Source organism: Streptoverticillium reticulum, assembly GCF_047456005.1.
Taxonomy (GTDB): Bacteria; Actinomycetota; Actinomycetes; order Streptomycetales; family Streptomycetaceae; genus Streptomyces; species Streptomyces reticulum.
This window is the reverse complement of the sequence record NZ_CP179755.1, coordinates 1,254,523-1,308,775: the sequence shown is the minus strand read 5'-3', so window position 1 is coordinate 1,308,775 and position 54,253 is coordinate 1,254,523. Positions and strand designations below refer to the sequence as shown.

Genomic DNA, 54,253 nt, shown 5'->3' with positions numbered 1-54,253 from the left:
TCCGCCGACGGTTGGGCGCGGTTCCTGGACACCTACGACGAGTGGTCGCTGCGCCGGTGGCTGATCGAGGGACAGATGTGGGGCGAGAACACCACCGAACTCGTCGGTGCCCTCCAGGGCATCAGCGCCCGCATGCCCATGTCCGTGATGCACTCCTACCTCACCGCGCAGGCGCTGGCAGCGGGGGCCAGCCTTTACCAGATCGAAGGCGGCATGGACCAACTCCCGCTCGCCCTCGCCCGCCAGGCCCCGCCCGTCCGGCACGGACTGCGCCTGACCGCGGTGGACACCCGCCCCCACAAGGTCAGGCTGACCTTCGACAGCGCCTCCGACGGCGAGGTCACGATGGACGCGGACCACGCCGTCATCACCGCCCCCTTCTCCTGCCTGCGCTACGTCGACTTCAACCCGGCACTGTCCTACGGCAAGCAACAGGCGGTCGAGCTCCTGCACTACGGCGCCGGCAGCAAGCAGATGCTCGAATTCAACCAGCGCTGGTGGGAAGACCACGACGCCGGAGTGGGCGGCCAGGACGTCACCGACACCCCGCTGCGCACCGTCGTCTACCCCTCCCACCCGCTCGGTGTCGACGGCGGCGTGGTCATCGCCTCGTACACGTGGGCCGACGACGCGGAACTGTGGGACTCCCTGAGCGAGCACGAGCGCGCCGCGCGCGCACTGGACCTGCTCACCGACCTCCACGGCCCCGTCGTGGGGCGCACCTACACCGGCCGGTACGCCTCCGCGTCCTGGATGGACAACCCCTTCTCCTGCGGCGAGGCGGCGATCTACGCACCCGGCCAGGCTGTGGCGCTGGGCCCCGACACCCGCACGATCGAGGCCGACGGGCGCCTGGTGTTCGCCGGCTGCAGTACGTCGGCGCCGTACCGGGCGTGGATCGAGGGCGCCTTGGAGTCGGCGTGCCGGGCCGTGATGCAGCTGGGACTGCACCCCGCATGACCCCCGCCCCCACTCCTGCCGCGGCGCCCGGCGGACCGTGCGCGACGACCGCCGTCCCGCCGACGCCTGTCGTGCCGCAAGAGGTGGCGGGGCAGGCGCCGGTGCTGGTGATGCTGCTGCTCCTCACCGTCATCGTCCCCGCCTCTGCCGCGACCGCTGCACTCCTGTGGAGGAGACCATGAGCTGGATGCACTACTGGCCCGCCCTCGCCGCCCTCTGCGGGGCCCTGCTCGCGGTGATCGCGCTGGGGGTGCGGCACGCCGGGGACGAGGCGGGGACGCATCCGTCGTTGTCACCGGTGGGCACCGGGCTGCTGAGCAGCTTCGTGCTGCTGACCGGGTTCCTGGTGGCGGCCGGCTGGGCGATCGAGTCGCATGCCGCGAACTACCGGCCCGCACCGTCGGGTCTGTACTACGCGGACACCGCGGCAGCGGCGCTGGTGGTGATCTACCCGGCACTCGCGTCGCTGCCGCTCAACTGGCGGCATGTGATGGCGGTCGCCGGGTTCGGGGCGCTGGTCGGCTACCTCCTCGCCGTGGCGTGGCAGCTCAAGACGGGGTGAGGTCGCTGCGCACCCGGGCGATCTTGACCATCAGCTGCTCGGCGTCCTCACCGGGGTCGTCGACGCGGGCCTGCCCGTGGTCGGCCGCGGCGTTGCCGGAGGCGAACAGCGGCACGGGCGAGACGTAGCCGACGATGGCCTGGAAGGCCACTCCGTCGATGTGACCGTCGAGCAGTGCGAGGCGCGGGGCGAGGAGTTCGGCTCCGTGGCAGCCCGCCCACCCGCCGCAGACCCGCCGGCCCGGGTGGCCGCGCTCGCACTGGTGGCACTGGAACATCCACCTCGGCTGCTCGTAGGTGGGCCGGTCGTAACGGCGCAGCTTCTCGTACTCCTCCCACGCCCACACGCCCGACGGTACGTCGCGGCGGTAGGGACAACTGGCACACGGGCGTGGCGCGGGCGGGCGAAGCGAATCGGGCACCCGGACAGTATGGGCCGGGGCGCGCAGGGGGGTGATGGTGCGTGCCAGGATCTTGGCGCCGGGCGAGCGAGGCGGCCAGGGTGGTGGTCATGACCCGTCCTGGCCGTGAGCGTCCGGTTACGTACTACGCGGTGGTGTTCGTCGCGCTGGTGCTGGGGCTGGCGCCGGTGACGATCGCGGTCACCGTCAACGAGGTCCGCCGTCATCACGACGCGGACGAGCCGCACTACGAGCCGAGCATCCACAGCCTCTACCGCCACGAGGACGAGCCCGTGCCCCCTGCTCCTTCCGTGATGTCCGACGACATCGAACCACCCCGTCGCGAGCGACCGCTGTCGGCGATCCCCCAGCAGCGGCCGGCCGCGCGTACGGGAGAGCGGTTGCCGCTGCGCATCCCTGCGACGCGCAGCCCTTCTTCGTGACGCGATGGCCCAGGCGTCCTTGCGCTGGTGCCGGTTCCCCTTTGTGCCTTGTGCAAGCCGGGTCGGCGTGAGGGCGGGGTGGGGGTGCGGTTGCTGATCGGGCACGCCGCGCCCCGACCCTCAACTGCAAAACTCCGCACGATCATTGGTGCACGACGTCCGCCAACTCAAGAACTCTCTGCGATCGTTGGAATGCGACGCGCCCAAATCGCCCGTGAATGCGCCTTTTTGTGCTCTTTGTTACGTGAGTGGCGTATAGGTGTAAGCGAACCCCTCTGTGAACGTGCGTCGCCCCGCACGCACACCGGAAGGCACCGCCATGCCCGAACCCCTCGACGCTTCCCCCGTGCCGTTCGTCCTCAGCGCCACCGCTGCCGCGCGCGCCATGGGCGTCGTCCCCGGCCGCGTCCGCAAAGCCGTCCGCAACGGCGAACTCGACGGCTTCGAACTCGGCGGCCACCTCGCGGTCGCCACCATCCCCCTCGCCGAACGCCTCGGCGTACCCCCCGCCCAGCTCGTCGCCGCCGCCCGCCCCGAGCAACCGCCGGGCATCGCCGCGTTCTCCGACGACGACCCGTACCTGAACGCGGACGGGTTCCTGGTCCACCCCGACAGCTGCCCCTGCGGCGACCATCACCAGGTTGCCGCCGCTTCATAGCCCCCGAGCGCAGCGAAGCCCCGGACATCAGCGCACCCGGGGCCGTCGCCATCTTCTCAGCAGGGAATCACCATGAACCTTAGCGAAGACGGGGGACAGATTCCGGGCCCACAGGCATTCGACGGCCTGCCCAATCTGAAGCCCGCCCCGGACAGTTACATCCCCCCGATCGGCAGAGGCCGAGCCCCCCGCAAGGCCAAAGGCGGACTCAGCCTGTACTCGGGCATCGGGGCGGCCGGCAAGCAACGCCCTTTCCGCCCCGGGCCCGTTCCGGAGGACCCCGTCTTCACCGGCCCCCTCGGCCGCATGGCCCTGGATATGTCGCGCGACAGCGAGGCCGACCCCGTCGGCACCCTCGCCCACCTCATCGCCGCCCTCGGGTGCGCGCTCGGCCGGGGCCCGCACGTACTGATCGGCAACCAGGAGCACCGCGGGATCATCCACGTCCTGATCGCCGGCGCCACAGCCGACGGCCGCAAAGGCACCTGCGCCTCCGACGCCCTGACCCTCGTGCGCCGCGCCCTGCCGACGTTCGCCCAGAACAACATCACCTCCGGCCTGTCCTCCGGCGAGGGCCTGATCGAGTCCATCGCCGATGTGACCACCGAGCAGGTCGAAGAGGTCCGCGAGAAGTGGATGAAGGCGAAATCGAAGTCGGAGGAGGCCAGCAAGGACACCGTCCGCGACCAGTGGGACTTCGCCGCCCAGGACCTCGAGAACCAGCTGAAGACCCTGGAAGCCGCAGTGCAGGCGGCATCCCAGGGGCGGTGGGAGGACAACGCGTGGGCCTCGGCCGGAGGCAAGGTCGACCCCTCCGACAAGCGTCGGCTGCTGCGCGAGTCGGAGTGGGGCGTGACCATGCGCCGCGCCCACCGGCAAGGGTCTTCACTGTCGGGGGTGCTGCGGCAGTGCTGGGACGGGTCCGATCTCGCGCTGCTCAACCGCTCGGCCAGGAAGGCGAGCTTCCCCCACGTCGCGGTGATCGGCGATATCACGCCCAAGGAGTTCCGCGACCTGGTCTCCAACAGCGACGTCTCCGGCGGCACCTACAACCGCTTCCTGACGATCTACGTGCACCGCAACGACGAGATCGCCCTCCCGCGCCCCGTCGACCCCGCGCTGCTGGACGAGCACGGCCGTCGGCTGCGCGACATCTACGACCACGGCCGGTTCCTCGACGAACTCGGCATGACACCGGAGGCCCGCAGCGAGTGGAAGGACCTGATCTATCCCGCGTGCAACGGCTCCGGCAGCAACACCTCCCTCGACGACTTCGTCACCCGCACCGCCCCGTACTGCATGCGCCTGGCCATGCTCTACGCCATCGCCGACCACGCCGACGCCATCCACGTCGTCCACCTCAAGGCCGCGCACGCGCTCGTCCGCTACGCCCGGGCCTCGGCCGCAGTCCTGATCGGCGCCGCCTCGTCCGGGGACGCCCGCCTGGACAAGGTGATGGGCGCGCTGATGAACGCCGGGACGGCGGGCATGTCCCGCAAGGAGATCACCGTGAAGGTCTTCAAGGGCCACTGCTCGGGCGGCGTCCTCGATGACGTCCTGGAGCGGCTGTTGCAGCAGCCGGGATTCGGGATGGTCAAGCAGCCCGGCCGTGGCCGGCCAACGCAGCACTACTTCTACGATGCGGACGCCGCCCAGGCATTCGAAGCAGCTGAAGACGACGGTGGCGGCTTGTGACGCCTTCGAACACCCCCGGCCCCCAGGCAGCTTGCCGACTGCGACCGGCCTGCGGGGCGCGAACTAAGCGACCAAAGCGAACTAACCCTCCGGCACTGCATGCGACCTGCGCAAACGTCAGGGAGATAGTTCGCATACTTCGCTCCCAGGGTCCTGCCGGGCGGACTTAGTTCGCGACCTGGCCCCTGGCGGGCGCGAACTATGACCAGCCCCATTCACACAGGTCACAGCCACAGTGGGGTACTTGGTTCGCTTTGGTCGCTTAGTTCGCACCGCCCGGAGCGAACGCGACAAGAGCACGAGGAGGGGGCCTGCCGGAATCGAATGGAGACTGCTGATGGCCGGGGTCGACGACCCGTACGCGAAGGCCGCCATGGGCTACGCCTACGCGGGGTGGTGGGTGTATCCGCTGCGACGCCGCACCAAGCTGCCCGTCGCCTTGTGCCCGCCCTGCCACGAATGCCGCAAACAGGGCGCTGGCGCCGAGGACTGCACCGCATGCCGCTGCGGCTCCCACGACGATGCATGGCCGTGCCACGGCTACCGGTCGGCCACCAGCGACCCGCGCCGGGTGTGGCAGTGGTGGACCGGCCCCTTCCGAGGGCACAACATCGCCTTCCAGCCCGCACGCTCGGGGGTCGCGGTCATCGACTACGACCCGCGCAACGATCCCGCGTTCAAGGCCAACCAGGCCGGGAAGAACATCCCGATCGCCTTGGACGTCCTGGAGGAACGGCTGGAGTCGGTCTTCGACGACACGCTGCGCTCCTGGACCGGAGGAGGGGGCCTGCACTGCTTCTTCTCCACCGACGCCATGCCCGACCACACCAAGATCGCCAAACACCTGGAGGGGCTGGCCGGTATCGACTTCCTCCACGACAAATGCGGCGTCGTCCTCCCTCCCTCATTGCATCCGGACGGCAAGCGCTACCGATGGGACGGCACACACCAGATGCAGCACCTTCCCCGTAACCTGGCCATCGACCCCGAGCCCGACCCGCCACCGCGGCCGGCGCGCGCGATGGGTACGGCAGTGCGGGCGTTCAAGGACGCAGGGGACGCCTGGGACCGGGCCGCACGCTACTGCGAAGCCGCACTCACCGCGGCCATCGACCGGGTCGCTACCGCGCCGCAGGGGGACCGCAACAACACTCTCGCTCACACCGCCTACGGCCTCGGCCAGATCATCGGCGGCGGCATGCCGTTGGACGAGAACGAGGTCGTCGACAAGCTGACGGACGCCTACACGCAGTGCGGCCTGACCCACCGTGAAGGCGCCCCCGCACTGACGCGGAACCTGACGCAGGGCAAACGCTCCCCGAAGACCCCCGACTGGTTCCGCCAGTAGGTGTGTCCCCGCCCCGTAGGACGGGCCCCTCGCCCTGCCTTGGCCAGCCGCTCCTAACCTGGCCACGTCCGGCCGGGGAACAACAATTCTGCGCTCCTGGGATGTCCCTGTCCCGTGGGACGGGAGCCCTCGCCACGCATCGCCTCGCGTTGGCTCGCCTTGCCGAGCCGAGCCGTGCGGGTCCTGTACGGCCCCTCCGCCCGCACAAGATGATGTTGCCCTCGTCTCGTGGGACGAAGGGCCCTAGCTCCACCACGTGCTGCCTGGGACTGCCTGGGCGAGCGCTGCCCTGGCATGGGTGGCCGCAGCCCCGCCTGGACCAGCCGAACCCCAGCCCCGTGTGGGCCTCATGCGGTCCCTCCGCCCGCACGAGATGGTGTGCTCCCCGCTCCGTGGAGCGAGGGCCCATGCCGGGGCAAGACTAGGAGAGGAGGGCCTGGCCGTGGCGAGGCATACCAAGGCCGGCCAAGGGCGGGGCTAGCCATGGCGTGGTCTGGCCCGGCCCGCAAGGACCTGCCCAGCACCGGCGAGTCACGGACCTGTACGGCCCCTCCGTCCGTACGGGCTGTCCCCCGTCCCGTAGGACGGGGGACCACGCCGGGACCAGCTTGGCCCCACCAAACCCCGCACCGCACAAGATGGTGTGTTCCCGTCCCGTGGGGCGGGAACCCTCGCCACGCCCTACCGCGCAGAGGCTGGCCGTGCCGAGCCCGCGCCTAGCCCGGTCGCGCCTCGTCGTGCAGGTCGGTCAGGTCCAGTCGGGGCGCCCGCGTTCCTCGCGCCGGCGCTGGTTGAACTCGCGGAGCTCTTCCATCACCTTCGCTTCCGCTTGGGCGTGGGCGTCGTCGGCGTCCATCATGTCCAGGCGCGCGGCCATCACATCGCGGCTGCGCCGTAGTTGGGAGCGGTGCTGGTGGCTGAGCGTGCTGGAGTCGACGTCGGAGAGGATTTCCGTTGACCGTTTGACCTGGGTGCGTGCTTTGCGGGAATGGACGATCGCCTGGCCCATGTGCCGGATTCCGTTGACGATTTGGTATCCGACACCGCAGATGGTCATGGCGCTGCGGGCGTGCTTGGCGCCGAGCTTTTTGCGGGCCCGGTCGGCGGTCTGCCGGATCGCCGCCAGACCTATCGGTTCGTCGGGATCGCGGTCGATGAGTTCCCCGATCGCCTTGTAGGTGATGGTGTCGCCGACCTCCGCCTCTGCCATCATCTCGTACACCAGCTGCGTCATCGACGGCTGCTGTGCGGGCTTGTCAGACGACGACATCGCTGTACTCGTCGTTCTTGGTGCTGGTCAGCTCGGCGAGGGGCGTGACGCGGGCCTTGTAACGGCCGAAGCGGGGCCGGTAGTCACCGATACCGATCATCGTGCCAGCGTTGGTGGCGATCTCCTGAAGCTCGTCCAGGGAAAGCACTGTGGTGTTGAGGATGCCCTCGGCCTCACAGGACCAGTTCTTGAAGATCGGTCTGGTACGCACGACCTTGGCGCGCTGAACGGTGACGACCTTGCGGTAGTGGAAACGATGGTCCTCGGCGAGCTTTTCCAAGTTCCGCTCTTCGTGCCGGTATTCGAGCTTGTTGAAGTCTGTTTCGATGAACACACCGCGCTGGATCTTCGTGCCGGAGCGGGTGATGACGCCGCCGTCACGCAGAGAGCGTTCGATGTTCTCGCCTGGCATGTAGGGACCGACCACCTCCTCCCAGTACATGCCGTACTTCATCTCCAGCTTCCCGAGCTCGGCCCGGTCGTCCTCGGTCTTCTTCCGCTTCCCGGCGATCTTCGCGATCTCTTTGGCGGCCTGGCTGTCGGGGTCGGCGAGGATCACCGAATGGTGCAGCAGATCCCTGGTGCCCACCAGGCGAATCCGGAACGGCTGAATGGCCACATAACCTCCCAAGGCAGGTGCTGGTTGGGTCCATGAGCATCGCAGCCGGCCAGGTGATTTCTGCCGTATGACACGCCCCGCAAAAAGGCGTCACCGCAGGCCACGTGTACTCTGTGCGCTTTCGCCTGTACGTATACATAGACGGCGTAGAGTCCTTCGGTGCCTGGCCTGGTAGGCGTAGCTAGCCATGACAGGGCCGCGCCGAGGGGTACCGGTCCACGGGCCGGTACCCGCGATCGTCATACGACCAGGTCTCTTTCAGCTCTCGCACGGCGTGCCGATTTGCCCGTGTGCTTTCTTTTCCTCGCCCGCGCATTCCACGATCGATCACAGGATGAACCCATAGGTGCGCCCATGGGCTCATGAGGTCGTGAGAAGAGAGCACGCGGTGAACAACAGCAACGACCAGGCCACCCCCGCGCGGCCGCCGACGCCCGAGGAGCAGATCGGATTCCTTGCCGGGCGCGGAGAGGAGAAGTACGCCAAGCTCGAAGTCGGGCAGAAGGCGTGCGGTGAGATCACCGAGATCCTGTGGCAGCAGGACTCCCACTTCGGCACCCGCGAACCGAAATGGATCGAGCCCGGCATCCCGCAGATGATGCTGACCCTGCGCCTGCGCGACGGCGAGGGGGCGGAGGCCAACCGGTGGATCGTGGACGTACGGGCGGGACAGAAGCGCGACGTCATCAACACCGCCGTCGCCGACGCCGGAGCCCGCTTCCTCAAGACCGGCGGCTACCTGTCGTTGACGTGCGTGTCGAAGACGGGCAACAAGAGGATCTTCGCCGCCACCTACACCCCGCCCAAGACCGGCGGACGGCGGCCGGCCTCCGCAGCGGCGGCGCAGCGCAGCGTGGAGGGCGCGTTCGACCTCCCCGGGGACGCACCGGTCGCCGACGGCAACACCGGCTTCCCCGTGCCCGATACCGACGAAGCGGAGGGGAGCACACGATGACGCTGACCGCTGTGGCCGCGCCCGAGCCCGAAGGGGGTGCCGGTCCGGAGCCGGGAACGGACGCGGACCGGATCGCATCCCTGCTGAGCGACGCCGTGACGGGTGCGTTCAAGGCCCTGACCGAGTCCTCCACCCACGATGCCCGCTTGGTGACCGCGACCGGCGTGGGTGGCTGTACCCGCAAGGCCGCCTACGCACTCTCGTACGCACGCCCCGATGTGTGGCCGGTGATCGGCTGGCGCACGCCCGCGCCGACGGTCGTTCCGCTCGCGCAGCGCCGCCCGGGCGCCTGGCCCCAGGCGGCGCCCCCACCCGTGCCGGCCGCGGGCCCCCAGGAGGTGGAGGAGAAGCGGCTCGCCCACATCGGCACCGCCATTCACGAAAAGCTCGTCCCCGCGCTGCGGCAGCAGTTCGAAGACCTCCAGTACCAGGTCCTGGAAGAGCACCACGTCACCCTGGCCTCCGGGCCCGTACGCATCCCCGGCCGCCTGGATCTGGCGATCACCCACCCCGGCAGCAGGAACACGATGGTCATCGACCTGAAGACGTGCGCACCGCAGGTCATCACCAAGCTCAAGGCCGGGAAGATTCCCCGCACTTACCTGCTCCAGCTGTGGACGTACGCGGAAGCGCTCGCGCAGGAAGGCCGCAACGTCACCACCTGCGCGCTGATCGCCCTGGACCGGGCGTACGGCAAGGACCACGTCATCGTCCTGCCCTACGGAGCGGCCGAACGGGAGGCGTTGCACCGCAGGATCGCCCAGCTCTCCGCGCACGCCACGAACCCCGACTTCGCCCCCCGCGACCCGGCCAACGGCCTGGAGACCTGCAAGGACTGCCCATACCGGGAGCGCTGCTGGTCCCCAGCCGGTGGCCTCCCGGTCGCTGTGGAAGGCGAGCGGGTCGACCGTGAAACCCTGGCCGGCATCGAGGCGTCGGCGCGCAGGCTGGTGACGGCGCGCACCGAAGAAGCCGACGCCCGCTCCCGCCGCCTGATGGCTGTCAAGGAACTCGAACACGTGGCACCGGGCGCGTACGGGGTGGTACGCATCGACCGACGGCGCGGCGTCGACCTGTCCGGATAACCCGTCCATCCCGCAAGGTTCGATTTATTGTCACGTATCGAACAATGCGCATGATGGGAGGGAAATCATGCAGATTGACCGGAACATCCCGGCGTGGCTGCGGCAGCCCGGCGAAACCGTCCGCGAGTTCGAGCGGTTCAAGCAGTACCTGGCGCTCGGCGCGGCCCGCACCCTCTACCAGTTCGCCCACGACAGCGGCCTGTCCTACGGGCACGTGCGCAACATGGCCGCGGCCGGGCACTGGACAGAGCGCGCCCACGCCTACGAGCAGCACATGGTCGAGATGGAACGCATCGGCTCCCGCGTCGCCAACCGCCGTGCGCTGCTCGCCACCGACGAGGGCCTGCGCCGCGCCGCCGACGCCCTCCAGCCGGCCATCGACCAGGTGGAGGAGATGCCGGTCAAAGACCAGATGGGCGCCTACGTCGCCGTCTCCCGCGAGATCCGCGAACGCGCCCGCCTGCTGTACCCGCCGCCGCAGGAGTCCGCCGAGCCCGCGTCGTTGGCGGATGCGATCGGCTCGGAGTTCTGGGCGCAGCTGTGCGAGGTGCTGGACCAGGTCCTCGACGACGAGGCCCGCATGAAGCTGGCCCGCCTCCTCGAAGAACGCGCCCGGCCCATGCTCCCAGGTGGTGACGAGCCGTGAACCAGCGGCTACTCCAGGCGTTGCTGAGGATCGCCGCCACCCCGGCGGTGCTGATGCACGAAGCCGGATACACGCCGGACGATTGGCAGGAGGACTTCCTCCACCAGGCCACCACCCGGCCCGGGTTCCGCGGCCTGCTGTGCACCTGCCGCCAGGCCGGCAAGTCGACGTCGTTCGGGGCGTTGGGGGTGTGGCTCGCCCTGGTGCGGCCCAAGACGGACACCATCGTCGTCGCGCCGTCGCAGCGGCAGGCCAACGAACTGATCCGCAAGGCGCACACGATCTGCGAACGCCTCGGCCTGCCCCTGATCCGGGACGCCGCCACCTACCTCGTGCTCCCGACCGGCGGACGCATCATCGCCCTCCCCGGCACCGGCGCGGTCCGCGGTTACACCGGCAACATCCTCGCCGACGAAGGCGCTTGGCTCGCCGATCCGGTGATGCACGGGGTGATCATGCCGATGCTGTCCACGCTCCCCGGCGGCGGCATCCTCGCCGCGGCCTCCACCCCCGCCGGACAGCGCGGCTGGTACTACAGCTGGTGGGCCACCGGAGGCGACCTCTACCAGCGATGGAAAGTGCCCTGGACCGAATGCCCGCGCATCACCCCCGCGTACGAGCGCACCTACCGGGCCTCGGTCCCGGCACACGTCGCCGCCGCCGAACTCGACTGCTCCTTCGAAGCCAGCGCTGGCGGGGTCTTCCGTCCCACGTTGATCGACGCAGCCTTCACCCGCGAGCAGACCGGGCTGCTCCTGCCCGACTTCACCGCCGACGCCTTCGACTGGGGAGCCGAGGCAGCGGCATGATCTTGCAACCGACGCCTCGACCGCCCCAGGGATACCGTCCGCCGGAGTGTCAGGGAGCAGAGTTCTTGATCTGCTCCCGTGTCAGACGCACCGGGTCACCGGTTTCCTTGTCGAAACGTCGCGATACGTAGATCCGGAACCCCAGCTCGCGCAGAGCCTTCTCGGCCTCGTTGGTGTTCACTGGGTCCTGGCCGCCAAGCGCCTGGCGGACGACGTCAAGCGCGGAGACGAACTTGCCGCCGATGTCAGCCAAGACGTCGTAGAGCTCGTACTTGTGCAGCGATATGCACACAGCCGCCTTGGCAACCGCTTCGAAAGTGAGCGGAGCATGACCGCCATCCTTCAAGCGGACTTTGACACCCGTCGTTTCCAAAACATGTGGAACGAGTTCCATGATGTTCTCCTCATTCGGACTTAGCTGGATCATTCTCCAGCCGTTGAACACGGAGCACGCTACCTGAAGGGCGAATATGGGTGCGAATTGGGGGGTGTGCTTCCTCGGCGCGGACGTCGGCCAGGCCGCCGACGCCGCAGCCCTCGTCGGCCTCGCCCCGGCAGGACCGCGGCCAGCCGGAGTGGTGCCTACGTGGTCGGCGATGGTGTGCGAGACCGCCCCCCTGGGTGCCCCCTACGCGCAGCTCGCCGCTTGGCTCGCCCACCGCGCCCGGCAGCTCACCACGGTCGGCTGGTCCGTGATGCTGGCCTTCGACCGCACCGGCGTCGGCCGCGCCGTCGGCGAACTCCTCCGCGACGGCCTGCGCGACGACGCGTGCGAGATCGTCGGGGTCACCGCCCACGCCGGGAAACGCATGACCGGCACGTGGCCCGACCCGAACGTGCCCAAGACCGCCCTCGCCCACGCGCTGATCACCGACCTTGAGCAGCATGCCCTCGCCATCCCGCAGGCGCTGCCGGCCGCCCACCGCCTCCAGGACGAGCTGACCACGTACACGGCGAAGACCACCGAGGCTGGGCACGTCCGGTACGAGCACGGCGCCGCGTCCGCTCACGACGATGTGGTGGCCGCGCTTCAGCTCGCCTGCTGGGCAGGCCGCCACTGGTACACCGTCGCTCACCAGATCTACCGCGGCGGCCAGGTCCTCGCCTGACGATCAGCCAGCCCGTACCGCCTCGCGCTCCACGGCGGCATACACGTACAGGCCGGTGGTGCGGTCCACGCCCGGGGTGCGCAGCGTGCGGACGTTGATCCGCCACGGCAGCTCCGCCAGGTGCGGCACCGGCAGCGGACGGTGGGCCAGCAGCGTCCGGCACAGCGTCACCGTCAGCAGCTTCGGAATCATGGTGCGGCCCACCAGGCGGTAGGTGCACACGTGCTCGGCGAACATGCCCCGAAGCGTGTGCGGGTCGACCTTCTTCAGCCGGGGGTAGCCGTGCACGGCGACGATCCGGTGCGCGGCGCCCTCCCATTCGTACAGGCCCGGCACGTGGGCGGTCATCGCCTCCAGCAGCTGTGGGTAGGCTTTCGCGTCGTTGGTGACGTCGACCATCGGCAGCCGGGCCAGGTGCTGCGGAAGCTGCTTCGCAATGCGCATCCGGGCATCGTGCAGCACGGCCATCCGGCTCGCACGTATGCGCGCCACACGCCGCACCACGTCTATCATCCGACCGCCGCACCCGCCTTGACCTGCGGTGTCTCACGACTAGACCACCCCTCGTCCAGATCTGCCCCGGCGCCGGCCGTGGCGTGCCGGTGGGCGCCGACCGGGCGGCGCCCACCGCCGAGCAGCGCCGTCCCACCGGGGGCGTCACCGCACGCGCCTAGCCGTAGTAGTTGTCGAGCTGGATGTTCAGCTCCGCCAAGTCGGGGTGCCGGGCGATCTGGGCGGCCTCGGCGACGGACAGCGCCTCGGTGAAGCACCTCATGGCGCCCCCCATGCGGACTGCTGCTCCGCTGAAGCCGTGGGCGGCTGCTGCGGTGCGGTGCACAGCTGCCGCCATCCGGTGCACTGCCTCGGCGTACTGGTAGGGGTCAGGCTTGTCGTTCACTGACGATCCTCTCTGCGGGCATACGTCAACGAAAGGGTAGAAGCGTTGGCCTTTACCGATCCGACGGTTGGGAACATCGGCTTGAACGGGCCCTCGTATCGGCCGTGCCCGTCCATCTCCACCAGCGTGTCTCACATCTAGGCCACTCCCCAGTGGCCGCAGGCTGGGGGGGCCAGGAGTGGCCCAACCGTGAGACAAGACGATGAATCACCGCATCCCCGACTTCCCGCACACGCCGCACGTAAGCGCTGCCGAGCTGCTGGCCCCACCGCCCCGGCCGGCCGATGCGCGGCGGCCGGTGTCGTACGCCGTCGACGTCGGCCTCGGCGACACCCGCCGCCGCACGTCCATCGTGATCTGCGCCCGGCGCGCCGACGGGGTCCTGGTGGTCGCGCACACCGAGCTCGCCGCCCGCGACGCCGCCTACGCCCGCATCGCCGACCGCGTCGTGCACCTGGCCGACCGCATGGGCCCCGCCGCGGATCTGCGGGTCCTGGTCGGCGGCACCTGCACCGGCAAGATCACTGCCAGCCGGGTCGCCGCCGCCATCAGGAAGCACGACGGCCCGGGCGCGACGGTGCGCACCTACACGTGGAGAGTGCCCGGCGCGCACTCGGGGATGAGCCCGCTCTCCCGCGCGGAGGCAGCCGGGGCAGCGATCGAGGCCATGGAGCAGGAGAAGCTACTGATCCCCGCCGGCCTGGAGCGGGCCGAAGCCCTGCGGGCGGCGCTCGCCGTCTTCGACACCCGGGCCCACACCCTGCCCACCGGCGAGGACGCCTACGGTCAAGGCGAAGACCTGGACCTGGAATCCCTGGTGCTCGGCATCCTCGCCATCTGCCACACCCTGCGCCACCACCAGCCAGCCGGGGAAGGGCCGACCATGGCGCAGGTGTCGATCGAAGAGGCGGCCTCGCGGGTGCCGATCAAGCACTGACCTGCACGAATTGACTTGACTAACTCTTTACATTCACCATGTCCGGTCGACCGGCAAACCGCCGCACACCGCCCATCGAAGATCGAAACGTACCGTGAACGCCAAGAAGCCCCACCCCCTGTGGACTGACCCACGCTACCCGCGCCTGAACCGCATCCACGCAGGTCTCGCGCAGACCCAGGAAAGCCTCCAGGCGGCCCGCGATCGGTACGAAGCCAAGGCCGCCGAGAAGCGGACTGAGATCGCCGCGCACGAGGCCGAGCAGGCCGCCGCCGCGGCTGCGACCGCAGGACCGGCCCCGGCCCCCCGGCCCGGTGGGGGTGCTCACTCTGGCAACGCCACCAAGGCCGTCACCCAGAAGCACATGGGCTACGGCGAAATCGCCCTGCACGCCACCGCGGCTCTCCTTACCGGTGGCCTGTCGCTGATCTGGACCGCGTCGAAGCGGCGCAAGAACCGCTCCACGACCCGCTTCTACTAGGCCGTATCCGACGGATCGGGTGACTGGGCGGCACAGGTCAAGGCCCCTGCCGTGCGGGACGAAACACCCCGAACGCCCCATCCACGGCAGGGACCTTGGCCTTGTTGGATGGGGCCGCCCTGTCTGTTGGGGAAAGGCGAAGAGCCCGCGAAAGGGCGACCCCTGGTGCCCGCCGCGACCCCATGCCCTCTCGCGTCTCCCGTCTCGAAGGTGCCGACGGGGCAGGAGCAGCGAGGGGTCGACCCGGGGTGAAGGTGTTCCCCGTGGGGCCGGGGCGGGCACCGTCTGGTGGGCGGCTCAGCCGATGAGTCCGCCGGTCTTCATCTGGTTCACGGCGCTGTTGGGGTTGCACGCCGCGTACGGGTTGCCGATGGAGCCCTCGGCGACGCCACCGAGCCACGGCGCCATGCACACCAAGTCGGCGTAGACGAACGGCGCCCCATTGGTGTTGATGATGCCGTATTGCTTGTCGAAGCCGACGTTGCCGAAGTGGCGAGCGAGCCCCGTGGGGTCGCCGCCGCCGGGCCACAGGGGGCTGGTGCCGGTGCCGCTGGAGGTGCCACCGGCCGGCCCGGTGACGCCGCCGGGGGTGGTGGTGCAGGCGCCGCTGGAGCAGTCGGCGGCCATGGACGGGGCGGCGCCGAGGCCGAGAGCGGCGGTGGTCATCACCAGGCCGACGGCCACCTTGCTGCGCAGTGCTGCCATGAGGTCACGCTCTTTCGATCGTGGCGCGCCCCCGGCAGGACGGATCGGGGGTACGCGAGTTGGCTGGAAATGTGGCGTTTTCCTCGCATCATCCAACGCTCGGACAATCATGGAGGCAACGAACAACCACCCGCTTGGCCGCGTGTCGCCTCCTCTCCCTGGGCGAGCGTGCGGCGCTGCTTGGGGGTGGTGCCGCCCCACACGCCGTGATCGACTTTCATGCGCAGCGCGAAATCCAGACAGGCCACGTGCACCGGGCATGCGTCGCACACCCTGATCGCTTTGCGCTGGACGGTCTCGGAGTCGGAGAAGAACAGCTCCGGGTCCACGTCCTCGCCGCGGCAGACCGCGTGGTGACGCCAGGCCACCGACCAGACGGGGTCGGTGACGCATGCGGTGGTCATCTGCGGGCCTGAGTGCGAAGTCGGGGCCGGCGGGTGGCGGAGGCCGGGGAGGTGGAGAGGACCTGCTCGCCGGGCAGGCGGGTGGCGGTCGACCAGGAGCCGCCGGTGATGGCGAGCCAGGTGTCGAAGGGGACGGCGAGCATGCGCTGGGCGGGGCTGATGGCGGTTTCGGTGCGGGCGGTGGTCAGGCGCGGCATGGCAGGCGGGGCCTTTCACGGGAATGTGCGGCGGTGGCGCGGAAATAGGGGCGCTGTCTGGTTCAACGAGGCGCCGTTTTGCCCGGTTTCTGTTTTCGGGATGTCCAAATACCTTGAAAGATCAGACGAGTTCTTGCCGCGCAGTGGCCCAGGACTTGTCCAGCTCGGGAGCGGGACCGGGAATTGCGGCGCGGATGCGTTCCCGCTCGACGACACCGTCATGACGGGCCAGCTCGCGGAACGTCTGCATCGCTTCACTCATGATCGAGGTCATCGACTCGGTGTAGAGCCGGAAGATCATGACGTCGATGCTCTCGCCGCTGGATTCTTGCGGTGACTGATTGGCCATGCCTTCCACCGTCCCCAGTGATCACCGATGGTCCGGTGGTGATCCGCGTCGTGTTGGGGCGGGACGTCCCCCGTGTGGGCGCGCTTGTCGGATAGTCCACCGGGGCGGTGCGTGCCATCACCACGCGGGTGTGGGCATGATGCTGGTCAGCCTGTGGCTCGCTTCCACCTCTGTGTGGGCGAAGGGGGCGGGCCACAGGCACGCGCTGCTGGCTGGTGGGCCGGGCGATGCGATCACGCATGCCCGGAAGGCCCCCAGCATGGCGACCGAGTTCGTTGTTTCCACCGCCGATCACGCCAAACCGATCGCCCCGAACGCCCGCGCCCTGATCGGCGGCAGGGAGTTCACCGCGCGCTGCCCGAAGGACGCGCTCTGGGCGAAGATCGCCCGCGCTCACGCCGACGGCACCCTCACCGCAGGCAAGACGCCGGACGAGGACGCGCAAAAGGACATGGCCGCGTTCGTGGCCGCGATGTTCGCCCCCGCCGACACCGAGGCCATCGAAGAGATGATGAACGACCCCGCCTGCGACGAGGTATCTCTCGGGTCGATCTCGGGGGTGATTTCGGCGCTCGTCGCTTACTGGTCCCCGTTCGTGGAAAAGCACTTGAACACCCTTCACGGCGATCAGTCCAACCGCTCCCAGCGCCGTACACTCGCGAAACTCCCTGCCGCCAAAGCGAACACGGGAAAGAAGACAGCAGTGGGAGCCAAGACGGCATCGGCGAAGACGCCGAGACGAACACCCCCAGGAGTCCGCGCGTGAAAACCTTCGGGCCACCGCAGCAGATCACCTTCAACATCGACCTCGACGGCAAGGAGCTGTACGGCACCCTGTGCCAGCCCAACGGCATCATCGCCGCGACGTGGGCGGCCAACGGCTCCTGGTTCGACCTGTTCCCCGGCGCGCTGCCGAGGAAGCAGGCCGAGTACTGGAAGCAGCGCCTGGCCGACCCCCTCGATCCGCTGACCGAGGCCGCGGTGCAACGGATCGCGTTCGGCCTGGCCGAAGAGGTCTACGGCACGAGCTGGCGGGCCGCGCACCAGCTGTGCTCGCAGGCCGCCGCCCAGTGGTTCAACTTCCAGACGTGGGCGGTTGCCCACCAGTTCGACGCCTTTTCCCAGCCGGCATGGAGGATCACCGCGGCGTGCTGGTCCTGGATGGCCGCCGGACAGCGGGACGAGAACGCGCTCAAGGCGCTGGAACGGAAGATCTTCCATCCGGCAACGGGGTACGGGTTCCCGCAGCAGCAAGAGCGCCTGGCCGCGAACCAGGCCATGTTCAACGGACTCGGCCTGATCAACTCCCAGTAGCACAGCCGCCGCACCTGCCCCCGCCGGCTGTACGGTGGTGTTCATGGGACGGCTGGTCAGCTTCAACGAGGCCGAGGCCGCCTGGCTGCTGGAGTCGCCGGGCGGCCCGGTCTACCGGCACGTCGAACAGATCATGCTGAACACGGCTCAGGCCGCGGTCGCGCTCGCCCCGCACGCCTCCGGCCGCACCGCCCGCTCCTTGCACCGGCGCATGAGCGTGCAGCGCGGCCGGAGGGTGACCGGCACCGTCTTCTCCACGAACCCCGTCGTGCGCTACCTCGAAGAAGGCACCGGCCTGTACGGGCCGCGGCGGCGCATCATCCGTTCCCGGTCGGGGAAGAGGATGGGCCCGATCCGCCGCCCGTACCCGAGGTTCCTGCGCCAGCAGAAGGGCATGCGTCCGCAGCCGTTCCTGCGCAGGGCCCTGGAGCTGGCCTCGCCCTACCCCGTGGCCGGGCCGGGTGCCTCGTCCGGCTCGGCCTGAACCTCCGTCCCCTCGGCCGTCTCCTGCTGCTGGCGGTGCTGTTTGCGGCGGCGCCACCACCACGCCGCCTCGCAGATCACCGCACCCCCGGCCGCCGCCAGCAGAACCCTGCCGTACTCGGGCCAGGCCATGGTGTGGCCGGTGCGCAGCACGCTGATGGTGTCGAAGATCATGCCGGTAGCGGCGATGGCGACGGTGTCCATGAACAGGTGCGAGCGCACCGACTTCCCGCTCACCGCGCAAGTCCCAGCCGTGTGAGGGCGGTGGTCCAGTCCTCGGCGATCGCCCGCTGCGCCTGCACCAGCCCGGTCTTGTGCTTGCAGATCGCGGTGTGCAGCGCCGTCTCCACCTTGTCCTTGTTGTTGTTCGGACCCGCGCCGGGCTTGTGGCCGGGGTCCGGGGGCTCGACCCAGAGGTTGCGGGGGTCGTTGGGGTCGCCGCCGAGCTGAAGCGAGATCAGGTGGTCGTACTCCGCATCGCCCAGCGGCCCGGTGAAGCCGTACGAGCGGGCGTTCCCCTTCTTCTCCACGTTGGTCACGTTCACCGGGGGCCGGATCTTCCCCGTGTATCCGCCGGGAGCGCAGATCGTCGACGCGATAGTGCCCGGGGTGACCTTCGGGTTCGTCGCCCCCGGGGTGCACGTCACATCCGGAAGAGGTTCACCGGAAGGAGTGTGCCGGTAGTGGCAGGTGCCAGCCGCGGGCTGGGGCTGCACGGCGTAGTGGGCTTGCGGTCCGGGCCCGACGGGAAGGACGGCGTCGTGCGGCAGGGCAGCTGCGGCGGCCTTGGGGGCCGAGTCGCTGCCGGACGTTTGGTGGGGGCTGGCGCAGGCGGAGAGCAGCACGAGACAGGCGGCCGCGGTGGCCACGATGGGGCGGTGGTGCATGCCCATCACCGTAGCGGTGCGGGATGCCGAGCCCCCTTGATGCGATGATCGTTTTCCTTGACGGATAAGGGAGTTGCCGGTGTGCTGGGACGTACGGGCCGGTCGCTTCGAAGCGGGCGCCTGGCAGCTTCCCTTGCGCACGGGGGCCTTCAGGTGTTGTCACGGGGAAGCGGTCGGCCCCCGCCACTTAAAGCCGTGAGGTCGGGAGGACCCATGCGCCGTACCGCGTGCCTTCCGGCCGCTGCCGGGGCCGGGCTGCTGCTGTGGGCCACCGCCACGCCGGCCGCCTACGGTGACGGCCTGCCGGTTGCGCTGGACAGCATCACCGGGCGCCTGCCGGACGTTCCCCCGCATGTGCCGCAGGTCCACCTGAACTACGTCACCCCCGCGCTTGCGCAACTGCCCATCGTCGGCCCGCTGACTGCGTCGGGCAAGCACGGCAAACCAGCGGGAGCCGCGAGCGCGGCGGGCGCTTTGGACAAGGGCGGGGGACTTGCGGGCCTGGGCGGCCTGTGACCTGCGCTGTCTCACCGTTAGACCACCCCAACGACACCTTGCCATCGGGCGTGCGTTTGCTGAGCCACTGCCAGGAGCGTTGCCTGGAGGGCCTTCCGGTGCCTGCCGCGCCCCTTCATCGCGTGGCAGTTGGGGCATAGGGCGACCATCTGGACTGGGTGGTCGCGGCCGCCGTCCGCGAGCCGCTTGATGTGATCGACTTCCAGGATCGGCTTTCCGTTGTCCGTGACGTCGAGGGGCTGTCCGCTGCACTGTGGGTTTTCGCACCGTCCTTCGCAGCGCAGAAGGACTGCTTGCCGTGCGGCGGCGATACGGACAGGGTCGTGGCTGACGCGTTCGGCCCGCCGCATCTGCCCGGGTCTCTCGTGCTGTTCCACCGATGCGACGAGTCGCCGGTATTCCGACTGGCCGGTGGAGGAGGGTGCCGCCAGAGGCGCCGTGTCGCTGCTGTCCGCGTCGCGTTTTTTGCCTTCGCATCTGCCGTGTCTGGAGCGGCCTGGCTCTAGCCCGGTCTTGTCGCACACGGAGCAGCGGCGGTCCTTTTCTTCTTGCAGCCGTGCGAGCGTGAGTGCGGGAGTCTGCGAGGGTGCCGGGTTTGACTGTTTTTCTGCGACCTGCTTCTTCTTGCGTCTTTGTTCCGCCTTGCGGGCGGCCTCCTCCGCTTGCCTCCTCTGCGCTTCTTCCACAAGCCTTTCATGCGTCTTCTTCACTCTGTGCCACTTGTAAATGCCCTTGAGCCCCGGCCCCCGTTCGTGGTCGAACCGGTCAGGACGGCCAATGGCAAAGATCATGTCTGGTGACCAGCTGTGAGTCAGCAGATCGTAGTCGGTGATCCACGCCTGAGCAGCCGGCAAACGCGCTGCCAGTATCGGTATCTTCTTTCTCTTGTTCTTACGGCCCACCGACGGCCCCTTCTACCAGTGATCTTGACCTGACCCTAACTTCCGGCCGCTGCGGTGGCCCAGGGGGGGACGTGTCTGCCACGGGCAGCAGGCGGGTATCGGTTTAGTGTTCTCATATCGCTGCTGGCTGGTGGGCCGGGCGCCTGATTTGGCATGCCCGGAGGACAGCCCGTGGCGCTCGCGACCACCAGCGTCGAAATCGTCGCCGACACCTCGAAGTTCCGCTCCCAGGCCCGGCGGGACATCCAGGCGGCGGTCGCTGGAGCGCGTGCCGAGATCCCCCTCGTCGCCGACACCGCACGGTTCCGCGCCGACCTCGAGCGCGCCGTACGCGGCATCAAGTCCGTCAAAGTCGCCCTCGATGTCGACGCCGCGGGGTTCCGGGCGAAGGTCGAGGCCGCCACCCGCGGGCTGAAGGCGAAGGTCAAGGTCGAGCCCGACCTCGACACCGCCGCCCTGCGCGCCCGCCTGGCCGCGCTCCCGCCGCAGCGGGTACGGGTCGACCCGGACTTCACGCGCCTGCGGCTGCCGAACCTTCGCATCCCGCCGATCCGGGTTCCGGTCGACATCGACCGCGACAAGCTGGAGCGGGCCGCCTCCTCGATCCTCTCCATCGCCGGGGCGACCGCGAAGTGGGGCGGGCTGGCGGCCGGCATCGCGGTGGTCGGCGCCCAGGCCGCGGCCGCCACCGGGTCGATCCTGGCGTTCACCGGGGCGCTCGCGCCCATGTTCGGCATCCTCGCCGCCGCCCCCGCCTCCCTGGCCGGAGCCGGTGTCGCCATCGGTGCGCTGGTCATCGCGCTGAAGGGCTTCGGGGAAGCCCTGAAGGCGTCCGGGGACCCGGCGAAGTTCGAGCAGGCCCTGGCGAAGTTGTCGCCGTCGGCGCAGTCGGCGGCGCGGGCGATCGCGTCGATGAAGCCCGCCTTCGACAGCCTGCGCTCGTCGGTGCAGGAGGCGTTCTTCAAGCCGGTCGTCGACTCCCTCAAGGGTCTTGAGCAGGTCGTCAGCGGGCCGCTGAAGAGCGGTCTGACGGGGATCGCGGGGGAGTGGGGCAAGGCCGCCGCCGCGGTGCTGGACTACGTCAAGTCCTCGTCCGGCATCGCGAACATCACGAGCGTCATGCAGGGCGCCCGCTCTGCGGTTGCCGGGTTCGCCTCGGGGCTCGGGCCCCTGACGAAAGGATTCTTCGACCTCGCCGGGGTCATCTCCGATGCGTTCGGCGTCCGGGTCGGGACCGCGATCGCGTCCGCCACCACGCGGTTCGGGGACTTCATGGCGCGGGCCGCGGAGTCCGGGCGGGCGGTGGAGTGGGTCAACAACGCCGTCGCCGTCTTCCGCCAGCTCGGCACGATCCTCGGCAACGTCGGGTCCATCCTCGGCTCGGTGTTCAAGGCCGCGGCGACGGCCGGCGGGGACGTCCTGGGCATCTTCGGCCAGCTCACCGGCAGCGCCGCGTCGTTCCTGAAGTCGACCGAGGGCTTCAACGCCCTGGTCAGCATCTTCTCCGCGCTGCGGTCGATCGGTCAGCAGCTCGGCCCCGTCTTCCAGGCCCTGATCACCCAGCTCGGCGGCATCGCCCCCGTCGTCGGCAACATCGCCACCGCCGTCGGCCCCGGGCTCACCGCGCTGATCAACGGCCTCGGGGAGGCCATCAAGAACGCGGGCCCCGGACTCACCGAGTTCTTCAAGGGCCTTGGGGAGGGCGCGCAGAACCTCGGCGCCGTCCTTCCCGCGGTGGGCACCGCACTTGGCGTCGTCGCAGGCGCGCTGGGTAAGCTCGGCCCGCTCCTGCCGGTCGTCGTCGGCGGCGTCCTGGCGTTCAAGGCCGCGATGCTCGCCATCAGCGTCGGCACCGCAGTCGCACGGGGTGCGCTGATCGCCTTCCAGGTCGCCACCGTCGTGGTGCGCGGCGCGATGCTCGCGCTGAACCTGGTGATGGCGGCGAACCCGTTCGTACTGATCGGGGTCGCGATCGTCGCGCTGGTCGCCGGCCTGGTCCTCCTCTACAACAAGTGCGAGGCGTTCCGGAACATCGTCAACACGGTCGGCTCCGCGATCGCGTCGGCGTTCGGGGCGGTGCCGGGGATCATCTCCGGCGTCGTCGGCTGGTTCACGAAGCTCCCCGGGATGGTGCTGGGCGCGCTGTCGTCGTTCGGGTCGATGGTCGCCGGGTTCTTCACCGGCATGTGGTCGACCGTCACCGAGGCGGTCTCGACCGGCATCGACGCGGTAGTCGGGTTCTTTACCGAGCTGCCGGGCAAGGTCCTTGGCTTCCTCCAGCAGCTGCCGGGGATGCTGTTCGAGCTGTTCACCACCGCCATGGCGCAGCTCGGCATCGCGGTGCTCACCGGGATCGCGGTGGTGTACCAGGCGTTCGTGGTGCTGCCGCAGAAGATCTTCGCGGCGCTCGGGATGCTGGGGCAGTTCCTGCTCCAGGCGTTCACCACGGCGATCACGACGGTGGCCGGCTGGCTGGCGACCGGCTTCACCGCGGTCATCGAGTTCTTCACCCAGCTCCCGCAGACGATCGCGGGCGCGCTGGTGTCGCTGGGTACGTTCCTGATGAACGCCTTCCAGACGGCGATCGATGCCGTGGTGGCGTTCGTGCCGACTGCCTGGCAGGCCGTCGTCGACTTCTTCACGAACCTGCCGCAGCAGCTTTTCAACGCCCTGGCCGCGCTCGGCTCGTTGCTGCTGTCCGCGTTCCAGACCGCGATCAACGCCGTCGTCTCGTTCGTGCCCGGGGCGATCGGCGCGGTCGTGAACTTCTTCGCGGCGCTGCCGGGCCAGATCGGTTCGGCGGTCAGCGGGATCGTCTCGACGCTGTCGCAGTGGTTCACCTCCGCGATGACCACCGCGACGTCGATCGCGGGCAACCTGGTCAAGTCGGTCGTCGACTTTTTCTCCAAGCTGCCGGGGCAGATCGGCAACGCGATCTCCCAAGTGCCGGGGAAGATCAAGGACGTTCTGACCAGCGCGTGGAACACCGCGAAGGACCTCGCCGGGAAGATCGTCTCGGGGATCGTCAACGCCTTCGCCGGTATCGGCGGCAAGATCGCCAACGCGATGGGCAACGTCGCGAGCTCGATCATCAACAAGATCAAATCCGGGTTGCCGGACATCGTGAAGAAAGCCCTCCCCTTCGCCGAGGGCGGCATCGTCCACGCCCCCGTCCTCGGCCTGGTCGGCGAAGCCGGCCCCGAGGTCATCATCCCGCTCACCAAGCCCCGCCGCGCCGCCCAGTTGGTGGCCGAGTCCGGCCTCGTCGACGTGCTCAAGAAGGCCGGCCCCACCTACAACCAGACCTTCCACGTCCACACCAACGCCGCCGACCCGGCCATCGCCGCGTACCGGACCGCCGAGACCTTCCGCTACGCGGGCCTATAGGGAAGGAGGACCCCGCGATGACCGTCGTCCTGGAGGACTGGTTCTCCTTCGCCGGAACCGAGATCGCCAACAAGCTCCGCGCCATCACCTACGCCGCGGCCCACGGCATCCAGCTCACCTGTCCTCCGTGCCCGACGCTCCTCGAGACGATCGGCTCGGAGGAGTACACCAACCCTGTCGACGACGACGCGCCCTGGCACGACCCGGGGATGGCGGAGTCGCAGCGCGTCCTGGGCTTCTACGTCCTGGGCACGGCCGGCTGGGACGACACCGGGGGCCGCCAGCCCATCCCGCGCGCCCGCGACGGCTCCCTCATCGGCCACCTGCGCAACAACCATCGCGAGATCGCCTTCACCATCGCCGTCGTCGCCCTCGACGAATGCGCCCTCAGCTTCGGCAAAGCCTGGCTGTCGGCCACCCTGCGCGGCTCCGCGTGCGGCACCGGGGCCTGCCACGGTGACACCTTGTGCTTCCTGGCCTGCTGCCCCTGCCGGCCACCCGCCGCAGGCGCGCAGTGGGGCGATGCCGAGGCCCGCTACGTCTACGACGTCGGCATGCTCGACCCGCTGCGCGAGATCGACCGCATGTACGTGCGCGCTTCGGGCTGCTACCCCGAGCACGACGACGGGCCGTGCGAGAAGGCCGTGATCGCCACGTGCACGTTCGCGATGGTCGCCGGCCGCCCCCACGTCTACCGTCACCCCGTCGAGCACCCCACCGTCTTCCAGCCCAGCAAGGGCACCGTCACCAAGAACTTCAGCCCGCTGGACTGGGAACGCAACTGCAAGCCGCCCGCGCTGTGCGGCACCGACCCGGACTGCAAGCCCGTGCCCCCGCTGCCCGGCCCTCCGCGCCCGCACCACCCCTGCTACTGGGACGAGCGCAGCGGCGACTGGAAGCGGTACGACGTGTGGCTCGTCCAGGGCAAGTTCTCCGCGTTCTCCACGAGCGAGACGCTGGAGTCCACGGTCGTCATCACCGCGACCACCACGACGAAGCCGTTGAAGAAGCTGCTGATCCGCTTCATCCCCAACCCCGCCGACCTGCCGTGCGACCAGGTCGACTCCTGCGCGGCCTGCAACCAGATCCTCATCCCCTATATCCCGCCCCGCTCCACCGCGGTCATCGACGGGCGCACCGAAAGCGCGACCGTGCGGTGCGAGTTCACCGTCGGATTCAACACCGGCCCGATCGACGTCCTCGGCACCTCCGGCGACGCACTGATCTGGCCGGTGTTCACGTGCGGGAACTCGATGTGCGTCGACGTGATCGCCCAGACCGACTCCGACCCGAACGCCACGGTGACCATCGCCCTCGCGCAGCGGCAGAACGGAGTCTGACGATGACCGCCCCACCCGAGCAGGCCGCAGTGATCCCGGATGTTGTGCCGGACGGGTTCCTCGGCTGCGCCCAGGACTACGTGGCGCGCCTGCACTACCGGTGCAACTCCCAGCCGTACACCTCACCCGTCATGGACGCCGGCGTTACCCGCATCCGCTGGTCGCGTTCCCTCAACGAACCCGGCGAATGCGAGGTCGTCGTCGCCAAGTCGTCCCTGTCGCCCGCGTGCTGCGACGCGCTCGGCACCGCGGCCACGGTGCGGCTGGAGCTGAACATTTACCGCGACGGCGAACTCGTCTGGGTCGGCCCGCTGGTGCGCCGCCGCGAAACCCCCACCGAGTTCGTCCTGTACGCCCAGGACGTGCTGTGGTGGCTCAGCAAGATCGCGAACCTGCTGCCGTTCGCCCACAAGCAGATCTGCGGAGAAACCGACACCATCCCCTTCCGCCCAAGCCGTTGCCAGATCGAGGACATCGCCGCGAACGTCCTGCGCGCCGCCCTGTTCGACCCCGAACCCTGCTGCAACTGCGACCCACCGAAGTGGATGCCCGACTGGAAGTGCACCGACCCCTGCCCCTGCGACTGGCCCTGCCTCCACCCGTTCCTGTACGCCGAGCGCAACGAGGACTACCCCGAGCGCCCCAAGTGGCCCGTCATCCAGTTCTCCATGGGCGGCGAATGGCAGAACTACACCGCGTACGTTGACGAGATCTGGCGCGAGCTCGCCGCGTACGGCATGCACTGGACCGCCATCGGCCGCCGCATCATCATCATGAAGCCGCGCACCGACAACGACCGGCACTACCAGCCCCGCGCGCTGATCACCGACGACGACATCCAAGGCGACCTGGAGATCAACGAGGACGCCTCCAACGCCGCGACCCACGCCCACGCCTGGTCCTGGGCGAAGATCCGCTGCGACACCCGGCAGGAACACCCCGACGGAATCAAGGGCGTCTGCTGCTACACCGCGAAGATCGCCCCCTGCTGCCAACCGGACGGCACCCCGGCCGGCTGCCAACCGTACGGACGCGTCGACGTCATCGTCCGCGTCGAGAACGAACTCGCCGGCCACCAGGAACTGCGCACCGCGGCCCTCATGGCACTCGGCGGACGCTACCCCGCCCCCCTGACCATCACCTTCCCCGAAGGCACCCGGCTACGCCCGGAGTTCCGCGTCGCGATCAACAAGCTCATCCCCGGTGAACGCTACGACGTCAACCTCAACCGGCACTGCGCCCCGATCCGCCAGGGCTTCCGGCTGACCGAGGTCACCGTCGAATGGGACGGCCAGCACGAATCCGTCGGCATTGCCCTCGCCCCCCTGCACCGCAGCGCCCTCGTGACCGCCGCGACCACGCCGTCCCCCTGCACCGATTGCGGAGAAGCCCCATGAGTACCCCCATCGGCCACCGCCAGGCCCAGCGCCCCGACCAGGTCCCCCGCCGCGTCATGGCCGAGATCGGCAAACGCCTCGGCCGCGCCTCCACCGGCATCGACGTCTGGTGGGTCGAAGACGGAGACACCGTGACGGAAATCCGCTACACCCCAGACGGTGAGCAGCGGACCGTCCACAACCTGCGCGAGCTGATGTCCGATGGCTAGGTGCGGCTGCTCCGGCGGCACGGAGATCGTCTTCGACTGCCGGCCCCCGATCCAGTGCACCGGCGCCGGTACATTCACGAGGCCGAAGAAGATCGAGCTCACCGCGGGCGGGAACCTGTGCCAGCTCGTTGCGGACTGCGTGTGCAACAGCCTCGGCAACGGCATGCAGTGCACCGCGGGGAAGCTCGCTCTCAAGCTCGACCCCGCCAGCGGCGGCCGGGCGAGCGTCGGAGCGAACGGCCTGCTCATCAACGACCAGGTCACCAAGACCACCGCGTTCTGCGGCGTCGTCACCAGCTGCATGACCGACGCCCTCGGCCCCAGCCTCCAGGTCACCGGCGGCAAGTTCGGCATCAAACTCGACCCGGCCACCACCAACCGCGCCACCCTGACGAACAACGGTCTCCTGGTCGACGAACGCCCCCACGCCGTCGCTGCGCAATCCACCACCCAGCTCCTCACCAACCCGCCGGCCGCAGACGACGGCACGAAAGCACCCGCCCTGCCGCTCACCTCCACCATGCTCACCAAGGGGTGGACGCTCACCAACAACGTCCTGACCTGCCAAGTCGAGGGCACCTACGAGGTCACCGCCGAATTCCGGTGGCGCACCCCGGGCGGCGCGGACGCCGCGGCCGGCACGGTCACGAGCCTGGTCGCCTGCGGGCTGCGCGTCGGCGTCGGCGGCAAGAACCCGCCCGGCATCGCCTACGGCAACAGCTACACCGCCATCTCCGGTGACCCGGCGAAGGAGAAGGTGCCGTTCCGCACCAGCATCATGCGCGCCCACTTGTGCGAGGCGGGCGACAAGGTCGAACCGTTCGTCTACGAGCAGCTGTTGACCGGTGCCACGCACTGCACGCTCGACTACGCCCAGGTCACCGTACGAGCCGTCACCTACAAGATCTGAAAGAGGAGTGACGATGGTCTGCTGTCGAGGCCGCAACGGCGGTGGCGGCTGCACATGCAAGCTCACCGGCAAGGACGGCATCGTCCCGGTGGACAAGGGCGGGGGCACATGGGAGATCGGCGTGGACTGCGCCGGCTTCCCGTGCTCCGGCGGTGGCGGGGGCGTGTCGCAGGTCAAGGGCGAGGACGGGATCAGCGCGGTCACGGACAAGGGCGTCGTGACCGTCAAGCTCGACTGTACGAAGCCGCTGCCGGACTCGTGCAAGCAGCAGCTCAAGGGCGACCCAGGCGGCCCCGGAGCACCGGGGAAGGACGGCACGAACGGCAAGGACGGCGCGCCTGGTCGCCCAGGCGACCCCGGGCAGCCCGGTGATCCTGGCGCGCCGGGGAAGTCGGCGTATCAGGTCGCGGTGGACGAGGGGTTCAAGGGCACCGAGCAGGAGTGGCTGGCCTCGCTCAAGGGCACCCAGGGGCCGCCCGGAGAACAAGGTCCGCCCGGAGACCCGACGAAGCTCACCTGCGCCGAGCTCCAGCCCGTTCTCCAGCCATGCCTTGACGTCGGGTCGATGGAGTGGACGGCCGGGGGCAAGCTGACGGCGAAGACCGGCACGGCGGTCACGATCAAGGGCAAGGACGGCTCCGGGGTCACCGCGGCCGAGACGACGCCCGGCTCCGGGATCTGGGAAGTGGGGGTGGACTGCACCGAGTTCCCGTGCACCGGCGGCGGATCGGGGATTCAGAGCGTCCAGGGCGAGGACGGCATCACAGCCGACACCAAGGACGGCCACGTCACGGTCAAACTCGACTGCTCCAAGCCGTTGCCCGACGCGTGCAAGGCGCAGCTGAAGGGCGATCCCGGGACACCGGGGAAGGACGGGGACCCGGGCCGTCCGGGCGACCCCGGGGTACCGGGGAAGTCGGCGTATCAGATCGCGATCGACAAGGGCGAGTGGACGCCGGACCCGCAGGACCCGGACGACGAGAAGAAGTGGGTCGCATCGCTCAAGGGCAAGCAAGGCGACCCAGGAACACCCGGAGCGCCGGGCAAGGACGGTGACCCCGGCGCTCCGGGCAAGGACGGTGCGGCGGGGAAGTCGGCGTTCGAGCAGTGGAAGGAGGAGACCGGGAAACCGGATGCGACGTGGGAGGAGTTCCAGAAGGACATCACCGGGGCGCCCGGACCGAAGGGCACGGACGGCAAGGACGGAGACCCTGGGACACCGGGCAAGGACGGCGCCCCCGGCACGAGCGCGTATCAGGAGTGGCTGGACGCCGGGAACACGGGCAGCGAAGAGGACTTCCTGAAGTCGCTGGTCGGCCCGCAGGGCAAGCCCGGCGATCCCGGGACACCCGGCAAGGACGGCGACAATGGCAAGCCCGGTGACCCGGGGCCGGCGGGCAAGAGCGCCTACCAGCAGTGGCTGGACGCGGGAAACACCGGCTCGGCCGACGACTTCCTCGCCTCGCTCAAGGGCGCGAAAGGCGAACAGGGGCCGCCGGGCGACCCGACGAAGCTCACCTGTCCGGACATGCGCACCGTCCTCCAGCCGTGCCTGGACGACAAGACCATGGAGTGGCCGCAGGGCGGGAAGCTGACCGCGAAAGGTGGCGCCGCGCTGGACTGTGCCACGCTCGCGCCGAAGCTCAAGGACCCCGCGTGCTTGCCGCTGGACGCGGCGACGATGGAGTGGGTGGACGGGACGCTGGCGGCCAAGACCGCATCCCGCGAGGACTGCGCCGCATTCGGTACCCGGTGCTTCCCCGTGGGCGATGACCCGACGAAGCGGCAGCAGTTCACCATCGAGGCCGGGAAGATCTACATCTCGGAGAAGTGGGTCGAATACCAGCTCGCGGACCTCCAGAACGCGGTCGCGCAAAGGATCTACGGCCGCTTCGTGCTGCCGAAGGCCGACGACGTGCTGCCCGAGGCCGAGGCCGAGATCCCGGCAAAGGTCAACTTCAAGCTGAACAACCCGATCTCCCAGTACGGATGGAAGTGGGCGGCCGAGGGCAACGACGGACACTTCGAGTGCACCTCGAAGGGCCTGTGGACGGCGATCATGGATATCCAGTGGCAGACCGGCAACCAGGACGACGGCGACTTCGACTACAAGGCATACACGAGCCTGGTGTACGCGGGCATCACCCTCGGGGCGGGCGGTGAGATCGGCCCGAGGAACCTCTACAACGGCACCCTGACCCGGGGAATCGCGGGCAAGGGCAAGCGCCTCGTGTACGGCACGACGGTGAAGACGACGCAGCCGTGCGAGGTCGGGGACACGATCGTGCCGAGCATCTGGGAGACGGCCATCGAGGGGACGCCGACGAGCTACTTCAAGTACTGCGAGCTGACGCTCCTGCGGGCGGGCAACGCCCACGCCACCGACCCGATCTCGCAGGGCACCGGAAACCGACGCGGCACGGCCGCCTGACGGCCGCAGAAGGTGCTCCAGGACCGGTAGGGTCGCGGGCCATGGGACGGCAGAAGAAGAACAAGCCCAAGCCGAACATGGCGTCGTCCGGGCGGCATTGGGCCGACGAAATGCCGGATGCGCACGCGGAACCATCGCTGTGGATCGAGTCCGTACGGCGTGATCCCGGCGCCCTGCACGAGGACGAACCATCGTGTCTGCTGACGTGGGGCGAACTCCAGTGGTACGCCCCCGTCGAAGCCGTACGGCAGACCGCCACGGACCTGATGACGTCCGCGTCCTACGCCGAGCTGATCGCCGTGCTGATGCGCCTTGGGCTCGACGGCGCCGCCATCTCTGCGATGGTCTCCGACGCGATGACGCAGGCCCTCGGCGACCGCACGCCCTACCAGGGCATGTTCGGCACCGAGCACACCATCAGCGTCATGCCCGGAGGCAGCAGCGCGCGAAAGGCCGGGGTGGTGATGCTGCGCCGAGGTGGCACTGGCGGCGCGGTGACCCCGGCCGGCGCGCGGGAGATGGCCGGGCACTGGATGGCCGTGGCGACGGGCACGGAGTACGACGAGATCGCGGCGGCGGCTCTCGACGACATCCTCGGCGTGGCGGGAGAGGAGGCGTCGGGGGTGTTCGCGTACATGCGGGCCCTGCGCGACGTCGAGGGAGCGGAGCTGGAGGAGTTCCGGCGGCGGGAAGGCGTCCGGGCTCGGGGAGAGTGGGCGAGCCCGACGTCGGGGTGACGACGGCCACGGGGCCCCTGGCCTCGTCTTCTTAGCGGAGTGTTGCCGCACGTGCGTTCGCGGCCTCGCACATACGGTGGCGGTATGGATGCTGTCGCGCTCGCGATCTCTTGCCTGTCCCTTGGGGTGTCCCTCGGCTTGGTGGCGATGACGATAGTGAACGCGATCCGCACCGCCGTTCCCGGAGGTCGGCCACGATGGCAGCAGCGGGCGGAGGAGGGGTCTGCAACGGTGCGGGACCTGCCCCGCTGACAAGGGCCGCGCTGCTGAGACCGCGCGTGGGCGGGCAGAAGGAAGGCCGGGCACCGTTCCCGCATAAGGGCTCTGAACTGGCCCGGGGTGAATTCCTAGGTGTGCTCCCGGCCGTCCGTCTACCCGCCCACGCTGTCTTCGCCGCCGTGTCCGTGGGGGTATGCCTTCTGCTCCTGGTAGTGCTCGCCGGTCCGGAGACAGTAGTGCAGGGTGGACAGCAGGCGGCCGAAGAGGTTGCGCAGCGCGGCACGGTACAGGTCACCGGCATTGCGACGCCGGTCGTAGTGGGCTCGGCAGCCGGGGGAGCGGGTCAGTGTGGTGAACGCCCAGACGTAGCCGACGGCCTTCAAATTCTGGTTGGCGATCCGCCGGTAGGTGACGGAGCTGCTGGAGCCGCTGGCCCACGTCAGCGGGGCGGCACCCGCGTACGCCCGAAGCCCCTTGGCGGTGGCGAAGCGGTCCGGGTCGTCGCCGATCTCGCCCAGGAGCCGCGCGCCGATCACCGGCCCGCACCCGGGGAAACTCCGGTAGATCCCGGCATGGGGGTGGGCGAGGAACGCCGCCGAGGTCTGCTCGGTGAGGGCATCGGCGGACCGGCACGCCTGATCGAGGAGAGCGAGCGCCGCCAGCGTCTGCTGCCCCATCGCCTCCTCGACCCGGGCCGGCTGGCGGAGCCGGTTCTCCCGGAAGATGACGCGCAGCCGCTCGGCGTGGTCGTCGACCAGCCGGAAGCGGCCCGCGGCTTCGAGAGCATCGGCGATCTTCCGTTTGCTCAGCGCCGCCGCCTGCTCGGGCGTCGGCGCGAGCGCGAGAACCGCACGCGCCTCCGCGCGCAGCAGCCCGTGCGGCAGCCCCGACCACGCCTCCAGCGCGGCGGGGAAGTACTCGCGCAGGTGGCTCCGCATCTGATTGCGGTGGTAGTCCCGGGTGCGCACGGCCCGCAGCTGCGCCCGCGCGAGGACCGTGACCGCCGCCGCCCCGTCGGAGTTCGTGAACAACCCCCGGTGCAGCGCCCCGTCGGTCCGCAGAATGTTCGCGAGGAGCGCGGCGTCCGTCCGGTCGGACTTCTTCCTCGTCGGGTTCAGGCGGCCCCGGTAGCGGGCGACCACCGACGGGGTGATGGCCACGACCTCCTGGCCGGACGCCCGCAGCGCGCCTACGAGGAGCCCGCGGTTCGTCTCGATCGCTATCGGGACCTGCTTGCGGCTGTGCCGGTGGCTCCGGTTGAGACCGCGGAGGAGTTGAAGAAGCTCCTTGACCCCCTGTGGGCTCTCCTCGATCCGCGCGGTGGCGACGACCTCGCCCGTGCGGTCCACGACGGCGACGTCGTTGAGACCTTCCGACCAGTCGATGCCGCAAAAGTACCTGGCCACCTGGTCCCCTCCGGAGTGCTCCACATGCTGGCCGGAAGGCGGCAGCCTGCCCTGGGCGGCGTTGGCACAGGGCGCTGCGGGCTCGTTTCCGCACCGTGAGCGGCGACTTGATCACCGTCGTCCAAGTGAACCATATGCAGATCAGTGTCTCGGAGCGGTGCATAACGGGTGGAGAGCGGACGAGGTGGTTGCCACCCCGGCATCCTTGTCGATCAACGCGCCCTATTTATCAGGTTGTTGAGGAGTTGGGTGATCGCAGTCAGACCTGATGTGGCCGAGCCAGTGGTTCCGAGCGAGCCGCCCGAGCGTCGCGTAGATCCTCTGCTCGGCCTGTGGGTCGCCCGGGTCACGACGGGCCGCCGTGATCACTTCGGTGACCTTGGTGATGTCGGAGACGACCGAGGTCATCACGGCGGCGGCGGTGTGCAGTGCGATCACGAGGGGTTCGGATTCGCTGGTGGGCTCGTCCCAGATGACCAGCTCGGTGTCCTCCAACGCGGTGGCGGTGAGCCGCAGCAGGGCGCAGACGGTATCGCGGGGGGCCTGGCGGATGCCGGCCGCGGGTTCGGTGCTCATGGCCTCTTATCGTTGCCGCTTCCCTGTGCGATCTTGTGGCTCCTCGGTGATCGTGTTGGCGAGGGTCAAGAGGGTGGGTCGTCCGCAGCCCGCGCCGGGACCGGTGACGCGTTCGGCGGTGATGAGCCCGGCCTTACGGAGCCGGTCGACGGCCTTTTGGATGGTGGTCTGCGGGATGCCGCTCGCGGTGACGATGTCGGCGGCGATGGAGGGGCCGTGCTCGCGCAGGTGGGCGAGGACCGCTTCTCGTGCCCGGCTCCGCGCAGCGGCCGGCTGGCGGGCAATGGGGACGAACGCCACCTTGGCCGGGCACTGGTCGGCGATGACGCCGGGGCAACGGGCGCACACGGCGGCGGCCTCGTTGACCTGGGCGTGGTCGGCGCGCACCCCGTCTTCGGCGGTGAAGGGCCCGGGGTCAAGGACGCACGCTGCGGTGGCGACTTCGGTGCCGGGGATGTCGGGGGCGACCTCGAGCTCGGGGATGATCGTTCTCAACTCTGGTGACTCCCTTGAGACGTAGGGGCGCGCGAGTGCGCGGCAGCCCGCCACGTACGGGGGTGGTGGCGGGCCGTGGGGGTGTCAGGGCTGCTGGGTGTCTTCGGCTGTGAGGAGCATGGTGGTGCAGGACGGGCAGTACATCACCGACCGCGAGCACTGGTCGTGTCGGACGAGGGCTGGCGTCCAGCTGGAGGCGATGGCCGATTCCCCGATCATGGTGAGCTGTTCGACGGCGTCGTAGTGCACCACCATGGCCGAGCTACAGGCGCCAGCCTGCTCCGGGTGTCCGGGCGGACCGCCACAGGCCAAGCGCACGGTGTAGGTCGTCGACGGGTTCGGCCCCAGCCTCCTCGTCACAGGTCCGCCCCCATCCTCTTGAGCATGCGCACCGCGTCCTCGTACGCCTGCCGGGCCTGCTGCAACGCCCGTTTGGTGGCCTTCAAGGACTCCTTCACCGTGGCGTCGTCCACAATGGCGCGGGCCTGGCCGATCAGGGAGAGCGCTCCGCCGGCGGCCCCCAAGGCGTGTACCACGCACCGGGTAAAAGGGGACGCTCCGGCGAACGCCTCGACCTCGGAACGCAGTCGAATGGTGCGGACGGTGACCAGTCCCATCCACTGGGTGCCAAGAACCATGGTGCCGTCCGGCTGGGGCTCGCAGACGGCTTCGCCGTAGCTTCTCAGGAAGTCGTCCATGTTCTCGGGCTGGACGTGGAGCAGCAAGGCGCGGTCGATGCTGGCGGCGAGGTAGCCGAGCAGGCGGGGCAGGTCCTTGTCGGTCGGTTCGGCGCCGGGCTGGAAGACGATGTCGGAGCCGAGGGCTCGGATCGCGTCGATGACCTGGCCGGTGGTGTTGCCGGTGAAGTGGCGGCCGGAGGGGACCTTCACGGGTTGGTGTCCTTCGAGTTGGCGCGACGGATGGTGATGCTGGGGGCAAGCACGGTGAGGGCGTGCAGGACGGGCTGCGGGCGGGCGTTCATGCCGCATCCGGGGGGTCGGTGTGGATGAGGATTCCGGAGACGGACCAAGCGGAGTTCGCGTGGAGTGCGGCCTTCTCCAGGTGCTCGACAGCGGCCGTGAGTTGCTGGTCGTAGTCAGCGACGACGCTGGCCGGGTTGGCGTCCGGCCGCGACTGGACGACGGCGAGGGTGCGGATGTCGTGGAGGGCAGTAAGGCGGCCGGCCAGCTGACCGAGGGCTTGGGGCAGGCGGGTGAGCAGCTGCACCAGGCCGCCGGTCGCGTCGTAGATGTCGCCGGGGTTCGGCAGGTGATCGGCGGGGGTGTCGAGGGTGCAGCGGTTGAACGCGGCGATGTGCTCGGCGGCTTCGGTCAGGAGGTCCTTGGCCGCGGCGGCGGGCTCGGGCTGGCTGGTCACTGATCAGCTTCCTCGTCCTGGCCCGGGCGGGCGGTGGAGCCGGGCGGAACGATGCGGAGCTCGGCGCTGGCCGCGAGCGCATCCAGGGTGGTGCCGGAGCGGTGCTCGGGTTCGCGGACGAGGGCGTAGCCGCGCTTGAGGGGCTTGCCGAGCTTCGACAGCGGCCCGGCGTGCAGGGAGGTGATCTCGATCATGCGGGGCCGTTTGCCGGTCGCCGCGTCGACGATGACGGCCTTGTTCGCGCCCGGGGCGTATTCGGTGACGCGGATCTGGCGCCCGTTGTCGCGCGGGTCGAGGGACTGGTAGACCTGCTGGGCCTCGATGCGGTGCATCTGGTGTTTCCCGTTCTCTTTGCGTGTTCGGTGGCTGTTCGCCCGGTTTGCTGCGCATAGTTGGAGGGCGGGTTCCTGTTCCCGCGACGGTGATGGGGAAGTCGGCGCACCCCTGTTCCCGGGCCATAATCGGCCCGGGAACAGGGGTGTTGTCACATCTTGCTGCGAACTAGCTGCCGACAGTGAGCGATTGGGGCAAGGGATTTCACGGCTTGCCCCCAGGGACCTTGGCGGTTTGGTCGAGCTGACGGCCGCCCTGCCTGATGCGGTTCACTGCGGTGATGGCCCGGCCGTGGTCGAGCGGCGCGTGCCGGGCATCCAGCAGCCGTACCAGGCGCAGGTGGGCGTTCTCCACGAGGTCGGCGATGCCGTCGAGCTCGAAGCCGACGCGCTCGGCGGTGGTGTACTCGGCAGCGTCGACCACCGCGTTGCCGTCGGGGGTGATGACGGTGACCGGACGCTGCGAGCCCTGGGGCCCGGCCGGGCTCCCCGAGTTCGGGGAGCCCGTAGCCGTGGTCTGTGTCCCGGGCAGGGCGGTTTGAGGGCCTGGTTGAGCCGAACCCGCCAAATTTGGCGGATTCGAAAGGGCCGGTTCCGTTTCTCTGAACAGTGAGGCAGGTGCGGGTGCCGGCCGCGGCTTGGGCACAGCCGGGATCGCTGCCGGGGTGGAGACCTCGTGCATGCGCTGGAGGACGACGGCAGGCTTCCCGGCCCCGAGCGCGGCGTCGACGCGGACGGTGATGGCCTGGGCAGTGACACGTACCCCGTCGTTGTGGAAGAGGCTGCGCAGCCGCGCGTATGCCTGGGCGGCGGCCACGTCGGTGGTGGCCACCGCGAGGGGCTTGATGGCGCGGATGTGGGAAGCAGGGGCGGGGCGGCCGAAGTGGGCGTGGACGGCGCGGGACAGCTTCCACTCGCCCATCTGGCGGCGGGCCTCGGTCTCCGACATGCCGTCCCACTCCTCTTCCAGGTACTCCTCCCACGTCCGGGTGCCGGTCGCGCCTCGGTAGAGCTTGCGGCGGTGGCAGGACTCCAGGGCCATGCCCTTCATCCACTCGGCGGCGAGTGCGTTGTCGCGGGCGGCGTGGATGCCGCGCAGGTCGCGCTGTTCCAGCTGCGAGAGGGGGCCGGTGGCCTGGATGTCCTGGGGCGTGGGGATGAGGTCTTCGGTGAACGCCTGGGGCTTGATGGGGCGCCCGTCGGAGTCGGTGTTGGTGACGGCGGGGGCGGCTGAAACCGGGGGCTGGGGAGGGTGGTTGGCGGCTGCGGCGCCGATGGCCGCGGCGAGGTCACGCTTCGGCATCGTGGACCAGCCCTCGCGTCTGGAGCTCGGTGACGAGCTCGCCGAACTTCGTCTTCGCGGCGCCTTCGACGGCGAAGTACGTGGCCTGCTTGAGGGAGTCGGTGTTGGGGATGGTGACGGTGAGGACGTTCCATCCGAGTTTGGTCATGTTGGCGCGGTAGGTCTTGGTGGATTTCACGTTGGGGCGGGTGCGGTTGAACAGCACGACGTGGGGCGGTGCCTGGCCGTCGGGGCGGTCGAGGGCGCTGCGGGCAATGACGCGCTTGAGGGGGGTGGACTTATCCGGCACGGTGATGCGCTGGAAGTCGGAAGCGCTGGGTTCCATGTGGACGACGACGAGGTCGGCGACGAGGAGAACGCTGTCGACGATCTCGGGGAAGTCCTCCGCCTGGCCCACGTCGACGATCTCGACAGCGGGGTGCGGCAGCGGCTCGTACTGCTCGTGAAAACGGGACGAGCCACGGTCTTCTGCGACGGGCATGGGGAAGCCGCCCGCGAACCGGTTCCACTGGCCAAGATGCTTCGACTGGTCGGCGTCGTGGAGTTTGACGGGGTAGCCGACTTCATGGAAGGCGTGGCCCATGAAGCCTGTGTCGGTCGTCTTCCCCGAGGCTCCGCGAGCAGAGACGTTGGCGATCAGCATGCGGGGTGTTCCTGTCCTTCTGATTCGGTCGTGGTGTGCTGGGTCATGCGGCTTGGTCCTGGCGGCGGCCGGCCGCGACGGCCCGGGCGGCCTGTTGTCCGGCCCGGCCCTGGGGGCGAAGGCGGACACCGGCCTGGGTGAGCACGTTGTAGATCCGCCCGTAGCTCGCGCCGCATGCGGCGGCGACGCCGCGGACGCTGTATCCGGAGTGGTAGAGCCCGACGGCCTTCACGGTGAGCTCGGGTGCTCTCTTGAAAGCTGGGATGCCGCCGACGGGCCGCATGCGTGTCCCGGCCTGTTTCAGGCGGGTGCGGATCAGGGAGAGCGAGCAGCGGTACTCGGCGGCGAGCTCGGCGGGGGATGCTCCGGCCTCGTAGCGGTCCTTGAGCCCGGTGATGTCCGCGAGCGTGCCCAGGGGCCGGGACGGGACGGGGGCTCCGGCGAGTTTCAGGTCGGCGTGAACGCTCACGTAGGGCAGACCGGTCTCTTCGGCGAGCTGGTGAATGGGCGTGCCTGCCTCGAAGCGGGGGCGTAGTTCTTGCCCTTTGCGCAGGCGCTCGGCGCCTGGCCGGGTGTCGGCGGGACGTGGCATGAAAGGGGGGCTCCTTCCCCGTGGTGCGGGGGTGGTCTAGTGATGAGACACCGCAGGTCAGAAGGGGTTTTCTGTCTGGGGGCGGTGGGGGTCATGCAGCCAGGCAGGTCACCTCTTCGGGGTCGGGCTCCCACAGCCAGGTGCCGTCGGTGGCGATGCGCCAGCCGGGGATGATCTCGCCGGTGGCCGGGTCGACCGGCCGCCCGCAGACGGTGGTGAAGGCGGGCGGGACACGGCGCGGGTCGGTTCTGTGGCGGCCTGGGCGGCGGCGTTCGGCCAGGCGCTGCTGTTCGTCCTGCCACGCCTGGCGCTGGACGTCGTGACGCTCGCGGCGACGCTGGGCAGTGCCGTGGGTGCCCAGGCGCTGCGCGGCGTCTTCCCAACTGGTGACCGGGGTTTCGCAGTCGGCGGTGGTGGCGCCGATCCCGTCGAGGGCCTGCTCGGTGAGGTGGACCAGCTCTCCCTCAAGGCGGACCAGGCCGAGGCCGGCGAGCTTGTTGATCTGCCGGTAGACGGTGGCGCGGGACAGCGTGGCTGTGCCGATGAGTTCGGCCCTGGTCTGCCCGTCCTGCTCGGCCAGCGCCGCGACGACGGCGAGGCCGCTGCCGCCGAGGCCGAGGTGCGCGAAGGCGTCTTCGGGGGCGAGGCGGGCGCCGGTGCGGGAGTCGAGGTTGGCCGCGGGGGAGACGGGCTGTCTCACCTCTGGGCCACTCATGGCCCCCCCAGCCTGTGGCATCTGGGCAGTGGCCTCACCGTGAGACGGGGCGTTCACCGGGCCGTCGAGGAGGAGCCAGGCGGCGGCCTCCGTCGGGGAGCCGGAGTCGAGCTGGCGCAGGAACCCCTGGGCCTCCAGGCGCTCGTTGGACTTGCGGACCGTCTCGCGGGCGCATCCTGCTTCTTCGGCGAGGTGGCGTTCGGAGATGGTGTGGCGGCGGCCGCCGGCCTTCTCGCAGACCGCGAGGCGGGCGGAGAGGTTCTTGAAGTCGGTCTTCCCGGCGGTGCCCTTCCACGGGGTGCGCTCGATACGGGCCCGCAGGGCGGCAAGGTCGGCGTGGGCGTCCTGCCGGGAGTCGATTCCGTCGCGGGCGGCAAGGTGCTCGCGAACGCGGTCCCGTACGCGGTCGATGTAGATGATCGCGGCGTCGTGGCCGCTGCGGTGGGCGATGTCGCGGGCGTGGCGGGCGCCCTTGCCGGAGCCCTTCAGAAGAAGGTCGTGGAAGGCAACCCGGTCCATGCCGGTGCGCGCGGCCTCCATGGCCAGCGCGGAGATGACCTTGTGGCCGTGGTCGCTCGCGGTCCGCGGGTCCTTGCCCGCGACGAGGCCGTAGCGACCGTCGGCGAGCTTCTTCTTCGCGAACGGCATGTAGTGGCCGTCAGCGTCTCCGTCGACGTACAGGCGGCGCATGCGGTCGGAGAACGCGGCGGGCATCAGATCGTCGTGCAAGGGCCGCGACCGGCGCGGGCGGGGCACGAGCGGTGTGACGGAAGCGCTCGGGGTGGTGCGTGGGGTGTCAACGCCCCGGATGGGGGCCGCCCGGTTCGGGATCGGGCGTGGAACGGTCGGGTTGTCGTGTGAGAACATCGTGCCTGTCCGGATCTGCGATCGATCCGGTATCCGCGGAGCTCAACTCGCCAAAGTAGACAGCGCGGTTACCGGAGGGGTGCGGTCGAGAACAGGCCGACGGGTTCGGACACCAGGAAGCCCCGGAGCGCGAAGAGCGCTTCGGGGCTTTGTGGTGTGCGCCACGCCCCGTGCGGCCTGCGGGGTCGGTCAGGGCGGCACGAGGGCCCTGACCTCACCCGCCCGACAGCCGGCCGTGTGGCTGCTGTCGGGCACATGCGGGCACATGACGGTGCCGGGGCGTGGGTGAAACTGGGTGATACCGGATGGGACTGGATGAGACCCGAAGGCCCCGCGACCAGCTCCGTCCTGCGCAAAGACGCAGGTCAGAGCACTACGGAGGGGCCCGATCGTTGAGGTTCCAGGGAAAGGCGTACGTGCCGCCGAGGCCGGGCAGTTCGTTGCCCTTCCACGCCTCCGGCGTGTATTCGCTCTTGAATGCGGCTGAGGCCTTCTCCCGGTCCAGGTCGACGAGGAGCCCCGCCTTGGCGAGGGGATGGGCGAGGTCGGGCGAGACGTTCACGACGTCCGGCAGCGTGCCGCCGGCCGCGTCGGCGCTGAGTTTCTCCGCGTAGTTCTCGGCGGGCTGGTCCAGCCAGCGGACCGTGACGCCCGGGTGCGTCTTCTCGAACTCCTTGACCAGGCCCTCGAAATAGTCCTTGAAACCGGCCCGCAGATTCCAGGTCTGGAAGCTGATGCCGCCCTCGACCTTGCCGGCCGCGTCGGACCCCTCTCCGCCGCCGGATCCGCAGGCGGTGAGCGTCAGGGCGGAGGCCAGGAGGACTGCAGCGCCGGGGACGGCTCTGCGGAATCGGGATGCGGTCATGGCCGGCGGGGCTCCTTCGATCCGGTGAACGGGCCGGGAGGTGCGGTCAAAAGGTGTACCAGGAAGGGGAGTTGCGTCAATACTTCCGCCGAGGACTAATGCGCTTTAGTGTGATGCCGCCACAGCGCAGCAGCGCTTCAGGAAGGCACTCGCCATGCACCGCACCCCGGCCCGCCGCCGCCCGACGATCAAGGACATCGCCCGCCGCGCCGGCGTCTCCGAGAGCGCCGTCTCCTTCGCCCTCAACGGTCGCCCGGGGGTCTCCGAGGCGACCCGCATGCGGGTGCGCCGCGTCGCCGAACAGCTCGGCTGGCAGCCCAGCACCGCCGCCCGGGCCCTGTCCGGCGAGGGTGCCGCCACCGTCGGCCTCGTCCTGGCGCGGCCCGCCCGCACGCTGGGCGTCGAGTCGTTCTTCCTCCGGCTGGTCTCCGGAGTGCAGGAGGTCCTCTCGGCCCACGGCCTGGGGCTGCTGTTCCAGGTCGTGGAGGACGTGGCGGCCGAGTGTGCGGTCCACCGCCGCTGGTGGGCCGAGCACCGCGTGGACGGCGTGCTCGTCGTCGACCCGCGCGCGGCCGACCCCCGTCCCGCGCTGCTGGACGAACTCGGCCTGCCCGCCGTGCTCGTGGGTGCACCGGACGACGCCGCGCAGCCGCTCCCGGAGCACGGCGCGATCTCCACCCTCTGGGCCGACGACACCGGGGCGATGGCCTCCGTCGTCGGTCACCTGCACGCGCTCGGCCACCGCCGCATCACGCACATCGCCGGTCTCCCCGAACTCGCCCACACCCGCCGCCGGATGGCCGGCCTGCGGGCCGAGGCCGAGCGCCGCGGTCTGCCCGAGGTGCGGTCGGTGACCACCGACTACTCCGACACCGAGGGCGCCGCGGCCACCCACCGGGTGCTGGCCGCGCCGCGGCCGCCGACCGCGCTCGTCTACGACAACGACGTCATGGCCGTGGCCGGCCTGGCGGTCGCCGCCGAGCGCGGCGTGCCCGTCCCCGGCGGGTTGTCCATCGTCGCCTGGGACGACTCCGTGCTCTGCCGCAGCACCCACCCCGCGCTCACCGCACTCGCACGCGACACCGCGGCCTTCGGCCGGCACGCGGCCGAGGAGCTCGTCGCCCTCCTCGCCGACGGCCCGGCCCGCCGGGTGCAGGACGTGACGCCGCGCCTGGTGGCCCGGGATTCCACGGCGCCGCCCGGGAGTTGAGGGGCCCGGGAGGCTCGGGGGAGTCCAGAGGGGGCGCTTGTCGTGGCAATGCCAAAAATTAACCTCCGGCATCTACCCGCGTAAACTCCGTCGGTCGCATCATGGGCCGTGCGCGCCCCCGGGCGCCCCGCAAGCCCCCCACTGCCCATGCACACGACCGGAGTTCGGCATGCCCTCACCCCACCCTGCCCGCCAGGCCGCCCTCTCGGCAGGCGCCCTGCTGCTGTCCTCGATAACCGCCCTGGCCGCCCCCGGCACCGCCCAGGCCGCCGCCCCCGCCTCCTCCCTCCTGGTCTTCCCCGACCAGGACCACACCGCCGTCCACGAGTTCATCGGCTCGGCCGCCAAGTCGGTGGACATGACGATGTACGAACTGAGCGACACCAAGGTGGTCAACACACTGGTGAGCAAGAAGAAGGCCGGCGTGAAGGTCCGCGTCATCCTCGACGCCAAGCGCACCGCGAAGAACAGCGCGGCCTACAAGGCCCTCAAGTCCGCGGGCGTGGGTGTCGTGTACTCCTCCTCCGAGTACGTCTTCACCCACCAGAAGACCATCACCGTGGACGGCGCCAAGTCCCTGATCCTGACGGGGAACCTGGACTCGACGTACTACGCGAGCAGCCGCGACTACGGCGTCTTCGACACCGACGCCGCCGACGTGACCGCCATAGAGAAGGTCTTCGCCGCGGACTACGCCAAGACCGCGGTCACCCCCTCCGACGGCGATCACCTGGTCTGGTCGCCCACCGACTCGGAGGAGCGCCTGCTGGCGCTGATCAACGGCGCCCAGCACTCGCTGGACCTCGAAGAGCTCGAGTTCGGCGACAGCAACCTGGTCGACGCGATCGTGGCGGCGGAGAACCGCGGCGTCACCGTCCGCGTGGTCGGCATGAAGCCCGACAGCTACGGCAGCTACTTCGACCAGGTCAAGGAGGCGGGCGGCAAGGTCGTCACGTTCTCCACGACCGAGGGCCTCTACATCCATGCCAAGGCGATCGTCGCCGACTACGGCACGGACACGGCCAAGGTCTTCGCGGGCTCGGAGAACTTCTCCGACAACTCGCTCAACAACAACCGCGAGCTCGGCCTGATCGTCAACAGTCCGGACGTCCTGAACGGCATCGAGACCACGTTCACGAAGGACTTCGCGGACGGGACGCCGTACTGAGCGCTCGGCGGGAAGCGCAGTGCGTCGACTGCGGACTCGTCGTGGCTGGTCGCGCCCACGCGGCGGAGCCGCAAATCGAAACAGCCCCGCGCTCCTTCAGGGCACGCGCTGTACCACGACGGCGAACGGGCTTCGGCCCTGAGGGCGTCGGGCTGCCGCCGCCGGGCCCCGCCTCATGACCGCACCTTTGCATACTGTTTAATTGCGATTGGTTCGCAATTACGGTTGATCTTGATCAGGGGTGTGGGCATGACGGCCCGGTCCATACGGGGAATGGCCGCCACGGCCACGGCAGCTGTACTGGCGGCAGGCATGACGTCCTGTTCCGGCTCCATCTCCATCGGCAACAACGCGGCCGGGGACTCCCTCGTCGTCGGCCTCGCCAACGAGCCCGAGACCCTCAGCCCCCTCCTCGGCTACGGCAAGGACGGCAACTCCAAGATCTTCGACGGTCTGCTGCGTCGCGACGCGGCCATGAAGCTCCAGCCGGCGCTCGCCGCGGAGCTGCCGGCCGTCACCGACGACGGCCGCACCTACACCTACCGGCTCCGCAAGGGCGTCACCTTCAGCGACGGCAAACCGTTCTCCGCCAAGGACGTGGTCTTCACCTACCGGACCATCCTGGACGAGAAGACGAACAACGCCGCCAAGGGCGAGCTCGACGCCATCGACCAGGTCACCACCGAGGGCGACGACACCGTCGTCTTCCGCCTGAAGTACGCCTACGCGCCCTTCGCCGAGCGCACCGTCCTGCCGATCGTCCCCGAGCACGCGGCCAAGGGCCAGGACGTCAACACCGGCTCCTTCAACACCGCCCCGATCGGCACCGGCCCGTACGTCCTCACCGGCTGGAGCAAGGGCGAGAAGCTCACCTTCAAGGCCAACCCCGACTACTGGGGCGGCAAGCCGAACGTCGAGAAGCTCACCATGGCGATCATCAAGGACGACGACGTCCGCGCCACCCGGCTGCGCTCCGGCGACCTCGACGGCGCCATCCTCCCGCCCAATCTCGCCAAGGGCTTCAAGGGCGACTCCTCCAAGGTCACCCTCACCGCCCGGACCACCGACTTCCGCGGCGTGACCCTGCCGACGGCCGGCAAGGTCACCGGCGACCCCGCCGTGCGCCGGGCCCTCGATCTCGCCGTCGACCGCAAGGCCATGGTCGACAAGCTGCTCGACGGCGCGGGCCGGGCCGGATTCGGGCCCGTCCCCACCGACAGCGAGTGGTTCGCCAAGGGCACCGAGCGTCCCCACGACCTCGACAAGGCGAAGCAGTTGCTGGACGAGGCGGGCTGGAAGCCCGGCGACGACGGCATCCGCAGCAAGGACGGACAGAGCGCGAAGTTCACCCTCTGGTCCCCCGCGGGCGACAAGCTCCGGCAGGAGCACGCCCTCGCCTTCGCCTCCGACGCCAAGAAGGCGGGCATCAAGGTCGAGGTGCAGAGCGGCTCGTGGGAGGTCATCGAGCCGCGTATGAAGGACGACGCGGTCCTCGCCGGCGGCGGCAACCCCGCCGACCCGGACTTCGACCTCTACAACCTGCTGCACTCCTCCCTCGCCCTCGACGGCTTCAACAACATGGCCGCCTACCGCAACCCCGACGTCGACAAGGCCCTCGAAGAGGGCCGGCGCAGTGGCGACAAGGAGGCCCGCAAGGCCGCCTACGACAAGGTCCAGCGCGGCCTCGCCGACGACCCCGGCTACACCTTCCTCACGCACGTCGACCACCTCTACGTGATGAAGGACGGCTGGAAGGACCTCACCACGCAGGTCGAGCTGCACGACCACGGCCTCGGTGCCGGGCCCTGGTGGAACGTCGAGGCCTGGCAGCCGAAGAAGTGACCGCCCGCACCACCGTCCCCTGGGGGCCGATGGCCCGCATGGCAGGACGGCGGCTGCTGGCCGCCGTCCCCGTGCTCGCCGTCGTGACCTTCGGCGTCTTCGCCGTCGCCGCCGTCTCCCCCTTCGACCCGGCCAGGGCCTACGCCGGGGCATCCGGGCTCAGTGCCGGAGGGGAGGTCCTGGCGCAGCTGCGCGAGAACCTCGGCGCCGACCGGCCGTTCGCCGCCCGCTGGTGGGACTGGCTCACCGCCGCCCTCGGCGGCGACCTCGGCCAGTCCACCTCTCTGCGGCAGCCGGTGGCCCAGGCCATCGGCGAACGCATCGGCTGGTCCGTCCTGTTGTGCGGTGTCGCGTTCGCCCTGGCCGTGGTGCTGGGCACTGCGCTCGGCGTGCTCGCCGGTCGGCGGCGCGGCAGCCGGTTCGACCGGGCCGTCAGCTCGCTCTCGTACGTCCTCGAAGCCGCACCGCCCTTCTGGCTGGGACTGCTGGCGATCTGGTTCTTCGCCCTCCGGCTGGGCGCGCTCCCGGCCGGTGGCCTCACCGGTACCGGAAGCGACACCACCACGGCCGGGCAGGTCGCCTCGCACCTGGTGCTCCCGGCCGCCGTCCTCGCCGTCACCCAGCTCCCGTGGTTCGTGCTCTACGTGCGCCAGGGCGTCGGCGACGCGCTGGAGGAGGATCCCGTCCGCGGCGCCCGCGCCCGCGGCCTGCACGAGCGCACCGTCCTCCTCGGCCACGCCCTGCGCTCCGGGCTGTTGCCCGTCCTCACCCTCATCGGCTCCCGGGTGCCCGAATTGATCACCGGGGCGCTGCTGGTGGAGACCGTCTTCAGCTGGCCCGGCATCGCCTCCGCCACCGTGGAGGCCGCCACGAGCGTCGACTTCCCGCTGCTGGCCGCCCTCACCGTGCTCGCCACCGCCGCCGTCCTCGCCGGCAACCTGCTGTCCGACCTGCTGTACGGACTGGCCGACCCGAGGGTGGGGTTCGATGGCTGAGACCACCTGGCATACCGCCCGGCATACGACCCGGCACACCGCCCGGCACTCCGGCCGCGCGACGGGCGTCCGCGTCTCCGCCGTCCTCCTCGCGGCCGTCGTGGCGGCGGCACTGCTCGTCCCTCTGGCCGTCCCTCTGGACGAACAGGCCGTGGACCTCGGTGCCAAGTTGCTGCCCCCGTCCTGGTCCCACCCCTTCGGCACCGACGAGGTCGGCCGGGACCTGTTGCTGCGCTGCGTCTACGGGCTGCGGGTCTCCCTGCTCGTCGGAGTCGTCGCCGCCCTCACCGCCACGGTCATCGGCACCGCGGTCGGCGCGCTGGCCGGTGCCCTGGGCGGCTGGACGGACCGCGTGGTGATGCGGGTCGTGGACCTCTTCTCCTCGGTGCCGCACCTGCTGCTCGGCGTCTTCGTCGTGGCCATGTTCCGCCCCGGCGTCTGGCCGGTGATCGCGTCCGTCGCCCTCACCCACTGGCTGTCCACCGCGCGGATCGTGCGCGCCGAGGTGCTCTCGCTGCGCTCCCGCCCGTACATCGACGCGGCCGTCTCGGGCGGTGCGTCCCGTCGGCGCGTCCTGACCCGGCACCTGCTGCCGGGCGTGCTGCCACAGGCGGGACTGGCCGCGGTCCTCATGGTTCCGCACGCCATCTGGCACGAGTCCGCGCTGTCCTTCCTCGGACTCGGCCTGCCCGCGCACCGGGCCAGCCTCGGCTCGATGGTCCAGAGCGCACGCGGCTCCCTGCTCGCGGGCGACTGGTGGCCCACGCTCTTCCCGGGCCTCTTCATCATCGTCCCGACCCTGGCGATCGCCGCCCTGGCCGGTGCCTGGCGGGAACGGCTGAACCCGCGACGGCGATCGGAGCCGACGCTGTGACCCCGCATCCGGCCGACGGGCCGGTCCTGTCTGTCCGCGGCCTGTCCGTCCGCTTCCGCATGCGCGGCGGCCGGCACGTCGCCGCCGTCACCAACGCGTCCTTCGACCTCCGGCCGGGGGAGTGCCTGGTGCTGGTGGGGGAGAGCGGGTGCGGCAAGTCCGTTCTCGCCTCGGCCCTGTTGGGGCTGCTCCCCGGCAACGCCGAGACAGCCGGCCAGGCGTTCCTCGGCGGCCTCGACCTGCTCGCCGCCGACGAGCGCACGCTCGCCCGCACGGTACGGGGCCGCCGCATCGGGCTCGTACCGCAGAGCCCGTCCGCGCACCTCACCCCCGTCCGCACCGTGCGCGCGCAGCTGGAGGAAACCGTGCGGGAGCTGACCGGCACCCGCCGGTCCGGGCTGCGGGCCGCGGCCGAGGCCGCCGCCGAGCGGGCGGCGTTCCCCGCCGACCACCTCGACCGCCACCCGCACCAGCTCTCGGGCGGCCTCGCCCAGCGCGCCGCCACCGCCCTCGCCCTCGTCGGCGACGCGCCCCTTCTGCTCGCCGACGAGCCGACCACCGGGCTCGACCGCGACCTCGTCGACCGCACGGTCGACGAACTGCGCCGCCACGCGGACGCGGACGGCCGCGCCCTGCTGATGATCACGCACGACCTCGCGGCGGCCGAACGCATCGCGGACCGCGTCGCCGTGATGTACGCGGGCCGCATCGTCGAACTCGCGGACGCCGCCGCCTTCTTCGGCATCCCGGGCCCTCGTCATCCGTACGCCCGCGGCCTGTTGGACGCCCTGCCCGAGCGTGCGTTCAGGCCCATCCCCGGCATGCCCCCGGAACTGGGCGACCTGCCCGTCGGCTGCGCCTTCGCCGCCCGCTGCGCGGACGCGACGGCCGCCTGCGAGACGGTCCCGGCGCTCACGGACGGCGTGGCCTGTCACCACCCCCGGCAGCGGGAGGCCGCCGATGCTTGAACTGTCCCGGATCACCGCCGGATACGACCGGCGCGCACCGGTCGTGCGCGACGTGTCCCTGACGGTGGGCGACGGTGAAGCCGTCGGCCTGCTCGGCCCCAGCGGCTGCGGCAAGTCCACGCTCGCCCGCGTGGCCGCACTGCTGCACCGCCCGGACGCGGGCACGGTCGTCATCGACGGCACGCCCGCCCGCGGCTGGCGTCACCGCGCCCCGCGCGAACAGCGCACCGCATTCGGCGTCGTCTTCCAGCAGCCCCGCCTGTCCGCCGACCCGCGGCTGCGCCTGGCCGACCTCGTCGCCGAACCGCTGCGCGCGACGGGCCGGAAGGCGGAAGCGACGGAGAGGGTCGAGGACCTGGCCCGCACGGTCGGCCTCTCGACGGACCTGCTGACGCGCCGCCCGCACGAGGTCAGCGACGGCCAGCTCCAACGCGCCTGCCTGGCCCGGGCCTTGTCGCTGCGGCCGCGCTGGCTGATCTGCGACGAGATGACGGCCATGCTGGACGCGTCGACGACGGCGGCGCTGGTGGGAGTGGTGGAACGCTACCGGGAGAAGACGGGGGCGGGGTTGTTGTCGGTGAGCCACGACCGGACGCTGCTGGGGCGTTGGTGCGACCGCACGGTAACTCTCGGCCCGTCTGGGGGCACCTCCCGGCGTTAGCTGGGGGAGTGTGAGGGTCCCTACCCCCGCGCCCCCGCACCGGCCGTCTCGCGCGTCGCACCGGCACCCCGTGCCGCAATCCGCGACGGCGAAGCCGCCCGGCGCCGCAGCGTCGCCACGGCAACCCCCGCCAGCACCAGCACCCCGCCCGCAATGGCCCCGGCGCCCGGCGCATTGCCGAAGGCCACCGCGTCCAGCCCCAGCGCAGCCACCGGCACGGCGTACAGCACCAGTGCCGCGGTGGACGCGGTCGTGGCCCGCAGGGTCCGCGACCAGGTCCAGAACGCCATAGCCGTGCACCCGAGCCCCAGCCACACCACGGCTGCCGTGCGCTGCCCCTCCGCGGCCGCGACCTGTCCGACCGCGCCCGGCGCGAGCGGCAGCAGCGGCAGCAGCCCGAAGAGGCTGCCGTAGAAGACGCATTCGGCACCGGAGTACTTCTTCAGCAGCGGCTTCTGCAGCGCGAAGGACGTCGCCTGCGTCGCGGCAGCGGCGAGCACCATGAGCGCGCCCATGAGCGAACCGTTCCCGCTGCCCGACGTGAACGCGACCAGCAGCGCACCGCTCAGGGCGATGCCCAGCCCCATGAGCCCGCGGACACCGGGGCGGTCGCCGAGGAAGGCCATGCCCAGGATGGTGGTGAAGACCGGCGACGCGGCGATCAGCATGGCCGCGGTACCCGCCTCCACGCTCTTCTCCCCGAAGCACAGCAGGACTTGGTAGGCCGTCATGCCGGTGAGGCCGAACGCCGCCATCCGCAGCGCATCGCCGCGCTGCAGGCGGCCGATCTTCCCGAGGGCCAGGAACGGCAGCAGCAGGAGCACCGTGATGGTGATCCGCAGCAGGGCGACCGCGGCCGGCGAGTAGTCCGGCAGGGCCATGCGGATCGCGGGGAAGGCGGATCCCCACAGCACGGCCGTCGCGGCCATCGGTATCCAGGGAGTCGTCGTTCGCTGTGCCGCCGTCATCGAGAACACCACCAGGAAAAGGAACACGCGGTTCCGCCAGTTCGGGTGCTCGCCAAATTAACAACGCCGGATCTATAAGGCAAATAATGAATTCTATAGCGATCTCAAAGAACTGCTTTTAGAGCCGCCGGACCAGCGGGAACGGCAGCGTCTCCCGGATCGACAGGCCCGTCAGGAACATCACCAGCCGGTCCACCCCGATGCCCAGTCCGCCCGTCGGCGGCATCGCGTATTCGAGGGCGCGCAGAAAGTCCTCGTCCAGCTCCATCGCCTCGGGGTCGCCGCCCGCCGCCAGCAGCGACTGGGCAGTCAGCCGCCGGCGCTGCTCGACGGGATCGACCAGCTCCGAGTAGGCGGTGCCGAGCTCCGTGCCGAAGGCCACCAGGTCCCAGCGCTCGGCGACCCGAGGGTCCTGCCGGTGCGGGCGGGTGAGCGGTGAGACGTCGGTGGGGAAGTCCTTGTAGAAGACGGGCAGCGTGGTGCGCTCCTCCACCAGCCGCTCGTACAGCTCCAGCACGATGGCCCCGTGTCCGTGCTCGTGGCGGTGCGGCACGCCCGTCAGGTCGCAGTGCCGGCGCAGCACCTCCACGGGGGTGTCCGGACCGACCTCCTCCCCGAGCGCCTCGGACAGCGAACCGTAGACCGTCCGCACCGGCCACATCCCCGAGATGTCGTGCTCGACCGGCTTCCCCGTCCCCTCCTCCGCCCGCACCGCGACGGGCGCGCCGTTGGCGGCGACGGCCGCGGCCTGGATCAGCTCGCGCGTGAGGTCGAGCATCACGTCGTAGTCGGCGAAGGCCTGGTACGCCTCCAGCATCGTGAACTCGGGATTGTGCTTGTACGAGACACCCTCGTTGCGGAAGGTGCGGCCGAGTTCGAAGACCTTCTCCAACCCGCCCACGCACAGCCGCTTCAGATACAGCTCGGGTGCGATCCGCAGATAGAGGTCGAGGTCGTACGCATTGATGTGGGTGGTGAAGGGACGTGCGTTGGCGCCGCCGTGCACCTGTTGCAGCATCGGGGTCTCGACCTCCAGGAAGCCCCGGTCGAGGAGCCCCTGGCGCAGCGCCCGCACGGCCGCGCTGCGGGCCCGCACGGTGGCGCGCGCCTCCGGCGAGACGGCCAGGTCCACGTAGCGCATGCGCACCCGGGTCTCCGGGTCGCTGAGACCGCGCCGCTTGTCGGGCAACGGGCGCAGGCACTTGGCGAGCATCCTGAAACGGCTGACGAAGACGGTGAGTTCGCCCCGGTCCGTGGCGCCGATCTCGCCCTCGGCCTCGATGTGGTCGCCCAGGTCGACGTGCGCGGCGAACCGGCGCAGGCACTCCGTGCCCGAGCCGTCGCGGGTAAGGGTCAGCTGCAGGTCGCCGGACCAGTCGCGCAGGACGGCGAAGGCGATCCCGCCGTGATGGCGGGCCAGCATCACGCGCCCGGCGACCGTGGCCCGTTCGCCCGTGCGCGACGCGGCGGGCAGCCCGTCGTGCGCTGCACGGATCTCGCCGAGCGTGTGCGTGCGGCGGGCGTCGACGGGGTACGGGTCGACGCCCGCCGCACGCAGTCGCTCCAGCTTCCGCCGCCGCACCCGGACCTGTTCGGGCAGGCCGGCGAGCTCGTCCACCGCGGCAAGGCCGGCCTCCGCGCCTTCGGCCAGGCCGAGTTCGGAGAGCGGGGGCAGGCCCTGCGTCGACGGCGGCAGGGCGGCGCCCTTCGGGCGGCCGCGGCCCCACATCTTGCCCAGGCTCGGCACGGCCACGAAGCCCTCGGCGATGCCCGAGGCCATACCGATCCGGGCGAGGGCCCCCGCATCCGCGTAGCACAGGAAGCGGGGGTGCCACTCGGGGTTGTACTTGACGTTCGAGCGGTAGAGCGCCTCCAACTGCCACCACTTGGAGAAGAACAGCAGCAGCCTGCGCCACAGCCGCAGCACCGGGCCCGCCCCGATCCGCGCCCCCTCCTCGAAGGCCGAGCGGAAGACGGCGAAGTTCAGCGAGATGTTCTTGATGCCGAACTGACCCGCCTGCGCGCACAGTTGCGCCACCATGAACTCCATGACGCCGTTGGGGGCGGCGCGGTCGCGGCGCATCACGTCCAGCGAGACCCCGTCGGGACCCCAGGGGACGAAGGACAGCAGCGCGATCATCGTGCCGTCCTCGTCGAAGGCCTCGACCAGCAGGCAGTCCCCGTCGGCCGGGTCGCCCAGCCGCCCCAGCGCCATCGAGAAGCCGCGCTCGGTCTCGGTGTCCCGCCAGGCGTCCGCACGCCGGATGACCTCGCCCATCTCCTCGTCGCCGAGCGCGGAGTGGCGCCGGATGCGGGTGGTCGCGCCGGTGCGCGCGACCCGGTTCACGGCCTGCCGCGTCACCCGCATCTCCCGGCCCTCGAGGTCGAAGGTCGCGACCCGCAGGATGGCCTCGTCGCCCAGCTGCAGCGCGCCGAGCCCCGAGCGCGCATAAGCCCGGGCACCCTCCTCGCTGGCGCCCATCACGGCCGGCTGCCAGCCGTAGCGCCCGGCGACCTCGAGCCAGGCGTCGACGGCCGGGGTCCACGCCTCGGGGTCGCCCAGCGGATCGCCCGAGGCCAGGCACACACCGGCCTCGACCCGGTAGGTGACGGCGGCCTTGCCGCTGGGGGAGAAGACGACGGCCTTGTCACGGCGCGTCGCGAAGTAGCCGAGGGAGTCGCGGCCGCCGTACCGGCGCAGCAGGGCGCGGATGCGCGGCTCCTCGTCGTTGTGCAGGGCCGCCTCCAGGCGCTGCGAACGGAACAGCGCCATGGCCCCGTTGAGCAGCGCCAGCGCGCCGAACAGGCCGAGGAGGAAATACAGCCAGTGCGGCGGGTGCCCGGTGAAGTGCCGGTTGCTCACCAGGCCGCCGCACACCTTGTTGGCGACGAAGAGCAGCCGGTTGCCGCCGCCGCGCTCCAGCGAGCCGGGGAACAGCGACACCAGCCCCCAGCCCACCAGGATCGCCAGGGTCAGCCCGGCGACCAGCACCAGCAGGGCACGCAGGAACGCGCCGCGCCGCACCTCGGCGTAGAACTCCCGCCGGGCCAGGAGCAGCAGGACGATCGCGGCGCAGGACAGCACCAGCGAGGGAATCGTGTCCAGGTACCCCACGGCCAGCAGCAGCGCGTCCGCGAGCACCAGCAGCGTGAGGTAGCCGACGACGAACCACAGCGTGACCCGCTTCCGCGCCGCCATCGCGGTCGCGAGGAGCAGCAGGAAGACCGCATAGGCCAGGTTGGGGGCCGTGGGCACGGTCAGCGTGTCGAGCGCGTCGGTCAGCGGGTGCGCCGCGCGCCGCAGCGGCGGGATCAGCGAGGTGACCGCGCAGAAGACGCCCAGCAGACCGAAGAAGATCGCAAAGCCGTTGGGCACCCGGTGCAGGAAGCGGTGCCAGGCGGATTTCCGCTCGCTCTCGGCCGGTATCTCCTGCACCGGGCCCTGCACCGTGGCGGGCGGCCTGCCGTCCCGGGCTGTGCGGCTCATTCCGCCAGCCTAGGCACGCCCCGGGCCGCACGCCTGTCGAACGTCGGCACGGACATTCGCCCTCATGCCGCCCACAGGCAACTTTGACGGACCTGACCGGCTGAACCGGTGAATCCATACCCGAATGGAGTATGCCCGGCGCTTCGGTGACGGCATCCCGATGGGCCAGACTGGCGGACATCCGCCGTATCACACGCAAAGGTGCTGCACGGGCGGATGTCCGCTGCTCCTCCTGGGAGGTACACCATGGCCGTATCGATCTCCGTGGTCCTGTTGCTGCTGATCCTGGCCGTGGTCTTCATGCGCAACGGGGGCCTGCGGTTCTCTCATGCCATGGTCTGCGTCCTGCTGGGCTTCCTGCTGGCCAACACCAGCGTCGCGCCGAGCATTCACAACGGGATCTCCTCCACCGCCCACATCGTGGGCGGCGTACGCCCCTGACCGGTCCGGTCAGCGGCCGATCTCGACGTCCTCCAGGACGCCCAGTGCGTCCGGCACCAGGACGGCGGCGGAATAGTAGGCGCTCACCAGGTAGGACGAGACCGCCTGCTCGTTGATGCCCATGAACCGCACGTTCAGGCTGGGCTGGTACTCGTCGGGAATGCCCGTCTGGTGCAGGCCGATGACGCCCTGGTCGTCCTGGCCCGTGCGCATGGCGATGATCGAGCTGGTGCCGTGCTCGCTGATCGGGATCTTGTTGCAGGGCAGCAGCGGGACACCGCGCCAGGAGCGCACGGCCGAACCGAGGACCTCGATGTTCTTGGGGTAGAGACCCCGGCTGCTGCACTCGCGGCCGAAGGCGGCGATGGTGCGCGGATGTGCCAGGAAGTACTGCGTCTTGCGGCGCCGGGAGAGCAGCTCGTCGAGGTCGTCGGGGGTGGGCGGTCCGGTGCGGGTGGGGATGCGCTGTCCGAGGTCGGCGTTGTGGAGGAGGCCGAACTCGCGGTTGTTGACCATTTCGTGTTCCTGGCGTTCGCGCAGGGCCTCGATGGTGAGCCGCAGCTGTTGTTCCAGCTGGTTCATGGGCTCGTTGTAGAGGTCGGCGACACGGGTGTGGACCCGCAGCACCGTCTGCGCCACGCTCAGTTCGTACTCGCGCGGCCCCGGCTCGTAGTCGACGAAGGTGCCGGGGATGACCGGCTCGCCCGAGTGGCCCGAGGTCACGGCGATGTCGGCCTCGCCGCGCTTGTTCGCCGCGGGTGCGGGGCGTGAGGCGAAGCCCGCGATGTGCGCGCGCAATGCCTCGGAGCGGTCGGCTACTTCCTGGAAGGCCTGCAGGGGAAGCGTCAGGACCGTGCAGCGCGTGGTGGCCCGGACGGTGAACCCCCAGGCGGCATCCGGCTCCAGGGGGACGCGCTCGCCGAAGAAGTCGCCTGCGCTCAGGGAGCCGAGAGCGGTTTCGTCCCCGTATTTCCCGGTGCCGGTCTTGGCGAGCTTGCCGTGGGCGATCAGGAACACCTGGTCGGCCGGCTGTCCTTCCTCGGCGAGCGCATCGCCCGGTGCGTACTCGCGCTGGACGCATGCGGCGGCCAGGGCCTCCAGCACGCCGTTGTCCTCGAAGCCGCGCAGCAGGGGAAGCTCGCCCAACTCGGCCGGGATGACACGGATTTCGGATCCGGTGGTGATGAATTCGACGATGCCGTTGCC

Annotated in this window: 60 protein-coding genes and 1 pseudogene (2 of these 61 running past the window's edge); 33 read left to right on the top strand and 28 right to left on the bottom strand. The window is 70.1% G+C overall.

Annotated features, from left to right (window positions below; translation table 11 throughout):
- The 3 genes in view from ACMATS_RS06000 to ACMATS_RS05990 are tightly spaced (each overlapping or abutting the next) and all read left to right on the top strand, a layout consistent with a single transcriptional unit that may run on beyond the window.
- On the top strand, positions 1-960 hold the 3' portion of the coding sequence (locus ACMATS_RS06000) for a flavin monoamine oxidase family protein (RefSeq protein WP_414167160.1). Its footprint begins 672 nt before the window's first position; 960 of the gene's 1,632 nt are visible here — the last part of the coding sequence; its start codon lies beyond the left edge, outside the window; its stop codon occupies positions 958-960.
- Complete coding sequence (locus ACMATS_RS05995) at positions 957-1,142, top strand: hypothetical protein (RefSeq protein WP_414167159.1); 186 nt, start codon at positions 957-959, stop codon at positions 1,140-1,142. Before ACMATS_RS06000 ends, ACMATS_RS05995 begins: the two co-directional genes overlap by 4 nt.
- Positions 1,139-1,522 (top strand): hypothetical protein, encoded by a 384-nt coding sequence (locus ACMATS_RS05990; protein ID WP_414167158.1) that lies wholly within the window; start codon positions 1,139-1,141, stop codon positions 1,520-1,522. The genes ACMATS_RS05995 and ACMATS_RS05990 overlap by 4 nt, the downstream gene beginning before the upstream one ends.
- Here ACMATS_RS05990 and ACMATS_RS05985 read toward each other — a convergent pair.
- Complete coding sequence (locus tag ACMATS_RS05985) at positions 1,509-1,943, bottom strand: DUF6283 family protein (protein WP_414167157.1); 435 nt, start codon at positions 1,941-1,943, stop codon at positions 1,509-1,511. The genes ACMATS_RS05990 and ACMATS_RS05985 overlap by 14 nt on opposite strands.
- An 89-nt stretch (positions 1,944-2,032) precedes the next feature.
- Here ACMATS_RS05985 and ACMATS_RS05980 point away from each other — a divergent pair, with 89 nt between their 5' ends.
- From ACMATS_RS05980 to ACMATS_RS05965, 4 genes are all read left to right on the top strand, one after another.
- Entirely contained in the window at positions 2,033-2,365 is a 333-nt protein-coding gene (locus ACMATS_RS05980; protein ID WP_414167156.1) for a hypothetical protein, read from the top strand.
- Between the two features lie 319 nt (positions 2,366-2,684).
- A complete protein-coding gene (locus ACMATS_RS05975; RefSeq protein WP_414167155.1) occupies positions 2,685-3,023 on the top strand; it encodes a hypothetical protein in 339 nt (112 codons plus the stop codon).
- Between the two features lie 72 nt (positions 3,024-3,095).
- Positions 3,096-4,718, top strand: a complete 1,623-nt coding sequence (locus ACMATS_RS05970; RefSeq protein ID WP_414167154.1) for a DUF3987 domain-containing protein — start codon at positions 3,096-3,098, stop codon at positions 4,716-4,718.
- Between the two features lie 337 nt (positions 4,719-5,055).
- Positions 5,056-6,066 (top strand): bifunctional DNA primase/polymerase, encoded by a 1,011-nt coding sequence (locus ACMATS_RS05965; RefSeq protein WP_414167153.1) that lies wholly within the window; start codon positions 5,056-5,058, stop codon positions 6,064-6,066.
- Positions 6,067-6,814: 748 nt separating this feature from the next.
- Here ACMATS_RS05965 and ACMATS_RS05960 read toward each other — a convergent pair.
- Together ACMATS_RS05960 and ACMATS_RS05955 are read right to left on the bottom strand one after the other, a co-directional pair.
- Complete coding sequence (locus ACMATS_RS05960) at positions 6,815-7,300, bottom strand: hypothetical protein (protein WP_414167152.1); 486 nt, start codon at positions 7,298-7,300, stop codon at positions 6,815-6,817.
- Between the two features lie 22 nt (positions 7,301-7,322).
- Positions 7,323-7,955 (bottom strand): hypothetical protein, encoded by a 633-nt coding sequence (locus ACMATS_RS05955; RefSeq protein ID WP_414167151.1) that lies wholly within the window; start codon positions 7,953-7,955, stop codon positions 7,323-7,325.
- Between the two features lie 370 nt (positions 7,956-8,325).
- Between ACMATS_RS05955 and ACMATS_RS05950 the strand changes: the two genes are divergently transcribed.
- From ACMATS_RS05950 to ACMATS_RS05935, 4 genes are all read left to right on the top strand, one after another.
- Positions 8,326-8,910, top strand: coding sequence for a hypothetical protein (locus ACMATS_RS05950; RefSeq protein ID WP_414167150.1), 585 nt, complete (start codon positions 8,326-8,328; stop codon positions 8,908-8,910).
- Complete coding sequence (locus ACMATS_RS05945; protein WP_414167149.1) at positions 8,907-9,995, top strand: PD-(D/E)XK nuclease family protein; 1,089 nt, start codon at positions 8,907-8,909, stop codon at positions 9,993-9,995. The genes ACMATS_RS05950 and ACMATS_RS05945 overlap by 4 nt, the downstream gene beginning before the upstream one ends.
- Before the next feature lie 67 nt (positions 9,996-10,062).
- Complete coding sequence (locus ACMATS_RS05940; RefSeq protein ID WP_414167148.1) at positions 10,063-10,641, top strand: hypothetical protein; 579 nt, start codon at positions 10,063-10,065, stop codon at positions 10,639-10,641.
- Positions 10,638-11,450: a terminase large subunit domain-containing protein gene (locus ACMATS_RS05935; protein WP_414167147.1), complete on the top strand. Its 813-nt coding sequence runs from the start codon at positions 10,638-10,640 to the stop codon at positions 11,448-11,450. The genes ACMATS_RS05940 and ACMATS_RS05935 overlap by 4 nt, the downstream gene beginning before the upstream one ends.
- Positions 11,451-11,499: 49 nt before the next feature.
- Here ACMATS_RS05935 and ACMATS_RS05930 read toward each other — a convergent pair whose 3' ends face one another.
- Positions 11,500-11,844 (bottom strand): hypothetical protein, encoded by a 345-nt coding sequence (locus ACMATS_RS05930; protein ID WP_414167146.1) that lies wholly within the window; start codon positions 11,842-11,844, stop codon positions 11,500-11,502.
- A gap of 76 nt (positions 11,845-11,920) precedes the next feature.
- On the opposite strand from ACMATS_RS05930, the gene ACMATS_RS05925 reads away from it, so the two are divergent.
- Entirely contained in the window at positions 11,921-12,559 is a 639-nt protein-coding gene (locus ACMATS_RS05925) for a hypothetical protein (protein WP_414167145.1), read from the top strand.
- A gap of 3 nt (positions 12,560-12,562) precedes the next feature.
- Here the strand turns inward: ACMATS_RS05925 and ACMATS_RS05920 are convergent, their stop codons facing one another.
- Both ACMATS_RS05920 and ACMATS_RS05915 read right to left on the bottom strand, forming a co-directional pair.
- Positions 12,563-13,051 carry a hypothetical protein gene (locus ACMATS_RS05920; protein ID WP_414167144.1) on the bottom strand — a complete coding sequence of 163 codons (489 nt, stop codon included), beginning with the start codon at positions 13,049-13,051 and terminating at the stop codon, positions 12,563-12,565.
- Between the two features lie 178 nt (positions 13,052-13,229).
- Positions 13,230-13,457, bottom strand: coding sequence for a hypothetical protein (locus ACMATS_RS05915; protein ID WP_414167143.1), 228 nt, complete (start codon positions 13,455-13,457; stop codon positions 13,230-13,232).
- A gap of 202 nt (positions 13,458-13,659) precedes the next feature.
- Between ACMATS_RS05915 and ACMATS_RS05910 the strand changes: the two genes are divergently transcribed.
- Both ACMATS_RS05910 and ACMATS_RS05905 read left to right on the top strand, forming a co-directional pair.
- Complete coding sequence (locus ACMATS_RS05910; protein ID WP_414167142.1) at positions 13,660-14,394, top strand: hypothetical protein; 735 nt, start codon at positions 13,660-13,662, stop codon at positions 14,392-14,394.
- A 94-nt stretch (positions 14,395-14,488) separates the two neighbouring features.
- Entirely contained in the window at positions 14,489-14,875 is a 387-nt protein-coding gene (locus tag ACMATS_RS05905) for a hypothetical protein (protein ID WP_414167141.1), read from the top strand.
- A 297-nt stretch (positions 14,876-15,172) separates the two neighbouring features.
- Here the strand turns inward: ACMATS_RS05905 and ACMATS_RS05900 are convergent, their stop codons facing one another.
- The 4 genes from ACMATS_RS05900 to ACMATS_RS05885 form a co-directional block, all read right to left on the bottom strand.
- Positions 15,173-15,580, bottom strand: coding sequence for a hypothetical protein (locus ACMATS_RS05900; protein WP_414167140.1), 408 nt, complete (start codon positions 15,578-15,580; stop codon positions 15,173-15,175).
- A 107-nt stretch (positions 15,581-15,687) separates the two neighbouring features.
- On the bottom strand, positions 15,688-15,984 hold the full coding sequence (locus ACMATS_RS05895) for a WhiB family transcriptional regulator (RefSeq protein WP_414167139.1): 297 nt from the start codon (positions 15,982-15,984) through the stop codon (positions 15,688-15,690).
- Positions 15,981-16,181 (bottom strand): hypothetical protein, encoded by a 201-nt coding sequence (locus tag ACMATS_RS05890; protein ID WP_414167138.1) that lies wholly within the window; start codon positions 16,179-16,181, stop codon positions 15,981-15,983. The genes ACMATS_RS05895 and ACMATS_RS05890 overlap by 4 nt, the downstream gene beginning before the upstream one ends.
- A 121-nt stretch (positions 16,182-16,302) precedes the next feature.
- Positions 16,303-16,530 (bottom strand): hypothetical protein, encoded by a 228-nt coding sequence (locus ACMATS_RS05885; protein WP_414167137.1) that lies wholly within the window; start codon positions 16,528-16,530, stop codon positions 16,303-16,305.
- Positions 16,531-16,666: 136 nt separating this feature from the next.
- On the opposite strand from ACMATS_RS05885, the gene ACMATS_RS05880 reads away from it, so the two are divergent.
- From ACMATS_RS05880 to ACMATS_RS05870, 3 genes are read left to right on the top strand one after another with little or no spacing between them, the layout of a single operon-like run.
- The gene (locus ACMATS_RS05880; protein ID WP_414167136.1) at positions 16,667-17,296 is read left to right on the top strand and encodes a hypothetical protein; all 630 of its coding nucleotides are present in this window, start codon (positions 16,667-16,669) and stop codon (positions 17,294-17,296) included.
- Positions 17,293-17,844 carry a hypothetical protein gene (locus ACMATS_RS05875; RefSeq protein WP_414167135.1) on the top strand — a complete coding sequence of 184 codons (552 nt, stop codon included), beginning with the start codon at positions 17,293-17,295 and terminating at the stop codon, positions 17,842-17,844. The genes ACMATS_RS05880 and ACMATS_RS05875 overlap by 4 nt, the downstream gene beginning before the upstream one ends.
- 43 nt (positions 17,845-17,887) lie before the next feature.
- Complete coding sequence (locus ACMATS_RS05870) at positions 17,888-18,328, top strand: hypothetical protein (protein WP_414167134.1); 441 nt, start codon at positions 17,888-17,890, stop codon at positions 18,326-18,328.
- Here the strand turns inward: ACMATS_RS05870 and ACMATS_RS05865 are convergent.
- Both ACMATS_RS05865 and ACMATS_RS05860 read right to left on the bottom strand, forming a co-directional pair.
- Positions 18,286-18,564 carry a hypothetical protein gene (locus tag ACMATS_RS05865; protein WP_414167133.1) on the bottom strand — a complete coding sequence of 93 codons (279 nt, stop codon included), beginning with the start codon at positions 18,562-18,564 and terminating at the stop codon, positions 18,286-18,288. The two genes, ACMATS_RS05870 and ACMATS_RS05865, sit on opposite strands and share 43 nt — an antisense overlap.
- On the bottom strand, positions 18,561-19,214 hold the full coding sequence (locus ACMATS_RS05860) for a hypothetical protein (RefSeq protein WP_414167132.1): 654 nt from the start codon (positions 19,212-19,214) through the stop codon (positions 18,561-18,563). Before ACMATS_RS05860 ends, ACMATS_RS05865 begins: the two co-directional genes overlap by 4 nt.
- A 213-nt stretch (positions 19,215-19,427) precedes the next feature.
- On the opposite strand from ACMATS_RS05860, the gene ACMATS_RS05855 reads away from it, so the two are divergent.
- A complete protein-coding gene (locus tag ACMATS_RS05855; protein ID WP_414167131.1) occupies positions 19,428-19,730 on the top strand; it encodes a hypothetical protein in 303 nt (100 codons plus the stop codon).
- 17 nt (positions 19,731-19,747) lie between these two features.
- Here the strand turns inward: ACMATS_RS05855 and ACMATS_RS05850 are convergent, their stop codons facing one another.
- Positions 19,748-20,632 (bottom strand): HNH endonuclease, encoded by an 885-nt coding sequence (locus ACMATS_RS05850; protein WP_414167130.1) that lies wholly within the window; start codon positions 20,630-20,632, stop codon positions 19,748-19,750.
- 171 nt (positions 20,633-20,803) lie between these two features.
- Here ACMATS_RS05850 and ACMATS_RS05845 point away from each other — a divergent pair, with 171 nt between their 5' ends.
- From ACMATS_RS05845 to ACMATS_RS05815, 7 genes are read left to right on the top strand one after another with little or no spacing between them, the layout of a single operon-like run.
- Entirely contained in the window at positions 20,804-24,019 is a 3,216-nt protein-coding gene (locus tag ACMATS_RS05845) for a phage tail protein (RefSeq protein ID WP_414167129.1), read from the top strand.
- Positions 24,020-24,036: 17 nt separating this feature from the next.
- Positions 24,037-25,359, top strand: coding sequence for a hypothetical protein (locus ACMATS_RS05840; protein WP_414167128.1), 1,323 nt, complete (start codon positions 24,037-24,039; stop codon positions 25,357-25,359).
- A 2-nt stretch (positions 25,360-25,361) separates the two neighbouring features.
- Positions 25,362-26,756, top strand: coding sequence for a hypothetical protein (locus ACMATS_RS05835; protein WP_414167127.1), 1,395 nt, complete (start codon positions 25,362-25,364; stop codon positions 26,754-26,756).
- A complete protein-coding gene (locus tag ACMATS_RS05830; protein ID WP_414167126.1) occupies positions 26,753-26,965 on the top strand; it encodes a hypothetical protein in 213 nt (70 codons plus the stop codon). The genes ACMATS_RS05835 and ACMATS_RS05830 overlap by 4 nt, the downstream gene beginning before the upstream one ends.
- Positions 26,958-27,875 carry a hypothetical protein gene (locus tag ACMATS_RS05825; RefSeq protein ID WP_414167125.1) on the top strand — a complete coding sequence of 306 codons (918 nt, stop codon included), beginning with the start codon at positions 26,958-26,960 and terminating at the stop codon, positions 27,873-27,875. Before ACMATS_RS05830 ends, ACMATS_RS05825 begins: the two co-directional genes overlap by 8 nt.
- 13 nt (positions 27,876-27,888) lie before the next feature.
- On the top strand, positions 27,889-30,306 hold the full coding sequence (locus ACMATS_RS05820; RefSeq protein ID WP_414167124.1) for a hypothetical protein: 2,418 nt from the start codon (positions 27,889-27,891) through the stop codon (positions 30,304-30,306).
- Between the two features lie 41 nt (positions 30,307-30,347).
- Positions 30,348-31,043: a hypothetical protein gene (locus tag ACMATS_RS05815; protein WP_414167123.1), complete on the top strand. Its 696-nt coding sequence runs from the start codon at positions 30,348-30,350 to the stop codon at positions 31,041-31,043.
- A 371-nt stretch (positions 31,044-31,414) separates the two neighbouring features.
- Here the strand turns inward: ACMATS_RS05815 and ACMATS_RS05810 are convergent, their stop codons facing one another.
- From ACMATS_RS05810 to ACMATS_RS05755, 12 genes and pseudogenes are all read right to left on the bottom strand, one after another.
- Positions 31,415-32,668 carry an IS110 family transposase gene (locus tag ACMATS_RS05810; protein WP_414167122.1) on the bottom strand — a complete coding sequence of 418 codons (1,254 nt, stop codon included), beginning with the start codon at positions 32,666-32,668 and terminating at the stop codon, positions 31,415-31,417.
- Positions 32,669-32,890: 222 nt separating this feature from the next.
- A complete protein-coding gene (locus ACMATS_RS05805) occupies positions 32,891-33,244 on the bottom strand; it encodes a hypothetical protein (RefSeq protein ID WP_414167121.1) in 354 nt (117 codons plus the stop codon).
- A 6-nt stretch (positions 33,245-33,250) separates the two neighbouring features.
- The gene (locus tag ACMATS_RS05800; protein ID WP_414167120.1) at positions 33,251-33,739 is read right to left on the bottom strand and encodes a helix-turn-helix transcriptional regulator; all 489 of its coding nucleotides are present in this window, start codon (positions 33,737-33,739) and stop codon (positions 33,251-33,253) included.
- Positions 33,740-33,823: 84 nt separating this feature from the next.
- On the bottom strand, positions 33,824-33,994 hold the full coding sequence (locus ACMATS_RS05795; protein WP_414167119.1) for a hypothetical protein: 171 nt from the start codon (positions 33,992-33,994) through the stop codon (positions 33,824-33,826).
- A 101-nt stretch (positions 33,995-34,095) separates the two neighbouring features.
- A complete protein-coding gene (locus ACMATS_RS05790) occupies positions 34,096-34,629 on the bottom strand; it encodes a hypothetical protein (RefSeq protein ID WP_414167118.1) in 534 nt (177 codons plus the stop codon).
- 88 nt (positions 34,630-34,717) lie between these two features.
- A complete protein-coding gene (locus ACMATS_RS05785; RefSeq protein WP_414167117.1) occupies positions 34,718-35,116 on the bottom strand; it encodes a hypothetical protein in 399 nt (132 codons plus the stop codon).
- Positions 35,113-35,448 (bottom strand): hypothetical protein, encoded by a 336-nt coding sequence (locus tag ACMATS_RS05780; RefSeq protein ID WP_414167116.1) that lies wholly within the window; start codon positions 35,446-35,448, stop codon positions 35,113-35,115. The genes ACMATS_RS05785 and ACMATS_RS05780 overlap by 4 nt, the downstream gene beginning before the upstream one ends.
- A 205-nt stretch (positions 35,449-35,653) precedes the next feature.
- Positions 35,654-36,751: a hypothetical protein gene (locus ACMATS_RS05775; protein WP_414167115.1), complete on the bottom strand. Its 1,098-nt coding sequence runs from the start codon at positions 36,749-36,751 to the stop codon at positions 35,654-35,656.
- The gene (locus ACMATS_RS05770) at positions 36,738-37,394 is read right to left on the bottom strand and encodes a plasmid partition protein (RefSeq protein WP_414167114.1); all 657 of its coding nucleotides are present in this window, start codon (positions 37,392-37,394) and stop codon (positions 36,738-36,740) included. The genes ACMATS_RS05775 and ACMATS_RS05770 overlap by 14 nt, the downstream gene beginning before the upstream one ends.
- A 43-nt stretch (positions 37,395-37,437) precedes the next feature.
- Complete coding sequence (locus ACMATS_RS05765; RefSeq protein ID WP_414167113.1) at positions 37,438-37,986, bottom strand: helix-turn-helix domain-containing protein; 549 nt, start codon at positions 37,984-37,986, stop codon at positions 37,438-37,440.
- A 91-nt stretch (positions 37,987-38,077) separates the two neighbouring features.
- Complete coding sequence (locus ACMATS_RS05760; protein WP_414167112.1) at positions 38,078-39,415, bottom strand: MarR family transcriptional regulator; 1,338 nt, start codon at positions 39,413-39,415, stop codon at positions 38,078-38,080.
- Between the two features lie 544 nt (positions 39,416-39,959).
- Positions 39,960-40,433, bottom strand: a pseudogene (locus ACMATS_RS05755) (ABC transporter substrate-binding protein); the annotation flags it as partial.
- Positions 40,434-40,587: 154 nt separating this feature from the next.
- Between ACMATS_RS05755 and ACMATS_RS05750 the strand changes: the two are divergent.
- From ACMATS_RS05750 to ACMATS_RS05720, 7 genes are all read left to right on the top strand, one after another.
- Positions 40,588-41,643, top strand: a complete 1,056-nt coding sequence (locus tag ACMATS_RS05750) for a LacI family DNA-binding transcriptional regulator (protein ID WP_390778505.1) — start codon at positions 40,588-40,590, stop codon at positions 41,641-41,643.
- A 169-nt stretch (positions 41,644-41,812) separates the two neighbouring features.
- Positions 41,813-42,811: a phospholipase D-like domain-containing protein gene (locus tag ACMATS_RS05745; protein ID WP_390778506.1), complete on the top strand. Its 999-nt coding sequence runs from the start codon at positions 41,813-41,815 to the stop codon at positions 42,809-42,811.
- A gap of 249 nt (positions 42,812-43,060) precedes the next feature.
- Positions 43,061-44,653: an ABC transporter substrate-binding protein gene (locus ACMATS_RS05740; protein ID WP_414167111.1), complete on the top strand. Its 1,593-nt coding sequence runs from the start codon at positions 43,061-43,063 to the stop codon at positions 44,651-44,653.
- Positions 44,654-44,682: 29 nt separating this feature from the next.
- Positions 44,683-45,648 carry an ABC transporter permease gene (locus ACMATS_RS05735; protein ID WP_414170662.1) on the top strand — a complete coding sequence of 322 codons (966 nt, stop codon included), beginning with the start codon at positions 44,683-44,685 and terminating at the stop codon, positions 45,646-45,648.
- Positions 45,641-46,522 carry an ABC transporter permease gene (locus ACMATS_RS05730; RefSeq protein ID WP_391149035.1) on the top strand — a complete coding sequence of 294 codons (882 nt, stop codon included), beginning with the start codon at positions 45,641-45,643 and terminating at the stop codon, positions 46,520-46,522. Before ACMATS_RS05735 ends, ACMATS_RS05730 begins: the two co-directional genes overlap by 8 nt.
- 59 nt (positions 46,523-46,581) lie before the next feature.
- Positions 46,582-47,490 carry an ABC transporter ATP-binding protein gene (locus tag ACMATS_RS05725; protein ID WP_414170661.1) on the top strand — a complete coding sequence of 303 codons (909 nt, stop codon included), beginning with the start codon at positions 46,582-46,584 and terminating at the stop codon, positions 47,488-47,490.
- Positions 47,483-48,151 carry an ABC transporter ATP-binding protein gene (locus ACMATS_RS05720; protein ID WP_414167110.1) on the top strand — a complete coding sequence of 223 codons (669 nt, stop codon included), beginning with the start codon at positions 47,483-47,485 and terminating at the stop codon, positions 48,149-48,151. Before ACMATS_RS05725 ends, ACMATS_RS05720 begins: the two co-directional genes overlap by 8 nt.
- 20 nt (positions 48,152-48,171) lie before the next feature.
- Here the strand turns inward: ACMATS_RS05720 and ACMATS_RS05715 are convergent, their stop codons facing one another.
- Positions 48,172-49,146 carry a DMT family transporter gene (locus tag ACMATS_RS05715; RefSeq protein ID WP_414167109.1) on the bottom strand — a complete coding sequence of 325 codons (975 nt, stop codon included), beginning with the start codon at positions 49,144-49,146 and terminating at the stop codon, positions 48,172-48,174.
- A gap of 91 nt (positions 49,147-49,237) precedes the next feature.
- A complete protein-coding gene (lysX, locus tag ACMATS_RS05710; RefSeq protein WP_414167108.1) occupies positions 49,238-52,606 on the bottom strand; it encodes a bifunctional lysylphosphatidylglycerol synthetase/lysine--tRNA ligase LysX in 3,369 nt (1,122 codons plus the stop codon).
- 246 nt (positions 52,607-52,852) lie between these two features.
- Here lysX and ACMATS_RS05705 point away from each other — a divergent pair, with 246 nt between their 5' ends.
- A complete protein-coding gene (locus ACMATS_RS05705) occupies positions 52,853-53,047 on the top strand; it encodes a hypothetical protein (protein WP_336413741.1) in 195 nt (64 codons plus the stop codon).
- Between the two features lie 9 nt (positions 53,048-53,056).
- Here ACMATS_RS05705 and ACMATS_RS05700 read toward each other — a convergent pair whose 3' ends face one another.
- A protein-coding gene (locus ACMATS_RS05700) for a family 2B encapsulin nanocompartment shell protein (RefSeq protein WP_390778512.1) crosses the window boundary here: on the bottom strand, positions 53,057-54,253 show its 3' portion. The gene runs 213 nt beyond the window's last position; the window shows 1,197 of its 1,410 coding nt (coding positions 214-1,410); the start codon falls outside the window, past its right edge — the gene reads right to left on this strand; its stop codon occupies positions 53,057-53,059.

Coding starts and splice junctions, on each gene's coding strand:
- ACMATS_RS05995 (WP_414167159.1), top strand. CDS start 957: ATGACCCCCGCCCCCACTCCTGCCGCGGCGCCCGGCGGACCGTGCGCG.
- ACMATS_RS05990 (WP_414167158.1), top strand. CDS start 1,139: ATGAGCTGGATGCACTACTGGCCCGCCCTCGCCGCCCTCTGCGGGGCC.
- ACMATS_RS05980 (WP_414167156.1), top strand. CDS start 2,033: ATGACCCGTCCTGGCCGTGAGCGTCCGGTTACGTACTACGCGGTGGTG.
- ACMATS_RS05975 (WP_414167155.1), top strand. CDS start 2,685: ATGCCCGAACCCCTCGACGCTTCCCCCGTGCCGTTCGTCCTCAGCGCC.
- ACMATS_RS05970 (WP_414167154.1), top strand. CDS start 3,096: ATGAACCTTAGCGAAGACGGGGGACAGATTCCGGGCCCACAGGCATTC.
- ACMATS_RS05965 (WP_414167153.1), top strand. CDS start 5,056: ATGGCCGGGGTCGACGACCCGTACGCGAAGGCCGCCATGGGCTACGCC.
- ACMATS_RS05960 (WP_414167152.1), bottom strand. CDS start 7,300: ATGACGCAGCTGGTGTACGAGATGATGGCAGAGGCGGAGGTCGGCGAC.
- ACMATS_RS05945 (WP_414167149.1), top strand. CDS start 8,907: ATGACGCTGACCGCTGTGGCCGCGCCCGAGCCCGAAGGGGGTGCCGGT.
- ACMATS_RS05940 (WP_414167148.1), top strand. CDS start 10,063: ATGCAGATTGACCGGAACATCCCGGCGTGGCTGCGGCAGCCCGGCGAA.
- ACMATS_RS05930 (WP_414167146.1), bottom strand. CDS start 11,844: ATGGAACTCGTTCCACATGTTTTGGAAACGACGGGTGTCAAAGTCCGC.
- ACMATS_RS05925 (WP_414167145.1), top strand. CDS start 11,921: ATGGGTGCGAATTGGGGGGTGTGCTTCCTCGGCGCGGACGTCGGCCAG.
- ACMATS_RS05910 (WP_414167142.1), top strand. CDS start 13,660: ATGAATCACCGCATCCCCGACTTCCCGCACACGCCGCACGTAAGCGCT.
- ACMATS_RS05900 (WP_414167140.1), bottom strand. CDS start 15,580: ATGGCAGCACTGCGCAGCAAGGTGGCCGTCGGCCTGGTGATGACCACC.
- ACMATS_RS05895 (WP_414167139.1), bottom strand. CDS start 15,984: ATGACCACCGCATGCGTCACCGACCCCGTCTGGTCGGTGGCCTGGCGT.
- ACMATS_RS05890 (WP_414167138.1), bottom strand. CDS start 16,181: ATGCCGCGCCTGACCACCGCCCGCACCGAAACCGCCATCAGCCCCGCC.
- ACMATS_RS05885 (WP_414167137.1), bottom strand. CDS start 16,530: ATGGCCAATCAGTCACCGCAAGAATCCAGCGGCGAGAGCATCGACGTC.
- ACMATS_RS05880 (WP_414167136.1), top strand. CDS start 16,667: ATGATGCTGGTCAGCCTGTGGCTCGCTTCCACCTCTGTGTGGGCGAAG.
- ACMATS_RS05870 (WP_414167134.1), top strand. CDS start 17,888: ATGGGACGGCTGGTCAGCTTCAACGAGGCCGAGGCCGCCTGGCTGCTG.
- ACMATS_RS05860 (WP_414167132.1), bottom strand. CDS start 19,214: ATGCACCACCGCCCCATCGTGGCCACCGCGGCCGCCTGTCTCGTGCTG.
- ACMATS_RS05855 (WP_414167131.1), top strand. CDS start 19,428: ATGCGCCGTACCGCGTGCCTTCCGGCCGCTGCCGGGGCCGGGCTGCTG.
- ACMATS_RS05840 (WP_414167128.1), top strand. CDS start 24,037: ATGACCGTCGTCCTGGAGGACTGGTTCTCCTTCGCCGGAACCGAGATC.
- ACMATS_RS05835 (WP_414167127.1), top strand. CDS start 25,362: ATGACCGCCCCACCCGAGCAGGCCGCAGTGATCCCGGATGTTGTGCCG.
- ACMATS_RS05830 (WP_414167126.1), top strand. CDS start 26,753: ATGAGTACCCCCATCGGCCACCGCCAGGCCCAGCGCCCCGACCAGGTC.
- ACMATS_RS05825 (WP_414167125.1), top strand. CDS start 26,958: ATGGCTAGGTGCGGCTGCTCCGGCGGCACGGAGATCGTCTTCGACTGC.
- ACMATS_RS05820 (WP_414167124.1), top strand. CDS start 27,889: ATGGTCTGCTGTCGAGGCCGCAACGGCGGTGGCGGCTGCACATGCAAG.
- ACMATS_RS05815 (WP_414167123.1), top strand. CDS start 30,348: ATGGGACGGCAGAAGAAGAACAAGCCCAAGCCGAACATGGCGTCGTCC.
- ACMATS_RS05805 (WP_414167121.1), bottom strand. CDS start 33,244: ATGAGCACCGAACCCGCGGCCGGCATCCGCCAGGCCCCCCGCGATACC.
- ACMATS_RS05795 (WP_414167119.1), bottom strand. CDS start 33,994: ATGGTGGTGCACTACGACGCCGTCGAACAGCTCACCATGATCGGGGAA.
- ACMATS_RS05780 (WP_414167116.1), bottom strand. CDS start 35,448: ATGCACCGCATCGAGGCCCAGCAGGTCTACCAGTCCCTCGACCCGCGC.
- ACMATS_RS05775 (WP_414167115.1), bottom strand. CDS start 36,751: ATGCCGAAGCGTGACCTCGCCGCGGCCATCGGCGCCGCAGCCGCCAAC.
- ACMATS_RS05770 (WP_414167114.1), bottom strand. CDS start 37,394: ATGCTGATCGCCAACGTCTCTGCTCGCGGAGCCTCGGGGAAGACGACC.
- ACMATS_RS05765 (WP_414167113.1), bottom strand. CDS start 37,986: ATGCCACGTCCCGCCGACACCCGGCCAGGCGCCGAGCGCCTGCGCAAA.
- ACMATS_RS05760 (WP_414167112.1), bottom strand. CDS start 39,415: ATGCCCGCCGCGTTCTCCGACCGCATGCGCCGCCTGTACGTCGACGGA.
- ACMATS_RS05750 (WP_390778505.1), top strand. CDS start 40,588: ATGCACCGCACCCCGGCCCGCCGCCGCCCGACGATCAAGGACATCGCC.
- ACMATS_RS05745 (WP_390778506.1), top strand. CDS start 41,813: ATGCCCTCACCCCACCCTGCCCGCCAGGCCGCCCTCTCGGCAGGCGCC.
- ACMATS_RS05740 (WP_414167111.1), top strand. CDS start 43,061: ATGACGGCCCGGTCCATACGGGGAATGGCCGCCACGGCCACGGCAGCT.
- ACMATS_RS05735 (WP_414170662.1), top strand. CDS start 44,683: ATGGCCCGCATGGCAGGACGGCGGCTGCTGGCCGCCGTCCCCGTGCTC.
- ACMATS_RS05730 (WP_391149035.1), top strand. CDS start 45,641: ATGGCTGAGACCACCTGGCATACCGCCCGGCATACGACCCGGCACACC.
- ACMATS_RS05725 (WP_414170661.1), top strand. CDS start 46,582: ATGCGCGGCGGCCGGCACGTCGCCGCCGTCACCAACGCGTCCTTCGAC.
- ACMATS_RS05720 (WP_414167110.1), top strand. CDS start 47,483: ATGCTTGAACTGTCCCGGATCACCGCCGGATACGACCGGCGCGCACCG.
- lysX (WP_414167108.1), bottom strand. CDS start 52,606: ATGAGCCGCACAGCCCGGGACGGCAGGCCGCCCGCCACGGTGCAGGGC.
- ACMATS_RS05705 (WP_336413741.1), top strand. CDS start 52,853: ATGGCCGTATCGATCTCCGTGGTCCTGTTGCTGCTGATCCTGGCCGTG.